At 50.7% G+C, this 57,671-nt stretch carries 43 protein-coding genes (1 of these 43 running past the window's edge); 25 read left to right on the top strand and 18 right to left on the bottom strand.

Going from position 1 to position 57,671, the window contains the following annotated elements; translation table 11 throughout:
• A protein-coding gene (gene astB / locus P2G88_RS17070; RefSeq protein WP_275798172.1) for an N-succinylarginine dihydrolase crosses the window boundary here: on the bottom strand, positions 1–1,107 show its 5' portion. It extends 231 nt beyond the left edge of the window; only the first 1,107 of its 1,338 coding nucleotides appear in the window; the start codon lies at positions 1,105–1,107; its stop codon lies beyond the left edge, outside the window.
• Between the two features lie 575 nt (positions 1,108–1,682).
• Between astB and topA the strand changes: the two genes are divergently transcribed.
• The 3 genes from topA to P2G88_RS17055 all read left to right on the top strand — a co-directional run bounded on the left by topA (position 1,683) and on the right by P2G88_RS17055 (position 5,172).
• Entirely contained in the window at positions 1,683–4,310 is a 2,628-nt protein-coding gene (gene topA, locus P2G88_RS17065) for a type I DNA topoisomerase (protein WP_275798170.1), read from the top strand.
• Between the two features lie 50 nt (positions 4,311–4,360).
• The gene (locus tag P2G88_RS17060; RefSeq protein WP_275798168.1) at positions 4,361–4,963 is read left to right on the top strand and encodes a glutathione S-transferase family protein; all 603 of its coding nucleotides are present in this window, start codon (positions 4,361–4,363) and stop codon (positions 4,961–4,963) included.
• 77 nt (positions 4,964–5,040) lie between these two features.
• The gene (locus tag P2G88_RS17055; protein WP_275798198.1) at positions 5,041–5,172 is read left to right on the top strand and encodes a DUF2256 domain-containing protein; all 132 of its coding nucleotides are present in this window, start codon (positions 5,041–5,043) and stop codon (positions 5,170–5,172) included.
• Between the two features lie 5 nt (positions 5,173–5,177).
• Here the strand turns inward: P2G88_RS17055 and P2G88_RS17050 are convergent, their stop codons facing one another.
• The 4 genes from P2G88_RS17050 to P2G88_RS17035 are packed head-to-tail and all read right to left on the bottom strand — an operon-like array spanning position 5,178 to position 9,446.
• Entirely contained in the window at positions 5,178–5,945 is a 768-nt protein-coding gene (locus tag P2G88_RS17050; RefSeq protein WP_275798166.1) for a 3-hydroxybutyrate dehydrogenase, read from the bottom strand.
• A gap of 1 nt (position 5,946) precedes the next feature.
• A complete protein-coding gene (locus tag P2G88_RS17045) occupies positions 5,947–6,945 on the bottom strand; it encodes a PHB depolymerase family esterase (protein WP_275798164.1) in 999 nt (332 codons plus the stop codon).
• Entirely contained in the window at positions 6,942–8,117 is a 1,176-nt protein-coding gene (locus tag P2G88_RS17040) for a homoserine O-acetyltransferase (protein ID WP_275798196.1), read from the bottom strand. Before P2G88_RS17040 ends, P2G88_RS17045 begins: the two co-directional genes overlap by 4 nt.
• Positions 8,118–8,150: 33 nt before the next feature.
• Entirely contained in the window at positions 8,151–9,446 is a 1,296-nt protein-coding gene (locus P2G88_RS17035) for an SLC13 family permease (RefSeq protein ID WP_275798162.1), read from the bottom strand.
• A gap of 261 nt (positions 9,447–9,707) precedes the next feature.
• Between P2G88_RS17035 and P2G88_RS17030 the strand changes: the two genes are divergently transcribed.
• Both P2G88_RS17030 and P2G88_RS17025 read left to right on the top strand, forming a co-directional pair.
• Positions 9,708–11,975 (top strand): TonB-dependent receptor, encoded by a 2,268-nt coding sequence (locus P2G88_RS17030; protein WP_275798160.1) that lies wholly within the window; start codon positions 9,708–9,710, stop codon positions 11,973–11,975.
• A 99-nt stretch (positions 11,976–12,074) separates the two neighbouring features.
• Complete coding sequence (locus tag P2G88_RS17025; RefSeq protein ID WP_275798158.1) at positions 12,075–12,713, top strand: response regulator transcription factor; 639 nt, start codon at positions 12,075–12,077, stop codon at positions 12,711–12,713.
• A 2-nt stretch (positions 12,714–12,715) separates the two neighbouring features.
• Here P2G88_RS17025 and P2G88_RS17020 read toward each other — a convergent pair whose 3' ends face one another.
• Positions 12,716–16,066: a PAS-domain containing protein gene (locus P2G88_RS17020; RefSeq protein WP_275798156.1), complete on the bottom strand. Its 3,351-nt coding sequence runs from the start codon at positions 16,064–16,066 to the stop codon at positions 12,716–12,718.
• 222 nt (positions 16,067–16,288) lie between these two features.
• On the opposite strand from P2G88_RS17020, the gene P2G88_RS17015 reads away from it, so the two are divergent.
• Positions 16,289–18,217, top strand: a complete 1,929-nt coding sequence (locus P2G88_RS17015; protein ID WP_275798154.1) for a methyl-accepting chemotaxis protein — start codon at positions 16,289–16,291, stop codon at positions 18,215–18,217.
• Between the two features lie 33 nt (positions 18,218–18,250).
• Positions 18,251–18,988: a transporter substrate-binding domain-containing protein gene (locus P2G88_RS17010; RefSeq protein ID WP_275798152.1), complete on the top strand. Its 738-nt coding sequence runs from the start codon at positions 18,251–18,253 to the stop codon at positions 18,986–18,988.
• Between the two features lie 21 nt (positions 18,989–19,009).
• Here P2G88_RS17010 and P2G88_RS17005 read toward each other — a convergent pair whose 3' ends face one another.
• From P2G88_RS17005 to P2G88_RS16980, 6 genes are all read right to left on the bottom strand, one after another.
• Entirely contained in the window at positions 19,010–19,909 is a 900-nt protein-coding gene (locus P2G88_RS17005) for a hydroxymethylglutaryl-CoA lyase (protein WP_275798149.1), read from the bottom strand.
• A 13-nt stretch (positions 19,910–19,922) separates the two neighbouring features.
• Positions 19,923–21,935 (bottom strand): acetyl/propionyl/methylcrotonyl-CoA carboxylase subunit alpha, encoded by a 2,013-nt coding sequence (locus tag P2G88_RS17000; RefSeq protein ID WP_275798147.1) that lies wholly within the window; start codon positions 21,933–21,935, stop codon positions 19,923–19,925.
• A gap of 3 nt (positions 21,936–21,938) precedes the next feature.
• On the bottom strand, positions 21,939–22,739 hold the full coding sequence (locus P2G88_RS16995; RefSeq protein WP_275798145.1) for an enoyl-CoA hydratase/isomerase family protein: 801 nt from the start codon (positions 22,737–22,739) through the stop codon (positions 21,939–21,941).
• A 10-nt stretch (positions 22,740–22,749) separates the two neighbouring features.
• Positions 22,750–24,357 carry a carboxyl transferase domain-containing protein gene (locus P2G88_RS16990; RefSeq protein WP_275798143.1) on the bottom strand — a complete coding sequence of 536 codons (1,608 nt, stop codon included), beginning with the start codon at positions 24,355–24,357 and terminating at the stop codon, positions 22,750–22,752.
• Between the two features lie 84 nt (positions 24,358–24,441).
• Entirely contained in the window at positions 24,442–25,611 is a 1,170-nt protein-coding gene (locus P2G88_RS16985; RefSeq protein WP_275798141.1) for an isovaleryl-CoA dehydrogenase, read from the bottom strand.
• Positions 25,612–25,616: 5 nt separating this feature from the next.
• Positions 25,617–26,006, bottom strand: a complete 390-nt coding sequence (locus P2G88_RS16980; protein WP_275798139.1) for a MerR family DNA-binding transcriptional regulator — start codon at positions 26,004–26,006, stop codon at positions 25,617–25,619.
• Between the two features lie 188 nt (positions 26,007–26,194).
• On the opposite strand from P2G88_RS16980, the gene P2G88_RS16975 reads away from it, so the two are divergent.
• Both P2G88_RS16975 and P2G88_RS16970 read left to right on the top strand, forming a co-directional pair.
• A complete protein-coding gene (locus tag P2G88_RS16975; protein ID WP_275798137.1) occupies positions 26,195–27,382 on the top strand; it encodes an acetyl-CoA C-acyltransferase in 1,188 nt (395 codons plus the stop codon).
• A gap of 110 nt (positions 27,383–27,492) precedes the next feature.
• Positions 27,493–28,215: a 2OG-Fe(II) oxygenase family protein gene (locus tag P2G88_RS16970; RefSeq protein ID WP_275798135.1), complete on the top strand. Its 723-nt coding sequence runs from the start codon at positions 27,493–27,495 to the stop codon at positions 28,213–28,215.
• Positions 28,216–28,221: 6 nt separating this feature from the next.
• Here the strand turns inward: P2G88_RS16970 and P2G88_RS16965 are convergent, their stop codons facing one another.
• Entirely contained in the window at positions 28,222–28,566 is a 345-nt protein-coding gene (locus P2G88_RS16965; protein ID WP_275798133.1) for a metalloregulator ArsR/SmtB family transcription factor, read from the bottom strand.
• Between the two features lie 172 nt (positions 28,567–28,738).
• Here P2G88_RS16965 and P2G88_RS16960 point away from each other — a divergent pair, with 172 nt between their 5' ends.
• From P2G88_RS16960 to P2G88_RS16940, 5 genes are all read left to right on the top strand, one after another.
• Positions 28,739–29,623 (top strand): permease, encoded by an 885-nt coding sequence (locus P2G88_RS16960; RefSeq protein WP_275798130.1) that lies wholly within the window; start codon positions 28,739–28,741, stop codon positions 29,621–29,623.
• A 1-nt stretch (position 29,624) separates the two neighbouring features.
• Complete coding sequence (locus P2G88_RS16955; protein ID WP_275798127.1) at positions 29,625–30,959, top strand: glutathione synthase; 1,335 nt, start codon at positions 29,625–29,627, stop codon at positions 30,957–30,959.
• A 167-nt stretch (positions 30,960–31,126) separates the two neighbouring features.
• Positions 31,127–33,382, top strand: coding sequence for an arginine/lysine/ornithine decarboxylase (locus P2G88_RS16950; RefSeq protein ID WP_275798125.1), 2,256 nt, complete (start codon positions 31,127–31,129; stop codon positions 33,380–33,382).
• Between the two features lie 416 nt (positions 33,383–33,798).
• Complete coding sequence (locus P2G88_RS16945) at positions 33,799–38,271, top strand: PAS domain-containing protein (protein ID WP_275798194.1); 4,473 nt, start codon at positions 33,799–33,801, stop codon at positions 38,269–38,271.
• Between the two features lie 88 nt (positions 38,272–38,359).
• Entirely contained in the window at positions 38,360–39,862 is a 1,503-nt protein-coding gene (locus P2G88_RS16940) for a hypothetical protein (RefSeq protein WP_275798123.1), read from the top strand.
• Between the two features lie 115 nt (positions 39,863–39,977).
• Here the strand turns inward: P2G88_RS16940 and P2G88_RS16935 are convergent, their stop codons facing one another.
• Positions 39,978–42,719: a cation-transporting P-type ATPase gene (locus P2G88_RS16935; protein WP_275798121.1), complete on the bottom strand. Its 2,742-nt coding sequence runs from the start codon at positions 42,717–42,719 to the stop codon at positions 39,978–39,980.
• 212 nt (positions 42,720–42,931) lie between these two features.
• Here P2G88_RS16935 and P2G88_RS16930 point away from each other — a divergent pair, with 212 nt between their 5' ends.
• Entirely contained in the window at positions 42,932–43,999 is a 1,068-nt protein-coding gene (locus tag P2G88_RS16930; RefSeq protein ID WP_275798119.1) for a DUF3083 family protein, read from the top strand.
• A gap of 197 nt (positions 44,000–44,196) precedes the next feature.
• A complete protein-coding gene (locus P2G88_RS16925; RefSeq protein WP_275798117.1) occupies positions 44,197–44,706 on the top strand; it encodes a GNAT family N-acetyltransferase in 510 nt (169 codons plus the stop codon).
• Here P2G88_RS16925 and P2G88_RS16920 read toward each other — a convergent pair.
• Complete coding sequence (locus tag P2G88_RS16920; RefSeq protein WP_275798115.1) at positions 44,699–46,075, bottom strand: FAD-dependent oxidoreductase; 1,377 nt, start codon at positions 46,073–46,075, stop codon at positions 44,699–44,701. The two genes, P2G88_RS16925 and P2G88_RS16920, sit on opposite strands and share 8 nt — an antisense overlap.
• 166 nt (positions 46,076–46,241) lie before the next feature.
• Between P2G88_RS16920 and P2G88_RS16915 the strand changes: the two genes are divergently transcribed.
• A complete protein-coding gene (locus P2G88_RS16915) occupies positions 46,242–46,946 on the top strand; it encodes a response regulator (RefSeq protein WP_275798113.1) in 705 nt (234 codons plus the stop codon).
• A gap of 3 nt (positions 46,947–46,949) precedes the next feature.
• A complete protein-coding gene (locus P2G88_RS16910) occupies positions 46,950–48,245 on the top strand; it encodes an ATP-binding protein (protein WP_275798112.1) in 1,296 nt (431 codons plus the stop codon).
• Here P2G88_RS16910 and P2G88_RS16905 read toward each other — a convergent pair.
• On the bottom strand, positions 48,224–49,585 hold the full coding sequence (locus P2G88_RS16905) for an MATE family efflux transporter (RefSeq protein WP_275798110.1): 1,362 nt from the start codon (positions 49,583–49,585) through the stop codon (positions 48,224–48,226). The two genes, P2G88_RS16910 and P2G88_RS16905, sit on opposite strands and share 22 nt — an antisense overlap.
• A 604-nt stretch (positions 49,586–50,189) precedes the next feature.
• On the opposite strand from P2G88_RS16905, the gene P2G88_RS16900 reads away from it, so the two are divergent.
• From P2G88_RS16900 to P2G88_RS16890, 3 genes are all read left to right on the top strand, one after another.
• Complete coding sequence (locus P2G88_RS16900) at positions 50,190–50,729, top strand: hypothetical protein (protein WP_275798108.1); 540 nt, start codon at positions 50,190–50,192, stop codon at positions 50,727–50,729.
• A gap of 249 nt (positions 50,730–50,978) precedes the next feature.
• Positions 50,979–53,111: a TonB-dependent receptor gene (locus tag P2G88_RS16895; RefSeq protein WP_275798192.1), complete on the top strand. Its 2,133-nt coding sequence runs from the start codon at positions 50,979–50,981 to the stop codon at positions 53,109–53,111.
• Between the two features lie 114 nt (positions 53,112–53,225).
• Positions 53,226–54,014, top strand: a complete 789-nt coding sequence (locus tag P2G88_RS16890) for a TIGR00266 family protein (RefSeq protein WP_275798105.1) — start codon at positions 53,226–53,228, stop codon at positions 54,012–54,014.
• 114 nt (positions 54,015–54,128) lie between these two features.
• Here P2G88_RS16890 and P2G88_RS16885 read toward each other — a convergent pair whose 3' ends face one another.
• Complete coding sequence (locus tag P2G88_RS16885; protein WP_275798104.1) at positions 54,129–54,293, bottom strand: hypothetical protein; 165 nt, start codon at positions 54,291–54,293, stop codon at positions 54,129–54,131.
• Between the two features lie 222 nt (positions 54,294–54,515).
• Here P2G88_RS16885 and P2G88_RS16880 point away from each other — a divergent pair, with 222 nt between their 5' ends.
• From P2G88_RS16880 to P2G88_RS16865, 4 genes are all read left to right on the top strand, one after another.
• Complete coding sequence (locus P2G88_RS16880; protein WP_275798102.1) at positions 54,516–55,133, top strand: hypothetical protein; 618 nt, start codon at positions 54,516–54,518, stop codon at positions 55,131–55,133.
• Entirely contained in the window at positions 55,130–56,545 is a 1,416-nt protein-coding gene (locus tag P2G88_RS16875; protein WP_275798100.1) for a serine protease, read from the top strand. The genes P2G88_RS16880 and P2G88_RS16875 overlap by 4 nt, the downstream gene beginning before the upstream one ends.
• A 67-nt stretch (positions 56,546–56,612) precedes the next feature.
• Positions 56,613–57,191, top strand: coding sequence for a nucleoside deaminase (locus P2G88_RS16870; RefSeq protein WP_275798098.1), 579 nt, complete (start codon positions 56,613–56,615; stop codon positions 57,189–57,191).
• A 91-nt stretch (positions 57,192–57,282) separates the two neighbouring features.
• Positions 57,283–57,552: a hypothetical protein gene (locus P2G88_RS16865; RefSeq protein ID WP_275798097.1), complete on the top strand. Its 270-nt coding sequence runs from the start codon at positions 57,283–57,285 to the stop codon at positions 57,550–57,552.
• A 26-nt stretch (positions 57,553–57,578) separates the two neighbouring features.
• Here P2G88_RS16865 and P2G88_RS16860 read toward each other — a convergent pair.
• The coding region (locus P2G88_RS16860; RefSeq protein ID WP_275793917.1) for an IS3 family transposase at positions 57,579–57,671 on the bottom strand (93 nt) is incomplete at its 5' end.

Below are 57,671 nucleotides of genomic sequence, written 5' to 3'. Positions count from 1 at the left end.
ACAAGCAGGACCACCGCCATTACGCATACTCTGTTTCACATCGAAGTAATGAACCTGTTTGATGGGGGAGCCTAAGATCACCAGCTTGTCCAAATAGGCGGAAACGGCAGGGCTTTCCTGGCATTCAGTGGGGGCAATGATCGCCATTTCACCACCGGGAAGGGTAATGATCTGGGTATTGAAGAGATAGGTCTTTACCGCATCGGCTACGGAGACTTCGGCGGTAGGCACCATCACAAAATGCAGATCGCCTTCACCATACTTGCGACGGATTTCGTCCAGCGAGGCCTGGGTGTTGTAGAAGGCCTGCTCATGATAGAAGAGCACATTCTGGTTGCCCACGGAAATCACATCGTTGTGGAATACTCCCTGGTCAATCACGTCAGGGTTTTGTTGAATATAGACCACTCCCTCTTCACTCAAGCCATGTAAGCGGGCAATGGCTTGGCAGGCTTCCAGCGTCTGCCTTGCCGGGTATTTCTTTGGCGCAGGTTTGCTGGTATCGAAGGCATAACGGCCATACACGAACAATTCAACACCAGCATGACCATAGTTGCTGCAAAGACGGGTGTGGTTAGCCGCACCTTCATCGCCAAAGTGCTCGTTGTCCGGCAGATGCTGGTGATGATGAAAGTGGCGCTCGTTACTGAAAGTGGCCTTTAAGATACGGCCTGTCACTTCCGGCTCCAGGGAGCGGTGAAATTTATTCGTCAGGTTGGCTGGGGTGAAATGTACTTTTCCATCGGCGGTATCGGCGCTGGGAGACACTGTGGCGGCATTGGCAGTCCACATGCTGGATGCGGAGCAGCACGCCTGAAAAACCATAGGAGCTTGTTTGGCGGCCTTTTCAAGCACCTGTGCATCGGAACCGGTAAAACCAAGGCGACGCAGGGTCATTACATCGGGACGCTCTTGAGGTGCCAACACACCTTGTAGCATGCCCATATCGCTCAGGGCTTTCATTTTCATCAGTCCCTGCTTGGCTGCTTGCTTGGGGCTACTACTTGCTTTGGCGTTGCTCAAAGAGGCAACGTTGCCATAAGACAGGCCGGCGTAGTTATGGGTAGGTCCCACCAAGCCGTCAAAATTGACTTCAAACTCTTTCATGATGTCCTCGTATTCTTCTGTAAGGTGAGGGATGTACCGCCACTAGGTTGCATCTCATGGAGGAGGAAAACCCATGCAGGTGAGCGCCATTATACGGCTTTAAATACCCCTGCCAAATGTGTAACGGGTCAAAACAGCACGTCGTATTTCAGCCATTGAATATTCAATCTGTTATCCCGCATAAGTATTGTTCAAATTCCATGTAAAACAAGGACATAAGTGGTATTTTGAGGCATAAAACAGCATTAAAAATATTTTAAAAAATTGTTGTTTTTTACCCTTTTTACTATCTCAAAAGGAGATGTCAGGGGAAATTAACACTGGTAAGTCAGGGCCGCCGTGGCTATGCTCTGCCGCAAAGTCGGTAATAAAAAAATCGCAGGGCGGCTGCCACAGCGCACCAGGATCATGACAGCCAACATCTATTAATTGGTCTTCTAGTCCTTGTTTTCCTTGTTTTTTGTCGATATATCTTAAAAAATCCGTGCCGCATACGAACACGAACAGAAACGCATAAAAAGAAAAGCATCCGTCGCAGTGGCGGCGATAGATGAAAAAAGAGAGCATACAAGCATATGGCAAAGTCCCTGGTCATCGTTGAGTCCCCCGCAAAGGCCAAGACCATCAATAAATATTTAGGCAATGACTTTATTGTAAAGTCCAGCGTCGGGCACATCCGCGATCTACCCACCAAAGCATTGGGCAAAGTGCCAGCAAAAAAATCATCCAAAGAACTTAAAACCCTCTCCGATGCCAAGCGCGAAGAGTATCTGCGCCACTACGAGTACTTAAAGCTGGTAGACCGAATGGGCGTCGATCCACAAAAGGGCTGGGATGCGCACTATGAAGTGCTGACCGGTAAAGAGAAGGTGGTCAACGAGCTGAAAAAGCTCGCCAAAAGTGCCGATACTGTCTATCTGGCAACGGACTTGGATAGAGAAGGGGAAGCCATTGCCTGGCACCTCAAAGAGTTGATTGACGACAACAAAAAGACCTTCAAGCGGGTAGTCTTTAACGAAATTACCAAAAAAGCCATTCAGGAAGCGTTCTCCGAGCCAGGTGAAGTCAATATTGATCGGGTGAATGCGCAGCAGGCCAGGCGTTTCCTAGACCGGGTGGTGGGCTTTATGGTCTCGCCCTTGCTGTGGAAGAAAATCGCCAGGGGACTCTCTGCAGGGCGGGTGCAGTCGGTTGCGGTGCGTCTGGTTGTTGAGCGGGAACGCGAAATAAAAGCCTTTGTACCCGAAGAATTCTGGGATGTGCATGCGGATCTGACCAAACAGGATAAGCAAGGCCTGCGCATGCAGGTGGTTAAGCACCTTGAAAAAGCCTTTAAGCCGGCGAACAGAGCACAGACAGAAGCTGCCGTCAGTGAATTAGAAAAGGCAAAGTACCAGGTACTTAGCCGCGAGTCCAAGCCGACCCAAAGCAAGCCGTCAGCGCCGTTTATTACTTCGACCTTGCAGCAAGCCGCCAGTACCCGTCTTGGTTTTGGGGTAAAGAAAACCATGATGATGGCCCAGCGCCTGTATGAAGCCGGGCATATCACCTATATGCGTACGGACTCTACTAATCTAAGCGGAGAAGCGGTCTCGGCCTGTCGTGACTACATCGGCAAGCAATTCGGTGAAAAATATCTGCCATCCAGCCCCAACGTCTATGGCAGTAAGCAGGGAGCGCAAGAGGCGCACGAAGCCATACGCCCGTCCAATGTGCTTATCAAAGCGGACAGTCTGAGCGATATGGAGCGTGATGCACAGCGCCTGTATGAGCTTATCTGGCGTCAATTTGTGGCTTGCCAGATGACCAACGCCCAGTATGACGCCACGACTATCCGCGTTGGTGCAGGGGATTATGAACTCACCGCCAAGGGCAGGGTGCTTAAGTTTGACGGTTGGACTCGGGTTCAAACCCAGGTACGCAAGAAAGACGAAGAGGAACTGACTCTGCCTGAAGTTAAAGAGGGTGAAATCCTCAATCTTAAGGCGCTGGATCCCAAGCAGCATTTTACCAAGCCACCAGCCCGTTACAGTGAAGCCTCATTGGTAAAAGAGTTGGAAAAGCGCAGTATTGGTCGACCCTCTACCTATGCCAGCATTATTTCCACCATTCAGGACCGGGGCTATGTGCGCCTGGAAAACCGTCGTTTCTACGCCGAAAAAATGGGTGAAATTGTCAACGACAGGCTGATGGAAAACTTTGATGATCTTATCAGCTATGACTTCACCGCCAATATGGAGCAGCACCTGGATGAAATTGCCGAAGGTAAACTGCATTGGAAGAAGGTCTTAAATGATTTTTACGGTGATTTTTATCAGAAGCTGTTGAAGGCGGAGAAGCCCACTGAAGACGGAGGGATGCGCGCTAACGAGGCTGTGCCGACCGATATCAAGTGCACCAAGTGTGGTCGCCCTATGATGCTGCGCACTGCCAGTACAGGTGTTTTCCTGGGGTGTTCTGGTTATGCGTTGCCAGCCGATGAGCGCTGTTCACACACCATGAACCTGACGCCAGGTGAAGAAGTGATCAAGCTGGATGACGAGGAAGCCGAAACCGAAGCACTTCGTGCCAAGCGTCGCTGCCACGAATGCGGCACGGCTATGGACAGTTATCTTATCGATGAAGGTCGTAAGCTGCATGTTTGTGGTAATAACCCGGTTTGTAAGGGCACTTATGTCGAACAGGGTACGTTTAAGCTCAAAGGCTACGATGGTCCATTGATTGAATGTGATCGTTGTGGCGCTAATATGGAGCTCAAGAACGGCCGCTTTGGTAAGTATTTCGGTTGCACTAACGAGGCTTGCAAAAACACCCGTAAATTACTGAAAAATGGTGAAGTGGCGCCACCCAAGGAAGATCCGGTGGACTTGCCGGAATTGCCCTGTAGCAAGTCCGACGCTCACTTTGTATTGCGCGACGGCGCATCAGGGATATTCCTGGCGGCCCACAATTTCCCCAAATCGCGGGAAACCCGAGCGCCGTTGGTTGAGGAATTAGCTCGCTTTAAGGACAGGTTGCCGGAAAAATTCCATTACCTGGCTGAAGCGCCCAAGACTGACCCCGATGGAAATAGAGCCCTGGTGCGATTTAGCCGTAAGACCAAGCAGCAATATGTGATGACCGAAAATGCCGAGGGCAAAGCCACCGGTTGGAGTGCGTGGTACAAAAACGGCAAATGGCAGGCTGCGGAAAAAGGTAAGTAAAAAGAAAAGGGCGACGATAATGTCGCCTTCTTCATCTAAGGGAGACGTTGATGCTTACGCTCTATGGCGACTTACGCTCGGGGAATTGTTACAAAGTGCAGTTGATGCTGGCTTTGTTGGCACGGGACTATCATTTCCAATCTGTGGATATTCTCAATCGGGAAAACCGGGAGCATGAGTTCTTAGCCAAAAATCCCAACGGCAAAATACCGGTTTTAGGTCTTGATGATGGCAGCTATCTGGCTGAATCCAATGCCATTTTGTATTACCTGGGAAGAGACAGTATCTATTTTCCTCAGGAGCTGCGCTCACAAGCCAAGGTGATGCAGTGGCTTTTCTTTGAGCAATACAGTCACGAGCCTTACATCGCGGTGGCACGCTTTATTCAACTTTATCTGGGGTTACCTGATAGTCGCAAGGAAGAGTATGCCCACAAGCAGGCCGGTGGACATAAAGCGCTCAGTTTAATGCAATCGCAGTTATTGGACAGTCCCTATCTCTGTGGTGATTATCCCAGCATCGCCGATATCGCTTTGTATGCTTATACACATAGAGCGCACGAAGGTGGATTCGATCTGGCCCGCTATCCTGCCATTCAAGCCTGGTGTATGCGCATTGAGTCACTGCCGGGTTATCAGCCAATGCAGTGTTGATCCCCCTCTGACAAGAGCCGTAAAAAGACAGTTTACGGCTAGCCTCTCTCGCATTGAAAAATCACAAAAACAAAACCCTGAAAAAGCAGGATCTTCCGCAAAAATCCTGTGAAGCCTGCCAACGTCCTTTTACTTGGCGTAAAAAGTGGCAGGCCAACTGGGAGGAGGTGAAATATTGCTCATTGCGTTGTCGACGAAGCAAGAGCTGACGCCGCTAGCGGGCAACCCAACCACCATCCAGCACCATGGTTTGACCACAGATATTACGGGCTGCACTGCTTAGCAAAAACGCCGCAGTGCCCGCCAACTCATCAAGGCCGATAAAGGCTTTTTTGGGCATAGGCTCCAGCATGATTTTGCGCACCACGTCTTCCTCCGTCATTTTATTCTCGCGAGCTTGGGCGGCAATCTGTTTTTCCACCAGCGGTGTTTTTACATAAGAAGGACATAGGGTGTTAACGGTAATATCAAATTCACCCAATTCCAGCGCCAGGGTTTTGCTAAAACCCAGCAAACCGTGTTTGGCGGCCACATAGGCAGACTTATAGGGTGAAGCGACCAGGGAATGGATGGAGCCCACATTGATAATACGGCCGAAGTTATTAGCCTTCATGGCCGGCAGAAACACCTGTGTCAGCAAGGCCGGACCAACCAGCATCAGATTGATCAATTGTTGCCACTTTTCCGGTGGGAAGTCTTCTAACTTGGCCACATGCTGAATGCCAGCATTATTGATCAATACCTGAATTTGTCTTGGTGCCAAACGTTCGGGTAACGCGGCAATCTGCTTTGCATCGGAGGCGTCAAAATCTACCGCCGAACATTGATAGCCCTTGTCACGCAGACCTTTCGCTGCGTTTTCGACTTGTTCAGCATGGATGTCGGCCAGCACAATGTAATGGCCCAAACTAGCCAGATGCTCGGCAATACCAAGCCCGATACCGCTGGCACCTCCGGTGATTAATACATTTAAAGAACTCATCTTAGTTACCTTTTATACTGCGAACCATTTGCGTCACCGCACTCATCTGCTGGCCTTGTTTGGTGGCGTAATACTCATCGGTATATCCCCACCAATCCCAGCAAGCTTGAGGGTTCATGGGCATCAGACTGGATTTTTTGGTTTGTGGATAGAGCACTAGGGTATTGTGATTGTCTGCCCACGCATTAATGCCGGTGAGGCTGGCATAAGCATCGCCCACGGCCTCGGCGTTTTGATTACAGCCATGAAAGCTGATGTGTAGTTTGCAGTTTTGTCCTTCCAGACAGTTACCTGGAATATACAGATACCCTTCATCGGCTAACGACTTGGCGGTATCACCGCCCAGGGCTTGTTGGTCAACAGTGATTAGTTTTCCTGGTTTGCCTTCAACAGCAGCATAACCGGCAATATGCTCAAGCATGATGCTGGCGGCAGCAAAGTCACAGCTTGCGACAAATGGCGCCTCAGAGACGTTGCAGTCAGCACCACTGGCTAGCGTCGGGAAATGGTGAGCAAAAGGTTTGTCGTTGATATAGACAAGATTGTTATCACCCAACCACGATTGGTATTGCTGATACAGCGCGTCTACCACGGGCCTTACTACTTTGTTGTCCAGCGTACCGTGAAGGATCCAGACTTTGTCGTCTTTCATGGCATGTTTGGGGGCAAGCAAGTTTTGTTCACGCCACTGGTTTATCTGTAGTTCAATCTCGTTTAAGGGGATCTCACCCTCTACTTTACTGACGCACTGAGAAAGGGCCGTCATGATACTATTGCGCGCACAATAATAAGGACCTGCAGCCACAATACCCACACCAGAAACCCAGTCGGCGTTGGCCACATGAAACTGACCGGCCATATAGCCGCCACTAGATAATCCGGATACCGTTACCTGGTCAATATCCACATTTAGTTTGGGTAGCGCTTGTGGGTCGGCGTTAGAGGCTGAACTTAAGGCCAGCATGAGACCACCACATACAGTTTGATAAGCAATTTTCATGATTGACTCCCTGATGCAAGAAACAAGCGGATCTGCGCTTCCTGCTGCTTAATATTGCGAAGGCCATTAAGATGCCCCATGGGGCCCGAAATGCTGTGTAGTTGGGTATCTTTGCCAAGGTCATTTAGCTGTTGGTAAACATCCTGGGCCAAGTAAGGCATTAAAATCAGATCATTTTCTGCGGGTAAAAACAGGCTTTTAGCCTTGACCCGTTGCAGTCCCTGTTCCAGCGAATCGCCCATACCAGCAAGATATAGCTGACTGGCGCGGACCAAGTACAAAAGGTGGTTTGCATCAGCAACCTGAGCACGGGCGCCTGCGAGACTCCATAGCCATTTCACCACCTGATGGGATTGGCGGATATCCGACAACGGGCCTGCTTCCAGCGGATGGTGCTCTGGGTTGAACGCTTTAAAATAGCGTGGGTGCAATGCCGTTTGCGTAACTTGAGCTAAAGCTGTGGTCAGACCTGCAAGAGGACGGGTTTTGCCGTAGTAGCGGCCGTCGTCCCAATTAGCATCGAGTTTGATGGGAATGGCCCAATGTTCGAGGGCTGCCACTGTCCAGGCATCCATGGCGCCCGCACCAATCACTGAAATTACCCGCTCAACCCTGTCCGGATAGGCGCTAGCCCACTCCAGGGCCTGTAACGACCCCATGGAGGGACCGGCCACGGCATATAACTTTTCGATACCCAGACTTTCCAGCAGTGCCTTTTGGACTTCTACAAAGTCGCGGATGGTAACCACGGGAAAACTGAGACCATAGGGTTTGCCGGTATTTGGATCCAAACTAGCGGGCCCGGTAGTGATCACCATAGGATCGTGCACGTTGAGATTGACCAGAGTGTCGGCGCTTAGCACGTAAAAGCTATTGGTATCGATGGCCTTCCCGGGACCAATAATGGCGTCCCAATAGCCGGCCTGAGCATCGCTTGCCTGATACTTCCCTGCTGCATGAGAGGTACCAGAAAAGTAATGCGTGATGAGCACCACGTTGTCTTTGGCGTCATTTAGCCTACCGTAACTTTCCCAGCCCACATCCACCTGAGGGATGTTTTGTCCGTTAAAGGTGGTGAAATTCTTGATAGTGAACCGCTGCTTTTTGACCAGCATTACTTCGTCTTGGGCCAGGCTTTGGTTGGCAAGACTGATAAAAGTGACAAAGAGCAGGCATTTGAGTAAACGGGCTAGCACAACAACTCCTTAGAAGAAATTAAACAGGGCAACGGCTAACACCAGACCGATCAATGGGATTACGACGGTCAACGCTCCTACTGCCCAGTAAGCACGCTGGTGTGTTTCATTGCAGATGGCGCGGATGGTGGTCACCACATAGCCGTTATGAGGCAAAGAGTCCAAGGCTCCCGAGGATATGGAGACAATGCGGTGCAATTGCTCAGGATCTACTCCTTGATCCAAATAATGAGGACCAATCAGGGGCAGGGCGATGGCCTGACCGCCTGAAGCAGAGCCGGTTAAACCGGCAATCACGCTGACCGCCACTGCTGCACCGATAAGTTCATTGCCGGGCAGTTGGGTCATTACCTCTACCGCGCCGGCAAACGCAGCAGTAGATTTGGCGATAGTGCCAAATCCGACCACCGCCGCCGTGTTGCCGATAGCGACCAAAGCGCCCGTGGTACCCTGGCTGATGGCGCCGTTGAGGTTGTGAAAATGCTTGAAATTAATCAGCATCAGACTGAGCACGCCGCCCCCTAACGCCACGATCAACGCCATCTGCGCCAGGGCTTCGTGGAAAGTGAAGGACAGTACCAGCACCACCAACAAAGGGATTAAGCCTGTGACCGGGTGAGGGTAGTCCCGATCCGGAATACTGGGATCTTCAGGCTTGGCTTCAAATCGCTCTCCGTTCGCTTTGGCCTTGGCAATCATGCGTCTTAGCCACCAAAAGCCAAAACTGGCCATAAAAATAGCGACCACCAGACTGACCTCCCAGGCGGCGAAGGGAGAGGTTCCCAGGTACTTAATTGGGATCCAGTTTTGAATCTCCGGCGAACCGGCAGAGGTCATGGTAAAAGTGACTGAGCCAAAGGCCAGGGCTGCAGGAATAAAACGCCTGGGCAGGTCAGCATCCTTAAATAACGACAGCGCCATGGGGTAAACCGAAAAGGCCACCACAAAAACGCTAACGCCACCATAGGTAAGGATGGCGCACGCCAGCACTACCGCCGCCACTGCGTGTTGCATACCCAGTTTGTTTACTATCCAACGGGCAACGGCATCGGCCGCGCCGGTATCTTCCATAAACTTACCGAACAATGAACCCAACAGAAACATAAAAAACCAGGCACCGATAAAGCCGGTGAAGCCCTGCATGTAGGTTTCTACAAAATTGCTTTCACCAGTAAACACTGGCAAGCCACTGGTAAGCGCCACTAATAAAGCGCAAAGCGGTGCGGCGATAAAAAGATTCATGCCCCGGATGGTTAGCCAGATAAGCAGCAATAAACCGCCTACCAGACCCAGTAAACTCAGCATACAAATTTGTCCTTAGCATTGTCGAAGGACTGGCCTTCGCTTTTTAATTATTTGTGACCGTTATTAACAAATGCCGGACCATGACTGTTGTGGCGGGGAACGGCCCCGGTAACAGTGCCCGGTTATTGTGGGTCAGGCGGACGATACTGCCCATAGTACTATGGTACAGCTTACCTTTTGACCCTCTTGGGCTAGAGTACCCGTGACCGTTTTAACAAATACAACAAAAACATCACAATAATGAAACATCAGGTGGATGCGATGGGAAACACAAAATTAACCCTATGTGCAACAGCGGTACTCGGCGCCTTGTCCGTCATGCCAGCGATAGCGCAGGAACAGCAACCAGCAGACGCACAGCAGCGCGGCAGAGGGCTGGAACGCATTGAAGTAACCGCCCGTAAAACGGTGGAAAGTATTCAGGAAGTACCGGTTGCGGTTACCTCCATTGGCGCCATGGAACTAGCCGAGAAGGGCATATCCGTGCTCACTGAAGTGCAGCAGTTTTCACCCAATACCACATTACAAACCAGCCGGGGAACAAACTCTACGCTGACCGCCTTTATTCGTGGCGTGGGCCAGCAGGACCCACTTTGGGGCTATGAGCCCGGTGTAGGTATCTACATTGATGATGTGTATATGGCCAGACCACAAGGCGCTGTCCTGGACTTGCTTGATGTGCAGCGCATAGAAGTGTTACGTGGCCCCCAGGGAACCCTGTATGGTAAAAACACCGTTGGTGGCGCGGTTAAATATGTAACCAAACAGATGTCCGGAGGAACAGAGTTTAATGCCGAAGCTACGGTCGGAAGCTACAGCCAAAGGGATGTAAAGCTGACCGGACAGATTCCATTAATTGAAGACAAGTTATTTCTGGGCTTTGGATATGGGGATCTCAACCGGGACGGCTATGGCTCTTTCCTGGTTGCGCCGGCAGGACAAGACCGGGAAAACTACAACAAAGACCTCAAGGCTGCGAGAGTGACACTTGAGTTTCATCCCGCCGATGATTGGTTTATGCGCTTAAACTGGGACAAAACCACCGATGACTCAAACTCCAAAGGCGGTTATCGCCTGGCCCCGAGTTTGTTGACCGAGGCCCCAATCCCGGACAATAAATACGATTCCTACACCAGTCTGCCAACCTGGAACAAAGTTGAGTTGGAAGGGATCAGCCTGATGGTGAATTGGGACGTCAATGATGCCTTATCGCTGAAGTACATCGGTGCGTCCAGAGAGAGTGATTCACCGACTAATATCGACTTTGATAATACCGGTATTAACCTGTTTGATGTACCAGCTGTGTATGACGATGAAAACACCAGTCATGAATTGCAGGCTAACTATCGTGGTGATGGTTACAGTCTGGTCGGTGGCTTATATGCCTATGACAGCGAGTCTTGTGGCCTGTTTGATGCCATTCTCGGCGGTCTTGGCGTTACCCTGGAAACCTCGGGCTGTAACAACAGCGAAGCGTATGCCGCCTACGCACAAAGCAGCATCGACATTACGGAAAAATTATCCTTAACCCTAGGTGCCCGCTATACCAGGGAGGAGAAAGAAGCGAGTGTGTTCTACGGGTTCCTGCCCGGGGCGGTGTATCCCTATAGCGATTGGATTGATGGTTACGCCAGGGCGCCTGGCTTGGGGGTTCCCATGAGCCTGGGTGTCGATAGCAACGGTGATGGGCTCCTGGATGCGCCCAAAACGGCCAGTTGGAATCGCTTCACGCCGCGTGTTGGTATTGAGTATCAGATGGATCGCGACACCATGTTCTACGCCAGCTATGCGCAAGGATTCAAGTCGGGGACTTTTAATCCCAGGGCCAGTAAAAATGAGCGTGCCGCAGATCCGGAAATTGCTGATTCGGTTGAGTTAGGGATGAAGAAAGACTGGAATGAACAGTGGCGCACTAACGTCACTTTATTCTGGCTGAATCATAAAGACAGACAATATATCGTTGTGGAAGCAGACCCCAATGACCCGACTGTGCTCGGCCAGAATCTGGGTAATGCCGCCAAGTCCAAGGTTAAGGGACTGGAAGCTGAAATGACTTATGTTGCCACCGACGATTTGAGTTTTGATTTGGCGTTAGGTTATCTGGATGCAGAACTCGAGCAGGACAAAAACATAAGTACGCCTTTGATCGGTTTGTCCAATACACCTGACTATACAATAGCCTTGTCGGCCAAATACGCATTGGATACCGACTACGGCCCCGTTGTGTTTAACGGCGGATATTACTACCGGGATGAATACATCCTGTTTGAAGACAATCCTGTTCTTAAGCAAGACGGCTATGGAATGGTCAATCTGAGTGTCAGCTGGGAAAGCATTGATGGTAACTGGTATGCCGGATTGCATGGTAAGAACCTGACCGACGAAGAATATATGGTGGGAGGCTACTCCTTTATTGGCGGCATCAATCCCGATGGCAGTTACTTGCCTGGATTTGGTGGCGACACCACCTTGGCTGCGTATTACGGAGACCCCAGAACTATCAGCCTCACTGTTGGTTATCGTTTCTAATTAAGACTCTTGGCAGGTGTTATGCCTGCCAAGGGCTCTTGCCGGGCACCACACCTTCTGTGTATTGTAAAACCATCCTGTTCATACCGATCATTAACTATGCCAAGAGCCGTTATTGCCGATGACCATCCCTTGTTTCGAAGTGCACTGAAACAAGCGGTTGGTACTGTATTAGGTGAGCCCATTTTAGAGGCGGCGACCTTAGATCAAACGTTGACCTGTTTGGCCACCCACCATGATGTGGAATTAGTACTGCTGGACCTGAATATGCCGGGTAATCAGGGATTAACCGGGCTCACGACATTGCATAGTCAGTACCCGGATGTACAAATACTGATTGTTTCCGCCGAAGAGGATCCCGCCATTGTCCGCCGTACCCTGGATTTTGGTGCCAGTGGTTATGTACCTAAATCCGCACCGCTTGAACAATTAGAACAAGCCATCAACCAGGTATTGGAAGGGGAGGCATGGTTACCTGATAGCCTGGCTGCTATTGTCGCCAAGAGTGGCTGTGAGCAAGATGTGGATTTTGCGTCACGATTAGAGCAGCTCACGCCGCATCAATTCAAGGTATTGAAAATGCTGGCCGATGGATTGCTGAATAAGCAAATTGCTTATGAGATGCAGGTACAGGAAACCACCATCAAACAGCATGTATCGGCCATTCTTCGCAAGCTTGGGGTGATCAACCGTACTCAGGCGGGTGTCTTATTTAAGCAGTTAATGCAAGACCATTAGTGTTATTGATCATGATATTTCTTGAGCAAACGTTTTAACGCTGCTGGTTTAATCGGCTTGGGTAGGAAAGTGAATCCGGCGTCCTGTACCTCTTCTCTAATCTCCTCTGAAGGATCGGCTGAATTGATAATGGTGGGCACAGTACTCTGCCAGTAGTGGAACAGAGATTTAGCCAATTCGGTTCCCAACACACCGTTATCCAGGTGATAGTCCATAAGCAACACCTCAGGTGCTTTCGGCATCTTTTGACAGGCGCTCTCAAAATCAGTCGCCCCCTCAACCTTTGCCCCCCACTGACGCAATTGCGCCAACATGGCCTGCAACACCTCAGGATCATTGTCGACCACCAGGACGCGCATCCTATGTACAGATGTATCCGCTTCCTGCTTTTCCTTCTTGGCATTAACCTTAGGTGAACCCTCGTGGCGCGCCAAACTCAGAGAAAAGCAGCTGCCGGAGCCAGGAGTTGAATGCAACGACACACTGATGCCCAAGAGCTTACTGATCTTATCGACGATAGTGAGGCCAAGACCCAGTCCCTGACGATCATTGTGCTGCCCCTGATGAAACTCTTCGAATATTTTCTGTTGCTGCTCGAAGGCAATACCATGTCCCGTATCCCATACTTGCAATACAAGATGGTTGTTTTGGTGGCGTACCCCAACCAGCACTTTGCCTTTGGGGGTATAGCGTATGGCATTTGAAATCAGATTCTGAATGACACGTCGAAGCAGCTTACGATCGCTGTTCACCCAAGCCCGGCAAGGCACCCAGTGAAGGGCCAGACCTTTTTGCTCTGCCATCATTCTGAAGTCGGCTATCAGCGGTTCCAGCAGTTCATTTAGCGCAAAGGGTTGTATATTCACCTTCAGTACCCCTGCATCCAACCGGGTCATGTCCAATAAGCTTTGCAGCAACTCTTCGGCGCTACTTAATGATCGTTGCAATCCGGTGGTCAGATCCCGTAATTCCTGATCGGTGAGTCGCTGACTGATTAGGCCTGCATAGAGGGTTGCAGCATTAAAAGGTTGCATCAGATCGTGACTGGCGGCGGCCAAAAACTTGGTTTTACTTTCGTTGGCCCTTTCAGCTTCCTGTTTGGCTTCTGCCAATGCAGCATTGGTCTGTCGCAGCTGATAAGTTCGCTCATCCACCCGTCGTTCCAATCCGGTTTTTGCCTGCTCTAAGGCCTCCTGTGTTTGAATATACTGGGTAATATCGCTGTAGGTGGTAACAAAGCCGCCGCTTGGCATGGGATTGCCCTGTAGCGCGATAATCTTTCCATCAGGTTGCTGTCGCTGATAGGCATAGCTGCTGCCCTGGCGGATCAGCTCCATGCGCTTAGCAATCTCAGTCTCCAAATCATTGGAAGTTGCCAGCAGGCCTCTGGAAGCATTAAACCGCAGGATCTCTTCCAGTGTCATGCCGGCGCGGATAAATCCTGGCGGATATTGAAAAAGATCCAGGTAGCGCCGATTCCAGGCTAACAACTTGAGATCCCTGTCGACCACACTTATCCCCTGTTCAATATGCTCAACCGAGGCCCGCAATAACTCGTGATTAAACTGATAGCTTTGGCTGGCTTCTTCTACCATGCCTACTAGTTCATCCAAACGCACAGCCTTGCGGGCGGTAATGGCTGATAATAGGATACGGGCACTGGCGCCCCCCACCTGCGCAGCCAGAAGTTGTTCAACTTTATCGATAAGCGCCTGACTGGCGAATGTTCCCCCCTCAGACAATCCTTCATTTAATTGTTTCACCTGTTCTACGGGGAGCACTTTGTTGCATAAGGACAGTAGTGCAGGGACTTCGATAGTCATCAGCGGCAGACCGGTGCCATGATTTGTCTGGTTAGCCAGGTGCAGGCTGCTCTTTCCCCGTCTGACGAAGGTCACAACAGCATAAACCAACGCATTTAGGCCCAGGCTTTGGAACACGCCCCAAGCCAATTGATGATCTGAAGGGCGCGGATCAAAATAATAGCTTGAGGTAATGCTGGGCCAAAGCAGATCCAATACCCACAGGATACAGCCAGCGGTCATGCCGCAAATGGCTGCCAGGCGCGACGGTTGTTGATGATAGAGGCCCAAAAGCATGGGCACGGCAAGCTGCGCCAGCAAGGCCATGGCGATAATACCGCTGTTGACCAGCGGCGCTGATTGACTGATATGGCCTGAGTAAAGGTAGGCCAGCCCCAGCACTAACACTATGGTCAGACGGCGGATATTCAGCAGGCTTGAGGCATCCAGACCTTGGCTGTCTCTGCGCAATTGTACTTTCAGCCAAAGCGGAGTAATCAGGTTGTTGGCAACCATAATGCCCATGGCCAGGGTGGCTACTATGATCATACTGGTCGCTGCCGCCAATCCACCCAAAAAGGCGATCATCGACGCCCAACTGCTATTTGCCAGCATCGGCAGGCTTAAAATCAGGGTATCTGCGTCAGCATCGGGTAGCAGAATTTGCCCTGCCAGAGCGATGGGCAAAACAAAGAGGTTGATGGCCATCAAATACAGCGGGAACACCCAGCGAGCATGACGCAACTCCTGTTCGCCCTGGTTTTCAACGAAATTAATATGAAACTGCCTGGGTAGGCAAAACATAGAGCAAAAACCCAACAGAACATGGCTGGCATACACCAGTGGTGCCCAATCCTGATCAAGCACCTTCTTTGCGTTAGCATTTAGCTGAACCTGCCCCAGCAAATCGAACAAGCCGTTAAACATCGCATAACAGACAAACAGTCCCAATGCGACAAAAGCGAACAGTTTGACCAAAGATTCAAAAGCGATGGTCAGCATTAATCCAGGGTGCTTTTCGGTGAGGTTAAGTGAACGGGCCCCAAAAAAGATAGCAAACAATGCCATCGTGGCCGCCACATAAAAGCTGATACTCCCTGACCATTCAGGGTTTTCCGCACTAAGCAGGGTCACACTGTCGGTTAACGCATCTAACTGGATGGCGGTGTAGGGCAACACGCCAATCAGGCATAGTAGGGTGACTACGGCAGCAATAAAATGTGAGCGTCCGTATTGCCAACCCAGAAAATCCGCCACGGAACTGATGTGATGGCGCTGACAGATTGCGGCCAATTTAAGGAGCAGGGGAAAACCGAGGGCAAAGGCCAATATGCTGCCCATATAGGTGGGGGTAAAGGCCCAGCCAAACATGGCAGATTGACCAACGGTGCCAAAAAATGCCCAGGTAGTGCAATGTACACCCAGGGCCAGACTATAGATCCAGGGGCGCTGATTCGTGTTTACCTTGCGCTTCTCGCCCCAAAAACCAATAACAAAGAGTAACACCAGGTAGCACAGTGCCACTGAGGTCAGCAGCCAAATGCTGAACATATATGCCAAAACCCTGATTGCAAACAAGAGGTTACTGTAACGCTGGCGCCATAGGCTGTCTATCTTGGAGGAACACCGGACTGCACTAAAGTGTTATCTGGATTTTGTTTTGAATTTGCAAAGAAGAAGTACCAGTTGCAAATCATCTGACCTAAAGTGTTATGGATATTGTGTCACAAGGAAGTGAAAAGCCATGGTTCTGCCGAGAATAGAGTAATAAGCATGCTGAAATTTCCCCTTTCCATTAAACAAAAAATCGCGCTTTCCAGTGCCATTATCGCCCTGACTGTCGCGGCCATTGTTGGTCTTACTGCCACCTGGAATGCGGGAAAAGTAATCGAAACCCGGATGTTGGCGTCTGAATTGCCAGCCAAAGTGCAGCAAATTCGTAATGCCATCGACCGCGATATTGGCATTCTTAAGGCGGTAGCCAGGCAGATCGCCACCAACCCCTATGTTCTCGAGTGGTCGGCCAAGGGCAGCCGAGAAAACGAAGAGGTGCTGTTAGCGCTACTTAAAACCATCGCCAAAGATCATCAATTGGCGACGGCCTCCTTTGCTGATCGACAGACAGCCAATTACTGGAATCAGGACGGTTTTTTACGCACCCTTAACCATCAACAGGATGGCTGGTTTTACGCTTTTACCGGCTCCAATCAGGCAGAACTGCTGAGTATTTTTATGGAGCCAAGCGGCGAAACCAAGCTCTTCGTTAATTTCCAGCAAGTAGATGGACGTGGTCTGGCAGGGCTGGCCAAGAGCATGGATGACATGGTGTCGATGCTCAATCAGTATCGCATCGAGCAAAGCGGCTTTGTCTTTATCACCGATGGACAGGGGCAGGTCAAGCTACATCCGGATAAATCCCTGGTAGAGAAAACCACCTTGACCAGCTTGTTTGACGAATCTACCCAGCGACAATTGCTGGCTACCGGCGACGTGAATACCCTGCGCGTTGATAAAGACGGTGAAGCTTTCGTGCTGGCCTCCAGTCATATCCCGGCTATGGGCTGGTATGTGGTGGCACAAGTACCTGAACACGAGGTACTGGCTGAGTTGAATAACGCAGCATGGAGTATCTTGCTGTGGACATTACTGGTGGCCGCTTTAGCCACTGTCGCAGGAGTTATCCTGGCGCGTACTATCAGCAAGCCTTTGACGGCGGTGGCTGATCTTTTTACCCAATTGGGTGAAGGGGAAGGGAATTTGGGGTATCGCATGCCTGAAAAAGGGCAACCGGAAATCAGTCAAATGGCAGGGGGATTTAACCGCTTTATTGAAAAAATTCAGCAGACCGTCATCCGCGTTAATCAATCCAGCCATGCCCTTAAAGAAGCTGCAGATAACACCCAGAAAGAATCGGCACAGAGCTTGAAGCAAATGGAACTGCAGCGACAAAGAGTGGATGAGATCGCTCAGGCCATTAACGACATTAACAACAGCATCGCTGATGTGGCCGCCAATGCTGCAAAAGCCGCCGATCTCGCCAACGAAAGTCAGAAACAATCTCATCATGGCAGTGAGATTACCCATGCTACCAAGACCACCATGGACAATCTCGACCAGGATATTCAACAGGTCGCGGAGCAAATACAGCGGGTGGCATCCGATACCCAATCCATCAGCAGCATTTTGGATGTGATCAATGGCATTTCTGAGCAGACTAACCTGCTGGCGCTCAATGCCGCTATCGAATCGGCACGTGCCGGTGAGCATGGCAGGGGATTTGCGGTGGTGGCCGATGAGGTACGCCAGTTAGCCAGACGCACAGCCGAGTCCACCGCGCAAATCCAAACCATGATTGGTAACCTGCAGGACAGTACCAATAGCGTGGTGCGCTCGATGGAAAATAGCCGTAGCCAGTTTTCCGAAACTGCACAGCGTATGGGGCAGGTGGCGCTGGCGCTTGAGCAGGTGGATAGCTGTATAGAACAGATGCATGAAGTCAATTTGTCGGTGGCTGCTGCCAGTGAAGAGCAGGCAGCCACCACCGGCACGGTCAGCAGCAATGTCAGTTCGATTCGTGAAGTAACCGAGCACAGTCTGGAAGCGTCCAGACGTTTGGCATTGGCCAGTGAAAGTTTAAAGAAAGTATCCAGCGATCTTGATGGGTTAATGAGGCAGTTTAATTTAGGTACAAGTGGTCGTTAAAGGCGTTGACCAGCAATACAAAAGGAAGCACTGATGAAAGGTATGTTAAGACTAATCCTCTCTATGGTTTGTTTGTTGCTAAGCCATTCAGTTCTGGCTAAACCCCAGCTTTTGGTGGTGAGTGAAGCCTGGGAAAATGCCACCCATGCCGATGGCAGTGGCTTATATTGGGATATCTTGCGTGAAATATATGGCCAGGATTATGAACTGAAATTGGAGACGGTCAGCTATCAGCGCGCTGTCAATCTTGCGATGCAAAAAGATGCCGATATGGTCTTGGGCTTATATCTGAACGAATACCCGAATTTACTGTTCCCCAATCGCCACATGGATGCCGATAGACTGGCTGTATTGTATAACGTCAAAAACAATTCCAACTGGCAGGGACAGACTAGTCTGACTGGCAAGCGGGTGGGCAGGGTATTGGGGTATCGGTTTGCTGAGTATTTGGAAAACAAACAATATACCGAACTGACCATTAAAGAGCGGCCGGTGGGGATCCGTCATGTGCTGGAAGGCAGTTTGGATTATTTACTGGATAACCAAACGGATATTGAATTTGCGCTGCAGGCTGCAGGTATTTTGAGTGACGATTTAAGAATGGCGCAGTTGAAGTTGCTGCCCCTGTATCCGGGGTTTGCGCAGACAGACAGGGCGGCACAGCTAGCCAAACAGTTTGATGAGGGGATGCTGAAGTTGTTTGAGTCGGGCAAGCTTAAATCTCTGTTTGAACAGTATCACTGGGACTACTTTCCCTTTGAAAACTGGTAGGCGGCCTAGCCGCCCACCTTATTATCTTCCCGCCAGAATGGCTTTGGCCACCTTGGACTGATTGGGGCGTCCGAGCGCTGAAACAATAGCATTGCCGGCGCTAACCAGTTTGTCGAGATCGATGCCGGTACTGATGCCCATACCATGGAGCATATACACCACATCTTCGCTGGCCACATTGCCAGAAGCCCCTTTGGCATATGGACATCCGCCAAGGCCTGCTACAGCGCTGTCCACCACATTAATACCCATCTGCAAGGCCACCAGAATATTGGCAAGGGCCTGCCCATAGGTATCGTGGAAATGCACAGCGAGTTGCTCTAGTGGTACCTGGTGCTTGACCACTTCCAGCATTCTCGCCGTTTTTAACGGCGTACCCACGCCAATGGTGTCACCCAGGGAAATCTCATAGCAGCCCATATCCAGCATCTGTCTGGACACTTCTGCAACTTTGATTGGGTTGATTTCACCCTCATAAGGACAGCCAAGCACACAGGATACATAGCCGCGCACTCTGATGCCTTTTGCCTTTGCCGCTTCCATCAATGGCGCAAAACGTTGCAAACTCTCTTCAATACTGCAGTTAATATTCTTCTGACTGAAGCTTTCCGATGCCGCACCAAAGATGGCCACTTCATCGGCGCCAGCCGCCAGCGCGGCTTCAAATCCCTGCATATTGGGCGTTAACGCGGAATAGGTCACTCCTTGCTGGCGCTTGATTCCTTGAAAAACGGCGGCGCTATCGGCCATTTGTGGCACCCACTTGGGTGATACAAAGCTGCCGGTTTCAATGACTTGAAGCCCGGCATTGGCCAGGTCCTCAACTAAGGCGATTTTATGCTTAAGGGCAATTTCCGTCTTTTCATTTTGCAGACCATCCCTCGGGCCCACTTCTACAATTCTTACCTTTTTGGGATACATAGTCTTCTACCTGTTATGGCTGGCTAGCATCGAATTTCAAAAGCTCAGCACCACCATCAACCAAATCGCCTGGTTGATAGTAGAACTCAGAGACCATGCCGGCTGCATGCGCTTTAAGGCTGTGCTCCATCTTCATGGCTTCCATTACCATCAGCACCTGACCTTTTTCTACTTTGTCGCCTGGATTGACCAACAAGGCGACGACAGTGCCATTCATCGGTGCTTTAAAACCGGCGGCACTTTGGCTGTCGTCTTTAAGACCATAATCAGGCAATTTACGCGAGAAGTGCAATGCACCGTGCTGGCTGTACAAAGAGCATTCCAGACCATCGCCGCTGCACTGTGCAGTAAGACGATGCCCATCCACTGTGGCCACTAATTTGTCGCCTATTAATTCACCAAAAGCATCAACGGTCAGTGATCCATGACTAATCTGATAGCGCGAATGCTGGCCCATACCTTGCTGGCGGATTTCCAGGGCATACACCTCATCGTGGATCTGGATGTCCATTTTTTGCACATGGGTTTCATTAGCACGCCAGGCAATTTGGCTGCTCCAGGGAGAGAAGGGATCCTGGTGCGAACTGGAATGGCTATGATGGCCGTGCTCTTCGGATAACAAAAGGTATAACGCCGCAAGTGGCAAAAGCTCCCGAATATCCTGATCGTTCTTCAGGAAGATCTCGCTTTGATGCTTACCGATAAAACCGGTATCCAGTTCTGCTTGTTTAAAAGCCTTGGTAGTGGCCAGGTTGTACAGGAAATCGATATTGGTGGTAACACCTTTGATACGGTATTCCGATAACGCCTTGGCCAGACGGCGCAGGGCTTTATTACGATCTTCATCCCAGACGATCAGCTTGGCGATCATGGGATCATAATAGACCGAGACCTTGTCGCCTTGGCGCACGCCGGTATCAACCCGCACATAGTCCGACTCTTCCGGCGGCTGCAAAAGATGCAAGGTACCGGTGGCTGGCAGGAACTCATTATCAGGATCTTCGGCATAGACGCGTGCTTCGAAAGCATGGCCGTCGATGCGTAACTCATCCTGCTTCAGCGGCAACTCTTCTCCGCTAGCCACTCGTAATTGCCATTCCACCAGGTCCTGACCGGTGATCATCTCGGTTACCGGATGCTCAACCTGTAAACGGGTATTCATCTCCATAAAATAGAAGCTGCCGTCAGTATCGAGCAGAAACTCTACGGTACCGGCACCCACATAGTGGATAGCTGCCGCCGCTTTTAAGGCCGCTTCACCCATCTGCTGGCGCAGGGATTCGCTCATGCCCGGGGCAGGGGCTTCCTCAATCACTTTCTGATGACGGCGCTGCACCGAGCAATCACGCTCAAACAGATACACGCCATTGCCGTGCATATCGCAAAATACCTGGATCTCCACATGCCGTGGTTGGGTCAGATACTTTTCTACCAGCATTTTATCATCGCCAAAGCTATTGATAGCTTCGCGCTTAGCGCCGGCCAGGGCCTGTTCGAATTCTTCGGCTTTCCACACCTGACGCATGCCTTTACCGCCGCCACCGGCAGCGGCTTTAAGCAATACTGGATAGCCCATGGCATCGGCTTGCTGCTTAAGAAAAACTGCATCCTGATTATCGCCATGATAGCCCGGGACTAATGGAACACCGGCGGTTTCCATGATCTTCTTGGCGGCCGACTTGGAGCCCATGGCATCGATAGCGGCTACCGGAGGGCCGACGAAGATAATCTGATTGTCTTCACACAAGCGGGCAAAGTTGGCATTTTCCGAGAGAAAGCCATAGCCGGGGTGGATCATATCGGCGCCGACTTTCTTGGCCACCTCAATAATGCGCTCCGCCTGTAAATAGCTTTCCTTGGAGGGCGCTGGACCGATATGCACTGCCTCATCGGCCATTTGCACATGCAGGGCATTGGCATCGGCATCGGAATACAGAGCAACAGTGTGGATGCCCATGCGTTTGGCAGTACGGATAACGCGACAAGCAATCTCACCGCGGTTGGCAATTAATAATTTCACAAGCATGGACTACTCCTGATACCAGTTGGGACGGCGCTTATCTAAAAAGGCGGTCAAGCCTTCCTGGCCGTGTTCGGACACGCGCACGGTGGCGATCCGCAGACTGGTTTTTTCCATCAACTCTTCGGCATCTTGCTCGGCGGACACATCGAAGATCAGTTGTTTGGCGGCGGAAATGGCATCAGGACTGTTTTTCAGGATGGCATCAATAAGGGACTCTACCGTACCATCCAATTCCTCTTCGGTGACTGCTTCACTGACCAGCCCTAAACGCCTGGCCCGACGTGCAGAAAAGATTTCGGCTGTGGTGAAGTAGCGTCTGGCTACGCGTGCACCCATGGCATCAATCACAAAAGGGCTGATAGTGGCTGGGATTAAACCAAGCTTTACTTCACTTAAACAAAATTTGGACAGTTTGGTGGCCACTGCCATATCACAGCAGGCCACCAGACCCACGGCACCGCCGTAAGCCGCGCCATTAACTTTGGCGATGGTGGGCTTTGGCAGGCTGTTAAGGGTGTACAGCATGGTGGCGAGTGCCTTGGCGTCGGCCACATTTTCCTCGAAGCTGTAGGAAGCCATGCGTTTCATCCAGTTGGCATCGGCGCCGGCACAAAAGCTTTTACCATTAGCTGCCAACACCAGTACCCGCACCTTGGGATCGCTGCCAGCTTCTTTAAAATGCTCGGTCAGGGCAAGGATCAGCTTGTCGTCAAAGGCATTATGCTTTTCGGGCCGATTAAGAGTCAGGGTGGCTACACCGCGGCCATCCACAGAATAGAGTAAATCTTGTGTTTGTTGGTTGGACATAGGGCCCCCGTTACATACGGAACACGCCGAAGCGGGTGTCCTCAATAGGTTGATTCAAGGATGCAGAAATACTTAAACCCAGCACCACACGGGTATCGGCAGGATCGATCACGCCATCATCCCAAAGCCTTGCCGAGGCATAATAGGGATGCCCCTGATGCTCGTAGGACTCAATTATGGGCTGCTTAAAGACCTTTTCCTCTTCGGCGCTCCATTCCAGCCCTTCGCGGGCTTTTTGGTCCCGTTTGACCTGGGCCAGCACACCGGCCGCTTGCTCACCGCCCATTACCGAGATACGGGCGTTGGGCCACATAAACAGGAAACGTGGATCATAGGCACGGCCGCACATACCATAGTTGCCAGCACCAAAGCTTCCGCCAATTAATACAGTAAATTTAGGTACTTTTGCGCATGCCACCGCGGTCACCATTTTGGCGCCATGTTTGGCAATGCCGCCGGTTTCATATTGCTTGCCGACCATAAAACCGGTGATATTTTGCAGGAAGACCAGGGGGATCTTGCGCTGGGCGCAAAGCTCAATAAAGTGCGCGCCTTTTTGCGCAGATTCGCCGAAAAGAATGCCGTTATTGGCCACAATGCCTACCGGATAACCGAAAATGCGTGCAAAGCCGCAAACCAGGGTGCTGCCGTACAGGGCTTTAAATTCATCAAATTCGGAGCCATCGACGATACGGGCGATAATTTCCCGTACATCGTATTGCTGACGACTGTCTTTGGGCACCACACCGTAGATTTCTTTGGGATCGTAAAGCGGATCCTTCGGCGCAGTTACATCCAGTGTAACTGGCTTAGTGCGGTTTAATCTGGCAACGGCGTCGCGAGCCAGTGCCAGCGCATGATGGTCGTTATTAGCCAGATGATCCACTACGCCAGACGTACGGGCATGCACATCTCCGCCACCCAACTCTTCGGCGGTCACGACTTCGCCGGTGGCAGCACGTACCAATGGTGGACCGCCCAGGAAGATAGTGCCTTGATTGCGTACAATAATGGACTCATCGGCCATGGCCGGCACATAGGCACCGCCAGCAGTACAGGAGCCCATGACCACGGCAATTTGCGGGATATTACGCGCCGACATATTGGCCTGGTTATAGAAAATACGGCCAAAGTGTTCTTTGTCGGGGAATACATCGTCCTGACGGGGCAGGTTGGCGCCGCCGGAATCCACCAGATAAATGCAGGGCAGGTTATTCTGCTCGGCAATAGTTTGGGCGCGCAGGTGCTTTTTCACCGTCAGTGGGTAGTAAGTTCCGCCCTTCACTGTGGCATCGTTGGCCACAATCATACACTCCACCCCGGATACGCGGCCGATACCGGCTACTACACCAGCGGCAGGTACGTAATCTTCATACACTTCCCAAGCCGCCAACTGTGATAGTTCCAAAAACGGCGCACCGGGATCGAGCAGGGCGTTGATGCGTTCGCGGGGTAATAGCTTGCCGCGCTCGGTATGGCGCTTATTGGCTGATTCACCGCCGCCTTGACGAATTTGCTCTACCTTGGCTTTGAGATCATCCACCAAGCCTTGCATATGTGCTGCATTATCGGCAAAAGCCTGGCTTTTAGGGTTAATGAGGGATTCGATACGGGCCACAAGGCTCTCCTCTTTGTAAACTTTATCCGCCTATGGGTGCGATAAAGCCGGGCAGGGCCCGGCTACAGGGTTATGACTTGGATCTCAGGCAGACTCTTTAAACAGCTCTCGTCCAATCAGCATACGGCGAATCTCAGAGGTGCCGGCGCCGATTTCATAAAGCTTGGCATCACGTAGTAATCGTCCTGCCGGGAATTCATTGATATAGCCGTTACCGCCCAGCAGCTGGATGGCATCCAGTGCCATCTTGGTGGCCAGTTCCGCCGAATAGAGGATAGCACCGGCGGCATCCTTACGGGTGGTTTCGCCACGATCACAGGAACGCGCTACCGCATACACATAGGCTCGGGCCGCATTCATTTGCGTGTACATATCGGCGACCTTGCCTTGGATCAGCTGGAATTCGCCAATGCTTTGGCCGAACTGTTTACGATCGTGGATATAGGGTACCACCAGATCCATACAGGCCTGCATAATGCCAAGGGGACCGCCGGACAATACCAGACGCTCATAGTCCAGGCCGCTCATCAGGATTTTGACACCGTCGCCTTCATTGCCCATCAGGTTCTCGGCCGGTACTTCGCAGTCTTCAAACACCAACTCGCAGGTGTTGGAGGAGCGCATACCCAGTTTGTCCAGTTTCTGTGCCTGTTTAAAGCCGGGGAAGTCTTTTTCGACGATAAAGGCGCTAATACCTTTATGACCGGCGCTGACATCGGTCTTGGCGTAGATCACAAAGACATGGGCATCGGGGCCGTTGGTGATCCACATCTTGTTGCCGTTAAGGACGTATTTGTCACCTTTCTTTTCGGCGCGCAGCTTCATGCTGACCACATCAGAGCCCGCGTTTGGCTCACTCATGGCCAGTGCGCCAATATGCTCACCGCTGATCAGCTTAGGCAGGTACTTTTGGCGCTGCGCCTCGGTACCGTTTCGGTAAATCTGGTTTACACAGAGGTTGGAGTGGGCACCGTAGCTCAGGCCGATACCGGCGCTGGCGCGGCTGATCTCTTCCATGGCAATAACATGGGCCAGATAGCCCATTTCGGCACCACCATATTGCTCGGATACCGTTACCCCCAAGAGGCCCATATCACCGAGTTTTGGCCACAGTTCATTGGGGAAGCTATTGTTGTGATCGGCACTTTCCGCCAATGGCGCGATTTCACCCTGGGCAAAGGCATACACATGGTCGCGCAGCATATCGATCTCTTCACCAAGACCAAAGTTAAGAGTAGGGTAAGGGGCGTTCATAAGGATTATCCTCTTGTAAGTTGTTCCAGTTCCTGACGGCAGCGTCCTTCCAGGTCGTCCAGCTCGCTCATCAGCATCTGAATATCTTCTAATTGCTGGCGCATTACCGCGCGTTTGTATTCGATCATTTCCAGAATGGCTTCGTTCTGTGCCAGGCTGTTTTCGTTGCTGTCGTAAAGGTTAAACAGGGTTTTGGTTTCTGCCAGTGAAAACCCCAGACGTTTACCGCGCAAAATCAGTTTAAGACGAGTCCGGTCTTTTTTATGGTAGATGCGGGTTTGACCACTACGCTCGGGCTCCAGCAGGCCTTGCTCTTCATAAAAACGGATAGAGCGGGGGGTAATGTCAAATTCCTTTGCCAGTTCCCCGATGCTGAAGGTTTGCACTGCTGTCATATTACTTTACGTTTACGTAAGCTGTAAGTTAACCTAAAGGTAAAGTAAGCGTAACAAGGCGTCAACATTCCTGTGCATTGTGAGCTGCAAAGTGTTCAGCTGACTGTACGTTGGTGGGATGGCCTGGTCCCGGCTATTGCCCTAAGCTGCGGTATAAGTGACAAGTTAAATCTTTTTGGAGAAAGCATATGAGCCATGAATTAAATAACGATCCTGTTGTTATCGTTTCTGCCAAACGTACCGCCATGGGCGGCTTTATGGGTAGCCTGTCGCCCTTAAGCGCTACTGAACTGGGTGCGCAAGCAATCAAAGCGGCGGTCGAAGAAGTAGGGGCCGACAAGATCCAGGAAGTATTAATGGGATGTGTACTGCCAGCCGGTCTGGGCCAGTCGCCTGCACGCCAAGCCGCTATTAAGGCCGGATTACCTCTCTCTGCCGGCGTCACCACCTTAAATAAAGTCTGTGGCTCAGGCATGAAAACCGTGATGCTCGCCCACGATTTAATTAAGGCCGGCAGCATAGATTGTGCCTTGGCCGGTGGTATGGAAAGCATGAGTAATGCGCCGTACTTGTTGCCAAAAGCACGTGGTGGCTATCGCATGGGCCACGGTCAGGTGCTGGATCATATGATGCTGGACGGTCTTGAAAATGCCTATGACGGTAAGGCCATGGGCTGCTTTGCCCAGGACACTGCCGACAAGGAAGGTATCGGCCGTGAGCAGATGGATGCATTTGCTTTATCCTCTTTACAAAAAGCCAAGCAGGCTATCCAAAGTGGTGCTTTTAAAGCCGAGATAACCCCGGTTACCGTGGCTACTCGTAAAGGCGATGTTTCGGTGGATACCGATGAAGGGCCGGGCAATGCCATGCCAGAAAAAATCCCAAATTTAAAACCGGCATTTAAAAAAGATGGCACCATCACTGCGGCCAACTCCAGCTCTATCTCCGACGGCGCCGCCGCTTTGGTACTCATGCGCGAGTCCGCTGCCAAAGCCGCAGGTTTGCAGCCAATGGCCAAAATTCTTGGGCACAGCACCCATAGCATTGAGCCAGAAAACTTTACCGTGGCCCCGGTGGGAGCCATGCGTAAGCTGCTCGATAGACTGCACTGGAATGTACAGGATGTGGATCTGTTTGAGATCAACGAAGCTTTTGCCATGGTTACCATGCTGGCTATCCGTCAGCTTGAACTGGATGAAAGCAAGGTTAACGTGAATGGCGGTGCTTGTGCTTTGGGTCATCCCATCGGTGCCTCAGGTGCCCGTATTCTGGTGACCTTGTTGCATGCCCTGAAGCATCACAACCTGAAGCGCGGTATGGCGTCACTTTGTATCGGTGGTGGCGAGGCTACCGCGATAGCTATTGAAATCTGCTAACAGCATAATGCCCGGGGAACCGGGCTTTTTTTTTCTTTGCTTGCCAAACTTGCACGGCTCATCAGTAGTTCAATATGATGTTGGCTTGTGTGATCGGCTGAATAATACCAATGCACTTTCACCCCGAATTTGATCCTGCACAGGCCACAATTGGTTTAACGTCCCAAGGCCGTTGCCAGTTGAAGCCGTTGCTTGACCAGCCATCTTTGACGCTATTACAAAAAGAGATTGCAGAAATAGTCAGCTGGAATTTGGTGACCCGTCTCGGTGGCAAACATCTAGATCTTGATTCATCGGCTATGGACAAGTTACCCCAACTGCAACAAGCCGAGTTTTACGCCAGGGTAATGCAGGAGGCGGAACAAGGTTTTCAGTATTTGTTCGAGACCTTTCCTATTTATGACGCCTGGCACCAAGGCCGCTTACCTTCCGAAGCACCGGTTCTGGCTAAGATTTTTGAATTTATAAATAGTGAGAGCTTTTTGTCGGTAATGCGGGAGATGCTAAAGTGCCAGGATATCGGATTTGCCGATGCCCAGTTGACCCGCTACCGTCCCGGCCATTTCCTTACCTGGCATGACGATGAAGTCAAGGGAAAGAATCGAGTTGCGGCCTTTGTGCTGAGTTTAAGTCAAGACTGGCAGGCAGAGTGGGGCGGACTATTGCAATTCGATGACGGAGGGACCAAGACGGCCTTCCTACCACAATACAATTGCCTGTCCATCTTCAAAGTGCCAACCCGCCATCAGGTTACCCCGGTAATATCAGGAGCAGGGCATTACCGATATTCCATTACTGGCTGGCTGCGTAGCGGTGAAGACCCTGGCCAATGAGAGAAATTAGTCACAGCATCCCTTGGCCAGGTGATCACCTTTTCTATTTTTGGGCGCAGATCCCAACTCACCAGCACAACATTCTTCATAGAGAAAGGCCAGCAGCGCTTCTACCTCGGCAAATTTCAAATGGCAATGCAGGGTGCGACCATCCCTTTGCTGTTCCATGAGATCCACTTTCATCATCCGCGACAGATGATGGGAGAGGGTAGAGCCGGGGATATCCAGTTTTTCCTGGATTTCACCAACGCTTATGCCGGATCTGCCGGCTTTTACCAGCAGCCTGAAAATACTTAAGCGGGTAATGTGGCCCAGCTCTGCCAGCTGCCCAGCGGCTATCTTGGGTTTCATAGGTTGTCCTTGAGATTTTTTATCATTCTATATTTCTAGAAATATTTTGACAATTCGATATTGTTCGAAATATTATATTTCCACAATAATCGAAGTGTATGGCCTGAACCTGGCGGTTCAGGCTTTTTTTAAACCTGATAATTCCATAAGTGTGGAAATGTGGGGAAGGACAATGAATGAGCAGCTTTTAGGTACCCTTCACTTTTTTGTAACGACCTTCGCTGAACTGATAGTGCTTTTTGTTCTGGTAGGTGTCTTCGTTGCCTGGCTGCAGCAAAAACTGCCCCGTCATAAGGTGCAGGTATTACTTTCCGGTAAAAGTGGATATTTCACCGCGGCAGGCCTTGGCGCCATCACACCTTTTTGCAGCTGTTCAACCTTGCCGATGATGGTGGGTCTGCTGCGCGCCAATGCGGCATTTGGTCCGGTGATGACTTTTTTGTTTACCTCGCCCTTGCTCAATCCCTATGTGCTGGCGATGATGTGGGTCATTTTAGGGGGGGCGGTCGCGCTGCTGTATGCAGTGGTTATCCTGTTAGTTTCTTTGCTGGCAGGCGTGATGTTGCAGGCCTTTAACTTCAGGCGTTTTGTGACCTTGCCTCAACCTGATAATAGCACTTCTGCATGTATGTCCTCGAAACCACAGGGCCTGAAGGTGCTGCTTCAAAAATCAATCAAGGAAACCAAAGACTTCTTACCCCATATTCTGTTAGGTGTCGCCATGGGCTCCATCATTCATGGCTATGTTCCGGCGAGTTTGATTTCACAGGTCAGTGCAAAACAATCCCTGTGGTTTGTGCCGGCAGCGGCCTTGGGCGGGATCCTGCTGTATATCAGAGCCAGTACTATGTTGCCATTGGCGGCGAGTCTTGTGGCCAAAGGCGTGAGTTTAGGCCCGGTAATGGCGCTGACAATAGGCGGTGCTGGCGCCAGTTTGCCTGAAATGATCATCCTGAAGCGACTGTTTCGCTGGCCCCTGATGCTGGCATTTATCACGGTGGTGCTGGGTATTGCCTGTGTTACCGGTTTCTCCATTATATGGTTGTTGGAGGCTTGATATGCAAGTAGAGCAGATGATTCCAAGGGATCTCGGTGCCCTTTCAACACAGCAGAAGCAACTTGGTTTGGGGATGCTTGCCGATAACGGCACTTTCAGTCCACTGTCTGTCAGTTTAACGCCTTGGAAGCTTAACGCCGGTCATTGGCAAAGGGCACAATGGCATGCAAAGGTATTGAATAAGGTACTTTGCGCGATGGCTGCAGACAGAGACTGGTTGTTAAACCAATTTTCCGAGCTGAGTAAAGGCAGCAGTTTGCCTGGTAAACTGGCGCGGCTGTTAAGTGCGACAGATCCGGACGCCATAAAAGCCATAGGCATGCCGCTTATCCGTCACGATATGATGTTGGACAAAGATGGGCAATGGCGCTGGGTCGAGAGTAATAGTATCGCTGCAGGCATGGGGCCGTTAAATCAGCAGTGGGTGTCTTTGCTTAAGCAACAATTGCCGCTGATGGCACTGTTACCCAATCCGGCCATCAATCAGCAAGCCGAGGCGCTGTATAAGGCCGCCAAACAATTCCAACAAGTCAGACCGGTTGTTCTTTTTGTGGTGGAAGAGCAGGAAGACAACCTGTTCGATCAGCTTTTGTTAGCCGATGGCATTCGTGCTCTTGGGGCCATTGTCGGGCGTATTAGTTTGAAAAGCCTCATTTTACTTATTAGCAATCAGGGAGATCGGCTGTTATGGCAGGACCGGGAAGTCGACCTGCTGTATTTTCGTACCGGCTACAACGACGCTGATTACAGCGATCCTGATTTGCTATCTCTACGTGCTCGGCTGGAGCGGTTAAACCTGGTGCTATGTCCCAATATTGCACTGCAACTGGCTGGCAGCAAGTGGATCCAGCAAGTGGTTTATCAACAACTATTCAATGCCCATCATCAAGCGGCCTTGGCACAGCAGTTGGGCCTTGATTTGAATGAGCAAAAACAGCTGTTAAGCCTGCAGGTGCCTGCATTAAGTGTGAGTGCAATAGGTATTGAACAAGCCCAAACACTGATTAAGGATGGTTGGTGGCTTAAAACGCAGCAAGAGGGAGGCGGCAGTGTTGCCATAGGCGACAAAGCATTACAAAAGCTGCATACAGAATCTTTCCAAAATGAAGGTTGGATTGTGATGGCGCCAATTCCACCGAGCCAAAGGCAAGACCTTGAAGTATCGATAAACGGTCACTGTCGGCACTGGCCGCAGGCTGTTTCGGAGTTGGGGATCTTTATGGTGGGTGAACAACATCAGTTTGGCGGTTATCTGCTTCGCTCAAAACCTGTTGGACAGATAGAAGGGGGTGTGCACAGGGGAGGGGCAGTGCTGGATAGCCTGTTAGTGACTTGATGGTGCATTATCAGGGCTGAGATTGCGTCGGGCTTTTTATTCTTTATCCCTATTTTTCAGTTAATTAGCTGCGAAAATCGGAATTTGCATTACAATTTGGGGATGGCAAAAAGGTGCAAACTTAATTGCCTTGTGCCTTCGTCTTCTTACAACAGGGATATCGCCCCATGAAGTTTCGCTTTCCAATCATCATAATCGATGAAGATTTTCGCTCCGAAAATATTTCCGGCTCTGCCATTCGCGACCTTGCCAATGCCATCGACAAAGAGGGCATGGAAGTGGTGGGTTTTACCAGCTATGGCGATCTGACTTCTTTCGCCCAGCAGTCCAGCCGCGCTTCCTGTTTTATTCTGTCAATTGACGATGAAGAATTTGAGGGAGCCACAGACAAAGAAGTGGCCAAGGCACTGCAAGCCATCAAAGGCTTTATCAGTGAAGTGCGCCGCCACAATGCCCATATTCCTATTTTCCTGTATGGCGAAACCAAGACTGCCCGGCATTTTTCCAACGATATTCTGCGCGAACTGCATGGCTTTATTCATATGTTCGAGGATACGCCGGAGTTTGTGGCCCGACATATTATCCGCGAAGCTAAGAAGTATTTAAGAGAGTTGGCACCACCGTTCTTCAGTGCGCTGATGGAATATGCCAGTGACAGTTCGTATTCCTGGCACTGTCCCGGCCATTCCGGTGGCGTGGCCTTCCTGAAAAGTCCGGTGGGGCAGATGTTCCACCAGTTCTTCGGTGAAAATATGCTGCGCGCCGATGTGTGTAATTCGGTAGAAGAGCTCGGACAGTTACTGGATCATACCGGCCCGGTAGCCGCCAGTGAGCAAAATGCGGCGCGTATTTTTGGTAGCGATCACCTGTTCTTTGTAACCAACGGTACCTCCACTTCCAATAAAATGGTGTGGCACAGCACGGTAGCACCGGGGGATATTGTGGTGGTGGACAGGAACTGCCATAAGTCCATCTTGCACAGCATTATTATGACTGGCGCCATTCCGGTGTTTTTGATGCCCACCCGCAACCACTACGGCATTATCGGACCCATTCCCAAATCGGAATTTGATCCCCAAACCATCGCCAAGAAAATTGAGGCCAATCCCTTTGCCAGAAACGCAGCTAACAAAAAGCCGCGCATTCTGACTATCACCCAAAGCACCTATGATGGCATCGTCTACAACGTCGAAACCATTAAATCCATGCTCGGCAATACCATCGATACCCTGCATTTCGATGAAGCCTGGCTACCTCATGCGGCTTTCCATGAGATGTACCATAAGATGCATGCCATCGGCTCAGATCGCCCCCGTAGTGAAGATGCGCTGGTATTTGCCACCCAGTCCACCCATAAGCTGTTGGCCGGTATCTCTCAGGCCTCGCAAATCCTGGTGCAGGACAGCCAAAAACGGAAGCTGGATACTCACAGATTCAATGAATCCTATTTAATGCATACATCCACCAGTCCGCAGTACGCCATTATCGCCTCCTGCGATGTGGCTGCGGCTATGATGGAGCCGCCGGGGGGCCGAACCCTGGTGGAAGAGTCCATTAAAGAAGCCATCGATTTTCGTCATGCCATGCGCCAGGTGGATGACGAGTTTGGCGAAGACTGGTGGTTTAAGGTATGGGGGCCGGACGAGCTGCCGGGCGAGGGTGGCCCCAGCCAGGATGACTGGATGATTAAAGCGTCCGACACCTGGCATGGCTTTGGCAGTATCGAAACCGGCTTTAATATGCTGGACCCCATTAAAGCCACCATTATCACCCCCGGTCTGGATATGAACGGGCGCTTCGATGAACTGGGTATTCCTGCAGCAATTGTTACGCGTTACCTGGCTGAGCATAATATTGTGGTGGAAAAGACCGGTCTGTATTCGTTCTTTATTATGTTTACCATCGGTATCACCAAAGGCCGCTGGAACTCCATGGTGACCGAGTTACAGCAGTTTAAAGACGACTACGACAATAACCTGCCGCTGTGGCGGGTAATGCCGGAATTCGCTGCCAAGCAGCCACGTTATGAACGTATAGGCCTTAAAGATTTGTGTCAGCAAATCCACCAGGTGTATCGCGAGTTCGATGTGGCCAAGATCACCAAAGATATGTATCTGTCCGACTTTATTCCGGCCATGACTCCGGCCGACGCCTGGTCACATATGGCCCACCGCAATGTGGAGCGGGTCTCCATCGATGAGCTGGAAAACCGTATTACCGCGATGCTGGTGACCCCATACCCGCCAGGTATTCCGCTGCTCATTCCCGGTGAGCGCTACAACAAGACCATCGTCAACTATCTTAAGTTCGTACGCGAATTTAACCGCCGCTTCCCAGGCTTTGAAACCGATGTGCATGGATTGGTTAAAGAAGAGGTGAACGGACAGGCAGAGTACTTTGTGGATGTGGTAAAAAATCCATAAGTAAAGTGAGAATTGAATCTTAGATAGCTGGTTAACAGGGGCTTCTGCCCCTGTTTGTATTACGGGCTCCGTATATTCTTAGTGCTATGCCATACCCGAAAGTCGTTATCGAACATCCCTTTTCTAACTATAAACGCTGATTCAGCTAAACCAAAAAGACAGCCCTGTTAAAAATCCGAGGGGTGCTTGTCTCCTGTAAACACACATCTGAAACTGTCAAACAAGGCCGCCCCGGACCTAAAAAACTTAAATTTTTGTAGTCAAGAACTAGACTTAGTTCGCGATAGCAAAAACAATTAGTTATCAATATTCACAACTAACTCCGTATATTGACATCTGAGCCGGCACCTGGCTGGTTTATGCTTCGCAAGATTTTGATAAGAAAGCCATTTTAGTAAGGAACAGGCCAAGTGTTAATGATCAAAAAAGCGGCTGGATATGCCGGTTTAGGATTTCTGTTTGTTAGTCCTGGCGCGCTGGCCGTATCCGACTGGATCCAGGGACAAAGTGCCATGGTGGTCAATGGTCTGTTTTTAGTCCTTGCTATTCTCATTTTGGTACTGGCTGGCCTGGCTTTTTCGCTACGCTCCAAATTGCTTTCTGCGCATGCGCAAGCCGAGATCCAGGATGCAGAGCAGGAATATCAGCGCTCTTTGGTCGATAAATACAGCCTGGGTCTGATTTATGTTAACGCCAGTTGCCAGGTGGTCTTTGCCAACCGCATGGCTGGTTTTTGGCTCGAAGGAGAAGATGCACAGCTAAATGGAAAGTCAGCCCTGGATTTATTTGACCGAGATGTAAACAAAGCGCTTAAGCAGGCCCTGGAGACCCAAACCGAAGGACGAATAGAGTTTAAAACCAAGAGAAATCGCTTATTGGTACTACGTATCAAGCCGTGCGACCCCGATTCCGGCAAAGTGGCGGCTCTGCTGGCGCTGCAGGACATCACCCAATATCAGGATGAAATTAACCGTAAGAACGATGCCCTGAACCATCTTGAGTCGGTATTTGATCTGACGGCGTTGGGCAATGTTCGGGTGCAGACAGATAGCGGTAAGCTATTGCTGGATAAGCATGCAGCCAAAATATTAGGGGTGCCAGGTGATGAAACTACCTTGGAATCCCTTCTGCAAAAAGTACATTATCAAGACAGAGATTCCCTAAAGCATACTCTGCAGAATCTAAGGCCGGACACCAAGCTGGATCTGGAATGTCGCTTCGAAGGTACCGAGAAGACGATTTTTGTTAAATTTTTTGGTCTTACCGAGTCCTTGAACAGCAAGCAACAGGTGCAATGTTTCCACCTTCTTCTGTGGGATGTCAGCAACGAGCGTCATGCCACACAAAAGATGCAGCAAGTGCAGACGCAGCTCAAAGGTTTACTGCAAAGTGCTACCCAGCCTACTTATATTTTGGATGGTCAGGGACGTCTGTTAGATGGTAATGCTACCTTCGAGCGATTTCTGTCCCAACCTCTAATGCAAATGCGTGGCCGTTTGTTAAAAGATGTCAACCAACTTCCCAAGGGACTGGCAGAGCTACATGATCCGGAATCACAGCAGATGCAGTCCATGTCTGGCGCCTGCGGCATGGATCTCGTCCTTGAAATGGCGGATGGCGAAGCACGTCAGGTGCGGGTAAATATGTACCTTCAGCGTGAAGACGGTGAGCTAAATGCGGTTCTTGCCAGCATCTTAGACAACACGGCCCTTAAAAAGGCCGAGCAGAGTCTGGTGAACGAGAAGGCAAAATGGATGGCGGTGCTGGAAAAGGCCCCAATGGGTATGGCCTTGATGGACAACGAAGAGCATCTTTACGCTGCCAATCCGCGTCTTCGGGCACGCCTGGGCTTTTCCGAACAGGAGCTTAAGTCGCAAAGTTTATATCAACTGTTTAACGACCCGGACAACGCAGCGAAGGCGGCAAAACAACTGCATCAACAGGGCCAGTTGCCAGGACTAGCCGTGCGCCTGAAGGGTAAAAATGGCCAGTTGCATCCCAGCGACTTGCATATTGCTCTGTTAGACAGTGAGGCCCAGCAGTATCTGTGCTGGGTATTTGATACCGAAGAGCAGCGCAAATACCAACAACAGTTTGAAAGCCTGATGCAAGGTGGTGGTATTCCCATGGCACTATTGGCAGAAAGCGGCTTTACCAGAATCAATCCCAGTGCCTGCGATTTCTTCCAGTTGGAGAGCGAAAAGGTTCTGCTGGGGCAGTTCCCTTATGCACCTTCTTTGCATGATGAAGGCCACGATACCGCGGCCTTGGAAGTGGCCTATCAACAATGTGTGCAGGAAAAGGCGGTGCAGCGGCTCAAGTGGGAATACCGGGTCAATGGCAAGCGCTTACCCTGCGAATTGACGCTGATCCCATTGTTAAAGGGCGATGTTCTGGAGTCAGTGTTATGTGTCTGGAAAGATTTGCGTGATATTCAAGCCGCCGAGCAAGGACGGTTGGAAGCCATTAATCTTCGCCAGGCTACCGAACGACAGATGGCAGAGAAGCAGCAGCTACTGGAAAGCAGCCAGGATCAGCTTGCTAGCCAGGTGAAAACCTTAAGCGATACCCAATCGAGGCTGCAGGAAGTAGAGCAAGATCTAAGTGACAAGGACGCCAAGATTTCAGACTTGGAGCAAGCCCACCAGAATATTGCGGAACACTTGGAACAAGTGCAGCAGCAATACCAGCAAAGCCGGGATCGCCTGGCACAAAGTGAAGAAAACAATAAGGCGCTGGAAGAACAGCTTAGCCATGCCAGCCAAAGGGTGGGGGCACTGGAAAGCCAGCGGAATCAGATAGCCGATGCACTACAAAACAGTGAGCGTCAGTTTGCCAAGGCCCAACAGGCCCTCGAACAGAGCGAACAGGTCAGCGCCAAACTCAAGGAAGAGCAGCAAGCGCAGCAAGTGAGAATGCAGGAGTTATCCGGTCAGATAGATGGCCTTAAAGCCTCTATCCGTGACAAGGATAATCAACTGGCGGATATCAATGGTCAGATGGGCACCTTGCAATCACAATTGCAAAGCTCGGCTCAGATCAGTGAAAAGCTCAGGGAGCAGCTGATTAATCAACGAAAAGCCAGTGAGCAGGCTCAGCTTCAGCGCAAGGCCCTGGAAGAGGAAACGCAGCGCGCGCAGCTTGAGCTATCTAATAAGGCCCGCCAAATTGAGCATTTGCAGCATGAAATGCAGATGTTTGAGCAGATGACCAACGAGCAGCAGGGATCTTGGCAACAACAACAGCAGGCACTACAGAAAGAGTTGCAAGAAAAGCAGCAGCAACTGAGTGAAGCCCAGCACCTGCTGGATGAAAGTAAACGTCAGACAGACGCACAAAAGGCGGAAAAAGAAGAGCAGGAGCGTCAGCTTAAACAACTGCGTGATGAGCTGGCTGAAGTGGCTGCACGAGCCAAGGAGCAACAAGATAAGATCAATGAGGCTGACAGCCAGTATCAGGCACAGCAACAGGCCTTGCAGCAAGCGTTAGAAGAGAAGCAGCAGCAACTGGCGCAAAGCGAACAGATCTTAAAAGCCGAGAAACAGCAAACCGAAGAAGAAAAAGCGCATCAGCAGGCCGTATTCGAGCAACTGCAGGCAGAGTTGGCAGAACTGAAAGCCCAAAGTGCCAACAAGCAGCAGGAAATCAGTGAGAAAGAGCGTCAGGCTCAGGAAGCCCAAGCAGCCTTGCAGGCAGAACTTGAAGCTAAACAGCAGCAACTTCAAGCCACTCAACAGCAACTGGATGAGCGTCAGCAACAGGCTGAAGCCGAAAAAATGCGCCGCTTAGAGCAGCAGCAGAAACTCGAGCAGCTACGCGCGGAGCTTGCTGACGTTGAACGGCGGGGCGCCAAGCAAAAGGAAATGCAGGAAGGCAGCGAAGAAGAGCGTAAACGCCACATGGCCGACATCGAAGCGCAGAAGCAAAAGCTTCAAGCCGCGTTACAACAGGCAGAGCAACAAAACCAAGATATGCAGAACCAGCTGCAAGGTAGTCTGGCTCAGTTAGAACATGCGCAAAGCCAGGTATCACAGACCCAGTCTGGCGAACAAAAACTGATGGAAGAGTTGCAGCGTGCTCGTCAGCAAGCGGAAGCACTGGAAAGCAAACTGCGTCAGCAATCCGAGCAAGAGCAAAAACTACAGCAGCAGTTGGCCGAGCAGCAGAAGCTATTGGCGCAAAGCGAGGACAATGTTAACCATCTGCAAACTGAGCAACGTCAGTTGACGGAGCAGCTGCATAACGTGCAGGAGGAATACAGCAGTACTCGCGAAGATATGGACAAGCAAGGCAGTCAGCAATCTGAATTGGCTGAGCAGTTAAAAGCCCTTGAGCAAGAGCTTAAACAAAGCCAGGCACAGCTGGATGATAAAGAACAGGCATTGCAGGATGCCCAGCAGCAGCTTCAGCACAGTCAGGATAAACTCGCAGAGCAAGAAAAAGCCTTGGTCAGTGCCCATGAGGCGGAATTAGAACAGGTTCGCCAAGCTGCACCCAAAGTGGAAGAAGAAGTGCTGCCGGAGTATGCCAAGTTGCCCATGCCTGCGCAGCCGCAGGCTTGGTTTGATCTGTTGGCGTTTTTAAAAGGGCATCCTCAAACAGGTTCATTGGCCGCCACATTGCAGGTGCTGCTAAAAGAGTTAGAGCAAGCTACTGAAAATGCGGACAAGGCCGTGGAGCAGGGCGACCTTCGTCAGGTGAAAGCCTGTGCCAGGCAGTTGAACCAGTTGGCCGATAAGCTTGGTTCTGAGCCCATGCAAGATCTGACCTCCCGCCTTGAAGCAGTCTGTCAGATGGGCCAAATCGATAGCATCAGTATTTTCTGGCCCAATATGAAGCGCTCTTTAATGACCACATTGAGGGTAATTTATTCCCATATCAAAGCCTGAGACGCCAATTTTCTGCTAGTTTTTATACTCCAGAGTTGTCAGCGGCGGTTTTTCAAACCGCCGCGTCCGACTAGACAAAGGAGCAAATATGAACATGGCATGCATCCTTGGTCATTCTCGTCGCGGATCAAGATCCACCCTGGCTGCACTTTGCAACGTTTTAGCCCTGGCCTTGATTTCTGCCGCTTATGCTGAGGGGGTGCAAATCCCCGATTGTCCCGCATTAACTGACTGGGCTAAAGCTTTGGATCCTGCACAAACCGTATCGCTAACCCAATCCGTCAACTTCCCCAGTGTGTTTTCCGATGTGCAGGTTGAGCCACTTTTTGGCGTAGGCATGATCAGCTGGAATGCTAAAGAGTTGTCAGACACGCGCCGTGCCATCAACTTATGTCGAAAACAGGCCAGTAAGCAGAAGCGCAAGGAAGATGCAGATCAGTTATATGCCATGATGAAAGCGCTCGACGGCATAAGACGGGATCTTACAGATATACAGCGAATGCGTCAGACCCTGAATCAACAGGTAGACTGGCTGACCAATATGAGGGGCGATGCCCGCCTTATTTCGCAGTTAACAGTCGCCAGGGATAGTCTGCTTGGTACCGCTAAGCCGCTTGAAGAATACGGCTTAGCGCAGCGTCCTAACTGGTTAGGAACATTTGAGCAGGCCCCCAAACTGCTGCCAGAAAAAGACATTGCCCCCTATCAACAAAGATTGACTGACAAAATCCAACAACTGGACAGTGAGCAATCCGCCATTCAAACCGCTTATCAGCAGGCAAAGCAAGAACTGGATGCGTTACCGCTTAGCACCGACAGCTTTGCAAAACTGGATAGCTTGGGCAAAGCAACGTTTATCCGCGAGCTTCCCCCTCAACAAGCTGACGATTTTGTCAGGGCTGTCAATGATAAGCGTTATCTGATTAATCGCACGATAGCCGCAGAGGAGGCTGCCATTAAGGAAGCCGAAGCAAACAGACCGGCGGCCGTTAAAGCGCGCCTTGACGCATTGTTGCAAGGTGACAGTGTTGCCAATATTGGCCTGGGAGGGCTAGCTCCAGGACAAAGCTATGCGCAGGCAAAGCAAATACTCGAACAGCAATGGGGATTTAAAACTGGCGCTGGCGGAGATTTGCTTAAAGAGTTTTCGCCTACATTGAAAGCGCTAAACCACTTCGTCGATACTGAGCAGCGCGATGGTGGGCGTGTTGAGTTGGATACCATGCATGGCCAACTTGGTCGCTTTGTTTATTTTGAAAACTTTACCGGTCCAATGGATATGGCAGAGGCTTATAAGTGGTTGGTCGAGCGCTTGGGAGAGCCGGTGTCCCGAGGGACTGATCTTATTAGTGTGACGGCATCATGGCACCAGGATGAACGTTATCTTGATGTAAAAATGGGCAACGGTGCAATAGGACCGCGAAGCAGCAAAGTCTTTCAGAGTTTTATTATCATGGCCATTTGGAGTCAGTCTTTTGCAGATTATCTCCAGGAAGCCAAAGAAAGATGCCAGGCACTGATGGATAAGCCTGCCAGTGAGTTATCTATCAATGAAAAACAGGCTTTGTTGATGGGCTGCAAAACGCCGTAAAAGCAGGGCTTTTTTGTAGCTCTCCCTATAGTTATCTATATGGTACTTAGTCTGTACTGCGCCGTGACGGGCAATGGCTTTGAAGTAGCGGTCGTTACCACAATCAATGCCATCATTACATCGTCCTCGAACGGCACAGAATCAAACGCATCTGTTTTTCGATTTCAATGATGGTGAATAACACAACACCTATGCCAATCACCAGCAGACCATCCAAAAAGGCCACAGGTGCCGTCTCGAACACTTGTTGCAAGGGCGGTAGGTAAGTGATGGCAAATTGCGCAACGGTAACCAGGACCACTACCAGCCAAACCACTTTGGTGCCGCGCACTGCTTGCCAGGTTAACGATGTACTGTAGATGTTACGGATGAAGAAAAGATGGAAGATTTCCATTACCACTAACGTATTCAGGGCGAGGGTGCGTGCGACGTCCAGTGAATATCCGCGCTCAATGGCATAGTGATAGATACCGAAAACACCACCCAGAAAGAGCATAGAAACCAACAATACATGCCAGACTAATTCAGCATTTAAGAGCGGCTCGTCACGATCTCTCGGCGCTCTTAACATTGTATTCTTCTCTGAGGGTTCAAAGGCAAGTGCCATGCCGAGGGTAACGGCGGTAATCAGGTTAACCCACAGGATTTGCACCGGTGTGATGGGCAGGGTCATGCCCATCAGCAAAGCCAGTACTATGGTCATGGCTTCGCCAGAATTGGTTGGCAGGGTCCAACTTATGACCTTTTTAAGGTTGTCATAAACAGTACGTCCTTCACGCACCGCGGCAACGATGGAAGCAAAATTATCATCGGCCAGTACGACCTCTGCAGCTTCTTTGGCTGCTTCGCTGCCCTTTTGCCCCATGGCAATGCCTGCATCCGCTCTTTTTAATGCTGGCGCATCATTGACCCCATCACCAGTCATAGCCACCGTCATGCCGTGTGACTGCAACGCCATGACCAGTCGCAATTTATGCTCGGGACTGGTTCTGGCAAAAATATCACAATCCAACACTGCTTGACGCAGCGCTACGTCATCCAATTCATCTAACTTTGCGCCGGTGAGTACAGTTTGGCTATTTCGTAAACCGATCATCCTGCCTATAGCCGCTGCGGTTTGCTGGTGGTCGCCGGTAATCATCTTCACCTGTATTCCGGCACCATGGCATTCGGCCACGGCAGTGATGGCCTCAGGCCTGGGCGGGTCGATCATGCCCACCATGCCCAAGAGCGTCAGTGTGCCCTCCACATCCTGGTATTCTAAAACGGTGTGTTGTGGGGGGACGGATTTCACAGCAAAGGCCAACACGCGTTGTCCGCGGGCAGCTATGGCATCTGCCTGTTGATGCCAGTACGCTTTGTCCAGCGACTGACAGCGGCCATTGGCGGCGCGCTGATCCTGACACATATCCAATATTCGCTCAGGTGCTCCTTTAACGAAAATAAACCCGTGGTTGTCATGGTCATGATGCAAGGTGGCCATAAAGCGGCGACTGGCATCGAAGGGGATGGTGTCCGTGCGGGAAAAGCTGGCTTGTTCACCTGCAATCTCAAGCGCCATTTTTGCACTAAAGGCCAGCAGTGCTCCCTCCATTGGATCACCTTCGACAAACCACTGTCCGTCTTTGTGCTGAAGAGCCGCATCGTTGCAAAGTAAAGCGGAGCGGGCCAGCTCTGCCAATACCTCATGCTCTTTTGCCGCTACCTCGACATTATTCAGTTTTAAGCTGCCTCTTGGCTCGTATCCGATTCCCTCTAAGCTGAATAAGTGTTGGTGGGTGAGGACAGAGGCAACCATCATCTCATTGCGGGTCAGCGTTCCGGTTTTATCACTACAGATAACTGAGACCGCACCCAGGGTTTCAATGGCTGGCAAGCGCCGCACTATGGCATTGCGACGGGCCATGGCCTGTACACCGATAGCCAGGGTAATAGTCAATACGGCCGGCAAGCCCTCGGGAATAGCCGCCACGCTTAAGCCGACTACTGCCATAAACATCTCGGTGAAGTCATAGCCAACGACGAAATGGCCAAAGATCAGTAGGATACCGGCAATCACCAAGATAAACAGGGTTAACCATTTGGCGAAGCGTGCCATTTGCGCCACCAGAGGCGTAGTCAGGGTCTCAACATCAACAAGCATGCCGCTGATGCGACCAATTTCTGTGTTCGCGCCAGTGGCCACTACTACGCCTTTGCCTTGACCTTTACTGACCAGGGTGCCCGAATAGGCCATGCAAGTGCGATCCCCAAGAGCAGCAGCGGCGGCCACTGGCTGCACTTGCTTTTCCACTGGTAAAGATTCTCCGGTCAGTAAGGCCTCCTGAATGGATAATCCATGGGCAGAAAGCAGCCTGAGATCGGCAGGCACTTTATCGCCAGCCTCAAGCAACACAATATCTCCCGGTACCAACTGCTCGCCGGCAACGGTAATGCGAATATTGTCTCTGATTACATTGGCCCTTGGTGCGAGCATGTGCCTGATGGCGTCCATGGCCCGTTCGGCTTTTCCTTCCTGGAAAAAGCCGATTATGGCATTGGCGACCACCACCGCTAAAATCACGCCTGTATCGACCCAGTGGCCAAGCAGCGCAGTAATCAGGGCTGAACCCATCAGAACATAAATCAGAATATGATGAAAATGCAGGACAAATCGCCATACAGGGTGCCGGCGTGGGGGTTGGGGAAGACTATTTGGGCCGTTTTCAGCAAGACGTTTGTGTGCATCCTTTGCGCTTAAACCTGCGAGAGTACAATCCAAGGTTTGCAAAATGGCCTCAGTGCTTAGGCTATGCCAGCGACTTTGATCAGTATCTTCTGAAATGTTTTGGTCTTTTCCTCGATGAATTTTTGTCATTGAGTCACATCCATTCACACCTTTTGCCTAAATGTAGCGATAGGCGAAAAATCAGTATTAACCCAAATCAAAGATTTGTAGTCCTTACAATAATCTCCATGTCTGATTGAAACTCAGTTAATAGAAGGAAACTTTAATCTGGCGCAAAGTTTTGCGCTCACCCTACAGATAGGATGGCGCCAGATTTTGTAACTTAGTTTTTGGAGATCCCCATGGCCAGTCACAACAAACACCGTGTTTATATTCCTACTATCGCCAAGTCGAATCAGTATCTGTTGGCGGAAATCCGTACCGATGAATCCTTTTATCAGGGGTTTGCCAGTGCCCAGGAAGCTTATGAAACTCTAAGCCAACGATTCTTTGCCTTGGCGGAGCAGGCGGGTTTGCATAATGTGCATATGATTGCCAATGACAAACTGCCGGTGGTCCGTTATCACCATGAAGCAATGCATTTTCAGACCAATCGCCAAATTCTGTTTTTCTACGATCCGGCCATTCATGAGGGCCAAAACCTATTCGTCACCCCAGGCTATCAGGCGCGTAAAATTCGCTTGTTGTTCCTGGCTACGGGCGCCGATATTCGCAGTCACTCCGCCCAGTTTCATCAGCAGGTGATGGGCGTTATCGAGCACCTCAAAAGCGCCTTGCCCACCGCCGACTGCCAGATAAAAATCCGTGATCATCAGCATCTGTCATATGATCTTTTCGCCCGCGAAAAAGGCCATAAAGAGACCTATGGCTACAAACTGCGCGGATTGTATCCTCGCTATAAGGCACGACAGTGTGAACTGCCGCAGCAGCACAGTGCTATCAGCTATGTGACGCTCAGCTTACCGCTAACCCGCGGGATAAAGGAGCAGTTCAGTTCCGGTAGTGCTGGTGATTTTGCGCCATTGTACCTTTCCCTTGAAGAACTGTTTTTGAAAGCCTGTGGTGATAAGAAGCTGGATCGCTTAGCCATGGTAGCCAATGGCCTGACCCCGTTGGTACGTAACAGTCAGGTTGATCGCTCTGAACAAAATGGCGAATTACAAAAGATAAGCTTCGATCCGGATGCGCCAGGACAGCAATTTATTGCCCACTGGGATAACAGCAATCTGGTAGAAACCGCCCATTTTATAGTGGTCGCGGGTAAGGAAGACAATACCGAATTTGGTTATGGTCAGTTTATGAATCGCGTGCAGGAGGCGGTTGATACTTTCGCTAAACGTCTAGGCATGGATCCCACGCGAAATGTCCTGACCCTGCGTTTCCATCAGCATATCAGTTATATCGCTTAAGCTAATTGGCCGGGCAAATCGTACCGGCCACTTTCTTGTGCTTAGTCAATTCCCTGCGTCACTAAATCCATCCTATTCCAGCCTGTTGCTGCAGCTAAAATCACATAGCATTGTATTCTGATATAAGTTTTACTGGGTGAAATTAAGTGGCCCGTGCTTTGCTTTACTTGGAAAAATGATTGTTTATCGGGAATACCATGGAATTTTTTCTGGCTGACAGTATCGAGCCTTACATACCTGAGCTGAGTAGCCTGCTTGAAGATTGTGTGATGGATGGTGCTTCTATTGGTTTTTTATGGCCCATGGCGCATCAGGAAGCAGACGAGTACTGGTGGAATGTGGAAGCGCAGCGTGCTCAGGGAGAGCGTTTGTGCTGGTTAGCTGTATCCAAGGCAAATGTGATAGGCACGGTACAGTTAGCGATGCCGTCCAAGCCCAACGCCCGGCATCGTGCGGAAGTTGAGAAGTTGATGGTGCACCCTGCGTATCGCAATAAAGGCATTGCACGATCCTTAATGGCCCTGTTACAAAGTGCCGCCATCGTGCATCAGCGCACTCTTTTGGTGCTTGATACCCGATACGGCGATCCTGCCTCGGCCCTTTATCGAAGCCTTGGCTTCTTTGAAGCCGGCCAGATCCCCGGTTTTGCGTTAAACAATGAGGGTAGTACAGATGCCACGGTGTACTTTTACAAAAGTTTTAATTAGCGTCCGCCAACACTTTCTGCGCTTCCCGTAAGCCCGACAAGTACGCGCCGTGAACAGTAGCGGGGTAGTCGCTATGGGTGGCTTCACCGGCAAAATACAGCATATTTTGTAAGCTTTCGGCCAGATCTTCACGCATATCCGGATTCGCGCCGACCTTCATGTACGAGTAGGCGCCAAGGGCATAGGGATCCTGACGCCAGCGGGTGATGCGATAATCCGTGGGCTGCAGGGTTTTGTCCTTATAGATAGTGCTCAGGGCCGCCATGGCCTGTTCAATGATTTCCTCGTCGCTTTGCCTCTCGATGGCATCGGCCACACGGCCGCCGCTAAAGGCCATTAACATCGGCTCGCCGGTGTACTTGGCCAGGTTTAGCCAATCATTCCAACGGCCTTTTTCGCTGCTGACATAGCCGATGGCGTCCACATTAGGATCCCAGAAAACCTGGTCGAACTTAAGATAGAGCTTATTCAGTAGCCCCATGCCCATAGCGGCAATGGCTTCTCGTTTCTCCTTTGGCAGGATGGGATTAAAGCGTACTTTGTCGCTTTTAAGCACGCCAAGGGGGAGGGTAATAATCACCTTTTGTGCATTAAAGGTATTGCCGTCTTGGGTTGTGATAAGCACAGCGCCTTGGCTGTAGTCGATGCTTTGCACCACTTGATTAAGGCGGATATCCAAGCCCGTGGCCAGGTGTTCGGTGATGCGATCATAACCCTCGGGAAATAGCACTTCCGGCCCCTCGAAGGATTCGCCCTCCATCAAGGCCCAGAGGGATAAATCCTCAATATCCGCTGCGGCGTCATGTTCAATATTGGCCGAAGCCACATAATCTACTACCTTTTGGGGGATGTCAGCGGTGCCACTATCGTCTTTAATCCTGTCAAAGGCCTGTTTTACCGGGCCATCGGGGTGGATGAAGGCTAGGGTAGTAAGATGGCTTTCCAGGGCCTCTTCCAGGCGCGTTAAATCCTGGTAAAGAGCGGCGTTTTGCTCACCGTTACTGTCATACAACAGGGCATTGTCATAATCCGTCTCCTGCATGGGCAATTGCAGAGACTCGGCAAGTTTATGGATAGGATTGTCCTCGGTGCCGTGGATCCAACTTGCGCCCATATCCAGGGCCGTATCGCCCAAACTGCGATCGGAGTACATGCGCCCGCCGATTCTGTCCCTGGCTTCAAGAACTACCACGGGGTTGCCTGCCTTATGCAGGGTCTTGGCCGCAGCCAAGCCGGCAATGCCGGCGCCGATAACAATAAAAGGCGTCGATGCGCTCTCGTTAGGCGCAGGCAGGTCGCTGCTTTGTTTGTTGCTGCCGCATGCGCTAACCAGCACAAGCAGCGCGCAGGGTAAAAGGTTTTTGATCATATTCAGTCTCCTTGGATAGGTCACAGGAGTATGACGGTAATGCCCTTCAAAAGCTGTCAGGCCGGGTAAGCATATGTCAGCGAATGTCAGCGAATGTCAGCGGACTGGATTTTAAACCTTTGAGCCTGGCATTATGCCGATAGTCAGAGCAAAAAGGCTGATTTGTGTGCCAAGAGTACTAGTGGTGGAAGATGATAAAAAAGTGGCCAGCCTGCTGTGCCGCTTTTTAGCGCAGCAGGGATTTGAGGTAAGCACCCAAGACCTGGGCAAAAGCGCCATAGAAGAGATACTCAAAGAGCAGCCGGACCTGGTGGTGTTGGATATGATGTTGCCGGATATGGATGGCATTGCCGTCTGTGAGGCGGTGCGCCCCCGCTTTAATAAGGGGATTTTGATGCTCACTGCCCATCAGGATGACATGAACGAAGTGATGGCGTTAAACGCCGGTATCGATGACTTTATGGCCAAACCGGCGCGACCCCATATCCTTCTGGCCAGGCTGTGGCGTATGTGGCAGCGCCAGGCAGATCAGGCCAAGGGCGCCGCCGATATGCGAGCAGCCAAAGCCGCCAATGAAAGTGTGCTTTCCCTTCGTGACCTTAGCATTGACAGGCGTAGCCGTCAGGTAAGCCGTTCCAATGAGATTATTCCCTTGTCCGATGCCCAATTTGAATTGCTTTGGTGCCTGGCTAGCCGCGCCGGCGAAGTGTTAAGCCGCGATACCTTATTTAAAACCCTTAAGGGCAGTGAGTATGACGGTCTCGACCGGGCCATGGATATGCGTATCGCCACGTTAAGACAATCTTTGGGCTCGAGTGATTATATTCGCACTGTGCGTCATTTGGGCTATGTCTTTGTGAAGGAAAGCTAAGGCATGCGTAGCCTGTTCTGGCGTTTGTACCTGCTGATATTATTGGGCCTAATCCTGAGCGCGGTGCTTCAAGCTCTGCTTATGCAAGGCTTGTACAAAGAAGAGATCCGCCAAGACTATCTGTCCGATACACGGCGCATCCTGTTATTGATGGGCGAAGACAAGACACGTAATCCCCAGGACTGGCCGTATGTGTTAGGTAAATGGCAGCGACTGCTCGGTCCCGATATTCGCATTGAAAGCCTTGGCGCAGAAAAAGCCAAAGCGATGCTTGGCGAAGAAGAGATCAGGGTGATAACCCTTGATATCGATGAACAACAGGATTGGATTGAAATTGCCGCCCGCTTTGAAGACAAAGCCCTGCTACTTAGCTTTGACGACAGTTACTCCGATGAGTATATGCTCTTTTACTATTTATCCGATTACAGCGGCCTAATAATAATGGCGCTGTTGTTATTGCCCTTGTGTTTATGGCTATCCCGTTATCTGCATCGCCTGTCTCTGGTGTGCCTCAATCTGGCCCTGGGAAACTACGACCATCAGGCGCCCCCATCCAGTGTGGCGGCCATGAATGCCCTTTCAACGGATATTAATCGCTTGGGCCAAAGCCTGGCCGCTCATCAAAAGCGTCAATTGGTGTTTAACGCCGCCCTGCATCACGAAACGCGCATCCCCTTACAGCGTCTGCGCCTGGCACTGGATATGGCGCAGGATATGCACGAAGAGGGCGGGGATCCTGTGCAAGTCAAGGCACTGCTTAAGGAGATGGATGAGGATATAGATGAACTGGCCGAGCTCACCGAAGACATGCTGTTGCTGGCGCGCATCAACCATAATAAGGCCTCCATCGCCCTAAGCCCGCTGGAATTGGATAAAGCCCTAAGTGAACTGCTTATGGCCAAACACTGGCAGGGCGTAAGCCTTTTGAGATCAGAGCCTTGTAGGGTGCGCCTCTCTTCGCTGTTGTTTTCCAGGGTTGTGGTGAACCTAGTAGACAACGCGCAAAAGTTTGCGGCTAGTCGGGTACAGGTCTCCCTTCAAAAAGAAGGCGCTTATGCATTGCTGGTGGTCGAAGACGACGGCCCCGGTCTGGAAAACACCCAAGTCCAGACCTTATTTGAGCCTTTCAACAGGGGGCAAACCCAGGAAGACAAACCCGGCTTAGGCCTCGGCCTGGCTTTGGTCGGGCAAGTCCTCGATGTTAGCGGCGGGCAGATAAGCCTTGGCACAAGCTCCTTAGGCGGGGCCCGCGTACAAGTGCGTTGGCTCCTGGTGGATTATGCAGTGGCCGGTGCCTGATGTTCCTTAATCCGCTGTATATAGGTCAAACGCCAGCCAAGGAGGACGGCTGCGGTGGTGAGGCCTACAATAAAGCCAATCCAAAAACCGGTAGCTGCCATTTTCGGCACTATCCAATCGGTTAACCCCAGAATACAACCCGTGCTTAAACCCACCCCCCAATAAGAGACAAAGCTGATGTAGAACATCGCTTTTGCATCCTTATAACCGCGCAGAGCACAACCAGAGATGACCTGAATGGCATCGGAAAGTTGGAATACTGCGGCCAGAAACATCAGATCGGCGGCCATCCTTACCACTTCTTGTTCGTTGCTATACAAGCCAGCGATCTGATAACGCAGCAGCAATGAAAAAACGGCGGTTATGCTGGCGCATAGCAGTCCCACAGTCCAAGCGCTATGTACTGCTTTTCTCGCATGTAAGGGCAGATCTTCGCCAAGCAGATGGCCTACCCGAATAGAGCAGGCTAATCCAATGCTCAGAGGCACCATAAACATTAACGATGAAAAGTTAAGCGCGACCTGGTGGGAGGCCACTATTTGCGCGCCGTAGGGAGCTAGCAGCAGGGCCACGACGGCAAACAGGGATACCTCGAATAAAATGGTCATGGCAATGGGGATCCCTAAACGCAGGATCTCGGTAATGTCTGCAATCCTTGGCGCATAGCAATGGTCAAACAGTCGAAAACGCGACATGGCCTTAGCGTAATGGGTGTACAACATGGTGCTGATCATCATGGCGCAAAACACCAGAGAAGTCGCAACACCGCAGCCCGCGCCGCCTAAGGCCGGCATCCCGAGCTTGCCATAGATAAATACGTAGTTAGCCGGAATATTAACCAGCAGACCGATACCCATAATGAGCATTGAAGGGCGGGTAAGCGATAAGCCTTCGCAATATTGTCTGAATACCTGATATACGGCAAATGCCGGAGCGCCCAACAGTAAATACTGCATGTAGTCCAGCGTAATCCGCTCCAGCTCGGGCTCCATTTCCAATACGCCAGCCAGGTTGGGCACAGCGAAATAGCAAAGGGCGAAAGGTATTGAGAGCATCAGGGCTAACCACAACGTCTGTTGGCCTTTTCGCGGGATTTGCTCGAATTTCTTGGCACCATTTAATCGCGAAACAATAGGGGGCAACGCCAGAATAATGCCCTGAATAAAAAACAGCACTGGCATAATTATGCTGGAAGCAATAGCAACGGCGGCCATATCTGCCGCGGAAACGCGACCGGCCATAATGGTGTCGGATACGCCCATCATGGTCTGGGTCACTTGCGCAATAAGCAGTGGCCAGGCGAGCTTCACCAAGTGGCGTATTTCTATCTTCAGGTTCATGGTTTGGCTATCAGAAAACAAGGCCGCTTTTATACCACAATGTGGGCTTTGGGCGCGGTAATTCCAGTGATTTGCCAAGGTGTCCGCTGAGAAAATGCACAATTATGGTTCAGGATTGCACCAAAACAACTATTTGATGGTGTTGGACGAACTGGGGTTATGATTTAAGCTGTTGAAATAATTAATAAAAAAATGTTGGCACTATGGGTGCTAAGTAATTGGCCCAGGAAGCGAGGCGGGCCATCTGCTCACAGAGCAGCACAGGGAAGGGGCATCACAGGACGTAACAACAATAAGAATATGCCGTCGCAGGCCACTGGCCACCTTAATAACGCTTTACCCAGCCCCGGCTAGGGTGACGACCAGATGGCCCTTTATTCCCAATATTCGGGGATAACAGGGCCTTTTTTATTTGTGTAATATGCAACGGGCCAAGGGACAGATAACGTCATGTCATCCAACGGGTGAATAAACGATTTTTTCGTAGTTTCCGGGGGAAGATGTGGGACTAAAATGAGTTATCGCATTGACCTAATTGTTTAACAATCGTCATGTAGAATCGTCGTAAGCAGAGATACCAAAAGCTTGGTTTAGGAGACAGGTCATGTTAACCGGATTGGTGATGACCAGGACTGATAGTGATGAAGATGGCTGGGACAGAGCGTCGGTAAAAATCGACGGCATGACTTTGCTTGCCCGTGCAAAACGCTTGATGCAAGAGTGTCAGTGTGAGCGTATCCAGGTGACCCCAGTGGGTGCCTACGAGGCGTTGGAAGTCATGTATCAACTAATGTCTACGCAGCAATGCAAGGGTGGTTTGCTTGTAGTGCCTGTGGATATGCCACTATTGACGCCATCCATTCTCAAAGGTTTGACCGAGGTCGGTAAACTGACCGGCCGGCCAAGCTCGTTTCATGATAAGCCTTTACCCGCTTTTTTGCCGGTCAATCAATCGGTGTGCGCCATGGTCCATCAAGAACTGGCCAATGGGCGTCGTGGTTCAGTGCATAGTCTGTTCAGCCGTTTTGGGGGTATACAACTGGTTTGTCAGCAGACAAGCGCGCTGCATCAAATCCGTCATGAACAAGATTGGGAACGACTAAAACCTCAACATGACAATAGGCTTGCGCCCAAACACTCTTAGTAACCTATTGATTAAATGCGTGAATTATTGAGTTCAGCGGCATTTATAAAGACTTTGTGCCGATGTTCCGCTTATAATAATCCTCCAGGGGGTGCACCATGCACCTCTTTTTGTATCGGGAAATACTTACCCACTCACAAAAAGAGCCGACATAGCCTTATGTCCAAGCCACTGGGAGAACACACGTTGAATAACCTATCCTCTTTGCGTCACGCTACCGGATTGACGCTACTCAGTCTTGCCGTTTCCATGGCCCTTCAAGGGCAGGCCGTTGCTCAAGAGCCGGAATCTGACCAAGCAACAAATGAGCGTATTGAAGCCATCACCGTAACGGCCACCAAGCGCTCACAGGTGATATACGAAGTTCCCATTGCCATGAGTGCATTCAGTGGTGATGCGCTGGCCGCTCAGGGCATTACCGATCTGACCGATGTCGGCAAATTTGTTCCTAACCTTAACGTTACCGGCTTCTCTGCGGGACATACATCTTCTGCCAATCCTTTTATTCGTGGCATTGGTTTACAAGACCATCTGATCACCACTGATCCCGGCGTTAGTGTCTATGTTGATGGCGTTTATTTGGGCCGTCAGGTGGGGCAGAACTGGAACCTGAATAACATCGAACGTATCGAAGTGCTGCGTGGCCCACAGGGCACACTTTACGGACGTAACTCCATTGGTGGCGCTATCAATATCATTACCAAACAGCCCGATGAAGTGGCAGTGACTAAGTTTGGTTTGGAAGGCGGTACCCGTGGTCGCAAAAAGGCCGATGCTTTTGTTAACCGTGGTTTGACAGACGAACTGTCTTTCAACTTTAACGCCGGGTACAACGCCCGCGGCGGCATCGGTGAGTTTATTAATATTCCTAGTGCGGAATATGATGTGGGTGAAACCCGCGATATGTACGGCCGTTTGTCCGTGCGTTTTGCACCAAGCGATGAATTTAGTTTGGTGCTGACGGCCGATGCCAACGATGGCGAAGGCGGTCTTCGTCCTTACACCACCTTGATTGATGAAGTACCCAATGGCGCCTACTACACAGGTATGCGCTTTGGTGCGCCTACACCTTCAGGCCCACTGCGTAACTCGGATGTGGCGGCCGATCCCTATGACAATGCTACCGGTACCGAAGAAGTTACTACCGTAACCAACGAGGCGCGTGGTTTGTCCTTGACCGCAGAGTGGGGCTGGTCAGACACCCTGTCTTCCAAGGCTATTGTCAGCCACCGTACATCTGAGTACAAAGCCGGCTTAGACGATGACAGCACCATTTTCGCACTGGATCATTACCCGGAGCGCGGTGACGCCGATCAAACCTCTGTGGAACTGCAACTTAACGGTTATTTCGATAACTGGGACTTTGTCTCTGGTATTTATTGGTTTAATGAAGAGGGGAGTAACCGTCAGGGCGAAGATTCTCGTTTTAATGGTGGTCCCAACCTGCTTGAGCTTAATCAGGAAACGACCAGTCGCGCAATCTTCGTCAATGTGGGTTATGACATGACCGATGATCTGCGTGTATCCGGTGGCCTGCGTTACACCCAGGATGAGAAGGAGGCCACTGCCAACGTGGGCATTGGTCCTTTCTTCTCTGAAGATGACTGGAATGAGGTCAGCTATGACCTTTCAGCCAACTACACCTTGGAAAATGGCTTAAATGTTTACGGTAGCATCCAAAGCGGTTATCAGTCTGGACAGTTTCCGGCCCGTCCATACTGCTTGTTCGGTAATCCCAATTGCTTTGTGGCCAGTGAAAATATTACAGCGACAAATTATGAAGTGGGTCTGAAGGGCGATGTCACCAGCAACTTCAGCATGAGCATTGCCTTCTTCAATACCGAATATGACGATCTGCCTTATCAGGTGAGTTTTGTCAGCGAAGGGGGCTTCGACACCGCTAACCTGGTGGTAGTGCAAACTTCCCGTGGTATTGAGTGGGAAAGTACGGCCTATATCGGCGAAGGCTTTAAGCTGCATACCAGCTTGGGCTATATCGATGTTGATGTAGATGAGCAAAACGGGGTCAAACCGGTAGCACCGCTGACGCCTGAATTTACCTTGTCCATCAGTCCATCCTACGAGCTGTCTTTGGAAAATGGCGCCACCGTGGATTTTCGTATGGATTACTCTTTCCGCGATGATATGTACGGTGAGCCAAGCGCTGATCCGGGTCGTCTTACCCTGATAGACAGTCGTGAACTGGTGAACATGGATATTGCCTACACCCCGTACCATGGTGACTGGACTGTGGCACTCTATGGACGCAATATTTTCGATGAGCGCTATGACAATGCGCGTTTGAATACGGGTGACTACGTTCTGCAGATCCTCAGCAACGATGCCAGTGAGTTTGGTGTGCGCTTCAACACCTACTTCTAATCGTTCTGGTAAAATGCATTAACAAATTAAGGGGCACTTCGGTGCCCTTTTTTATTGGTTCGAGTGGCAAAAAAGGCTAGGGTAGAGTGGATTACATCCTAGAAGGAATTTGCCATGCGTTGTCATGAAATCGATTATGAGATCATTGGAAACTCCATGCAGATGGTGGAGGTGGAACTGGATCCGGGGGAAACCGTTATCGCCGAAGCCGGGGCCATGAACTACATGGAAGAAGGCATCAACTTCGAGGCCAAGATGGGGGACGGCTCAGAAGTCAATCAAGGCTTTATGAGTAAGCTGTTCTCTGCCGGGAAAAGGGTGATCAGCGGTGAATCGCTGTTTATGACTCACTTTACCAATCAGGGGGTAGGTAAGCGCAGAGTGGCCTTTGCCGCGCCTTTTCCAGGCAGCATTATACCAATCAATATGGCCGCCCTTGGCCAGGAAATTACCTGTCAGAAAGACTCCTTTCTTTGTGCCGCTTTGGGCACCAAAGTCGATATCACCTTTAACCGGCGTCTGGGCAGCGGCTTTTTCGGCGGTGAAGGCTTTATTCTGGAACGTTTACAGGGCGATGGTATGGCCTTTGTGCATGCCGGGGGCACGGTTATTGAGCGTGAACTGCGGGGCGAAACCCTGCGGTTGGATACCGGTTGTCTGGTCGCCTTTACCAGCGGCATTGAGTACGACATCGAAATGGTAAAAGGCTTAAAGAGCATGTTCTTTGGTGGGGAAGGCTTGTTTATGGCCACCTTACGTGGTCATGGCAAAGTCTGGATCCAAAGTCTGCCGTTCTCACGTCTTGCCGATCGCATTATTGAGCATGCACCAAAAATGGGCGGCAGTCGTCAGGGGGAAGGATCGGTCCTTGGCGGTATCGGCGATATGATTGGCGGGCGCTAGGACCAATTCAATTGCGAAGATACTTACTACCAAGACACAGAGGGCAAAGAGTTTTCATCAAATGAGGTATGCCTCTGTGATCTCTGCGTCTTGGTGGTTCGATCTTTTTAGCCTTTAGCGCAGGTCCAGCTTATTGGCCTTTACGTATTCTTCTACCGCTTTCATCGTGCCGAAACTGGCCAACAGCATTTTCATTGCTTGCTCTTTGGCTTCCGAATGTTCGGATTGCTGAAGTAATTTTATCCAGGTGGATACCAAGATAGCGGGAGGCTGATTCATATAAGGCTACTCGATAACTAAGCTATTAATCTAAAGCGCAATGCTAAGGGATTCCCTTTGCTGGATAAAGAGAAGATATGTCCAGTTGATTAGTTTTAAGGCGATAGCGGCACACCTTATTGCAACAAGGTGTAAATCAACAAAATCCATCCGTCCAGGCGTTACGATTCATGTATTGCTATATTTCTTCTGTTTCCTCAACCGTTTACAGGGAGTATGGAAATGGAAAGCCGATCATCTTCGTCTATCGTCGCCGATCTCTTCTCAGGAGCGGGCATTGGTGTGCTGTTAGGCGTGCTAATGGGCTTGTCGGTCACGCAAGTGGTAGCGGAGGTTGTGGTAGGCCTGGTTGCCTTGCTCTCGGCAGCCCTTGGCTTGGTCTCCACCACCGAAAAGATTACTGTCAGGCCCTGGCGAATAGGGGCCTTTGGCATTTGTGCAACCCTATCTGTGGTGGCGGCCATTTACGTGCGCACCCACGATCTTCTCGCCCCGTCGGAATCAGAGCAGCATGTCACCTGGAAAGCCATGGGGTTTAGCGATAAAGAAGCCGGTCAACTGGTGGCTTATCGGCAATTAGGGATCCTTCCAAAAGGTGTGGAAGTGGATGCCAATGCCCGCCAGGGTAAGTCATCAGTATTGTACGCTGCAGACGCCGAAGCCTGTCGCGACCTTGAACCAAGCCAGTTTCCCGATCTCAACGAAATCATAACGGCCTGGCGAATACAGAAGGGACAGTGGTCTCAACTTGCCAATATCGCCACTACCCTTGATGCTCGACAAGCCCATTCCCTGCTGGTGGCAAGTTGGTCGCTGGCTTGTGAAACGGAGGCGTTATGAGAGCCGTTATCGCCCTCCTGATTTTCAGTTGTGTTGGCCATACTGCGGTTGCGCAGATGCAATCCACCTTCGATAAGGTGCGTCCGTCGGTGGTAAAAGTGCGCACGGTGGATACGGGTAACGCGGCTACCGGTTTTGTCTGGCAGTCATCAGATTATATTGTGACATCCTTACATGTAGTGGATGGCAGTAGCCAAATTACCATCGATTATGCTAATCCCAGAGTAAGCCGCTCTGCCAGCGTTGAAAAAGTGCTTAAAGAGGCCGATTTGGTTTTGCTTCGGGTCGACAATGCACCTCCGGTGGCGGCACTTAATTACAGTGCCAGAGTGCCCAGCGTTGATGAGGAAATTCATACCCTGGGTTACCCGCTAAACACCAGGGAAATTAATAGTTTTTCATTTAAGCAGCGCTATGGCGGGCGAAAATTAGCTGACAATATCTCCTCCAAAGTATTGAATAAACTGCGTCAGAACGGCTATCCCAACCCAGAGATGGAAGTGATTAAACTTGGCAATGAAAGCTTGTTGCCCGGCCTTTCCGGTGCGCCTATTTTTGATGCCCAAGGTGTGGTTTTAGCTATTGGCAATGGAGGTTTGGAGGAGGGCGCTTTAAATATCAGTTGGGGGATCCCTGCAGAACAATTAACCAGGCTCAATCAAAGCACAGTGCGAACGATGCCCGGCAGCGGCGGCACCCGAGCGCTTTTTGCAGCAGAACTTGATGCTCAGATGGGAGAAGAGATTGCCCTGGGAAATTCCAGGTTGATCAGGGTACGAACCCGTACTTTATCCGAACTGCTAGCTACTGCAGATGACCAACTTGGATTGAGTCAGTTAGCCACGCTGTTTGCCATGTTTAATCCAATGTCCTTTCATTATGACATTTATCAGGACGTGAATACGGGGGCGACATTGGTGGTGCCCGCCGGATCGCAGCTATTTCCGAAACCGGGCCAGCCTTGGCAGGTAGCACTTCCCGGCGTTAGTGAAGATCTCCCTATATGGTTGCATGTGCAACTGCAACAGACTGACTCCGTTATGCATGCCCAACTGCTCTCTCAGCAGTTTGAACTCTGGGTTGGCCGGCAATATGCCGGCACACAATGGATGCCCGATCCTAATTGGAGTTATCTGGTACCTTATCAGCGTTTCGACGGCTTACTGGTCAACCGTAAAGCCTGGATGGGAGCGGATATGTATGGCAATAGCAAATACGCTTTTGAAACGCTGGCCTTACGCAACCTAACCTTTCTTGGAGCCGTCGCGGTACGCGAAGATGCGCCTCCTTTTTTGGTCGAGCAATGTCTGGTGTATCAGGTGCAGTCACCTGAATGCCAGTTTGTATGGCAACTGACGGCCAATTGGGCCTATGTGGTGCTGGGATTACAGCTGACCGGATTCAGTCTCTGATTGACCCTTTGTTGGCCATGCAACAAGATAGGATAAATGCTTTCACATCATAAACTTGGAAAACACTATGTCGTCCTTATTAAGCAAATCTTCTCCCAAGTCGCAGCAAGCACTGCGTGCCATTGCCCATATGCCGACTAAAAGCTTGGATGTTTTGATGGATCATCACTTTGCTAAGTCACTGGATGACGAAGATTTTATGCGTATTGCCGTTTATCTGGCACAAAAAAGCTATGATGAAGGCGGTTGTCCTATCGGTGCGGTGATTATCGATAACCAGACCAAGCAGATAGTCGGCAAGGGCCACAATACCCTGGTGCAGGAAGATCATCCCTATAACCATGGCGAAACCAGCGCCATCCGCGATGCCGGACGCATAGATTTCAGTAAGACCACGCTTTTCACTACCCTCAGTCCCTGCGATGTATGCGCAACGCTGCTGTATATGCGTGGCTTTGCCCGTGTGGTGGTGGGGGATGTCACCAATGCCGGTGGCAATGAGGCAATGCTTAAGGAGAAGGGGATCCAGGTTGATATTCTGGAAGATCCCCAAGGTATTGCCCTTTATGGCGATTTCCGGGCCGAGAAGCCCGAGCAGGATCTGGAAGACTGGCAAGGTTTAAGTGCTGTAAATAAACGGGCTTAATCTGATGTTCTTGGACAAGATCCGGGCGTTTTATTGAACATTACAGCCAGGCGTTCAAACACCTGTATACAACGCCATTGCAGATGGCTACTTGAAGCCCTTCGCCGTAGCCGACGGTGATGGTACAACGGTGTTTTCAGATAAAACAGCATTAACAGACAAATTCACCAATAACTGCCAGGCATTGCAGGCTGCAGAGTATCTCGGGGCCAGTCTGCAGATCGTTTACTGCCAAGCCTTTGTCGCAAAGGCATCAAGTGTGCATATTCATTGGACGGTGATGCTTGGTGGCGCAAAAGCCATTTCGGCACCCTGTATATCAGCCATTTGGCATAAAAAAGGTTGGAAAATCTCCAGCTGATCTGCACCAGTAAAAGTGGACACCGGTTAAGCTGCTAGTTTTTTCTCATAGTTTTCCGGGCTCAGGTAGCCCAGAGCACTGTGCCTTCTTTGCCGGTTGTAATCAACTTCAATGTACTC

This window comes from Aliiglaciecola sp. CAU 1673 (assembly GCF_029223185.1).
GTDB lineage: Bacteria > Pseudomonadota > Gammaproteobacteria > Enterobacterales > Alteromonadaceae > Bowmanella.
This window is presented reverse-complemented; position numbering and strand designations above follow the sequence as displayed.

Coding starts and splice junctions, on each gene's coding strand:
- topA (WP_275798170.1), top strand. CDS start 1,683: ATGGCAAAGTCCCTGGTCATCGTTGAGTCCCCCGCAAAGGCCAAGACC.
- P2G88_RS17060 (WP_275798168.1), top strand. CDS start 4,361: ATGCTTACGCTCTATGGCGACTTACGCTCGGGGAATTGTTACAAAGTG.
- P2G88_RS17050 (WP_275798166.1), bottom strand. CDS start 5,945: ATGAGTTCTTTAAATGTATTAATCACCGGAGGTGCCAGCGGTATCGGG.
- P2G88_RS17045 (WP_275798164.1), bottom strand. CDS start 6,945: ATGAAAATTGCTTATCAAACTGTATGTGGTGGTCTCATGCTGGCCTTA.
- P2G88_RS17035 (WP_275798162.1), bottom strand. CDS start 9,446: ATGCTGAGTTTACTGGGTCTGGTAGGCGGTTTATTGCTGCTTATCTGG.
- P2G88_RS17030 (WP_275798160.1), top strand. CDS start 9,708: ATGGGAAACACAAAATTAACCCTATGTGCAACAGCGGTACTCGGCGCC.
- P2G88_RS17025 (WP_275798158.1), top strand. CDS start 12,075: ATGCCAAGAGCCGTTATTGCCGATGACCATCCCTTGTTTCGAAGTGCA.
- P2G88_RS17020 (WP_275798156.1), bottom strand. CDS start 16,066: ATGTTCAGCATTTGGCTGCTGACCTCAGTGGCACTGTGCTACCTGGTG.
- P2G88_RS17015 (WP_275798154.1), top strand. CDS start 16,289: ATGCTGAAATTTCCCCTTTCCATTAAACAAAAAATCGCGCTTTCCAGT.
- P2G88_RS17010 (WP_275798152.1), top strand. CDS start 18,251: ATGAAAGGTATGTTAAGACTAATCCTCTCTATGGTTTGTTTGTTGCTA.
- P2G88_RS17005 (WP_275798149.1), bottom strand. CDS start 19,909: ATGTATCCCAAAAAGGTAAGAATTGTAGAAGTGGGCCCGAGGGATGGT.
- P2G88_RS17000 (WP_275798147.1), bottom strand. CDS start 21,935: ATGCTTGTGAAATTATTAATTGCCAACCGCGGTGAGATTGCTTGTCGC.
- P2G88_RS16995 (WP_275798145.1), bottom strand. CDS start 22,739: ATGTCCAACCAACAAACACAAGATTTACTCTATTCTGTGGATGGCCGC.
- P2G88_RS16985 (WP_275798141.1), bottom strand. CDS start 25,611: ATGAACGCCCCTTACCCTACTCTTAACTTTGGTCTTGGTGAAGAGATC.
- P2G88_RS16980 (WP_275798139.1), bottom strand. CDS start 26,006: ATGACAGCAGTGCAAACCTTCAGCATCGGGGAACTGGCAAAGGAATTT.
- P2G88_RS16975 (WP_275798137.1), top strand. CDS start 26,195: ATGAGCCATGAATTAAATAACGATCCTGTTGTTATCGTTTCTGCCAAA.
- P2G88_RS16970 (WP_275798135.1), top strand. CDS start 27,493: ATGCACTTTCACCCCGAATTTGATCCTGCACAGGCCACAATTGGTTTA.
- P2G88_RS16965 (WP_275798133.1), bottom strand. CDS start 28,566: ATGAAACCCAAGATAGCCGCTGGGCAGCTGGCAGAGCTGGGCCACATT.
- P2G88_RS16960 (WP_275798130.1), top strand. CDS start 28,739: ATGAATGAGCAGCTTTTAGGTACCCTTCACTTTTTTGTAACGACCTTC.
- P2G88_RS16955 (WP_275798127.1), top strand. CDS start 29,625: ATGCAAGTAGAGCAGATGATTCCAAGGGATCTCGGTGCCCTTTCAACA.
- P2G88_RS16950 (WP_275798125.1), top strand. CDS start 31,127: ATGAAGTTTCGCTTTCCAATCATCATAATCGATGAAGATTTTCGCTCC.
- P2G88_RS16945 (WP_275798194.1), top strand. CDS start 33,799: ATGATCAAAAAAGCGGCTGGATATGCCGGTTTAGGATTTCTGTTTGTT.
- P2G88_RS16940 (WP_275798123.1), top strand. CDS start 38,360: ATGAACATGGCATGCATCCTTGGTCATTCTCGTCGCGGATCAAGATCC.
- P2G88_RS16935 (WP_275798121.1), bottom strand. CDS start 42,719: ATGACAAAAATTCATCGAGGAAAAGACCAAAACATTTCAGAAGATACT.
- P2G88_RS16930 (WP_275798119.1), top strand. CDS start 42,932: ATGGCCAGTCACAACAAACACCGTGTTTATATTCCTACTATCGCCAAG.
- P2G88_RS16925 (WP_275798117.1), top strand. CDS start 44,197: ATGGAATTTTTTCTGGCTGACAGTATCGAGCCTTACATACCTGAGCTG.
- P2G88_RS16920 (WP_275798115.1), bottom strand. CDS start 46,075: ATGATCAAAAACCTTTTACCCTGCGCGCTGCTTGTGCTGGTTAGCGCA.
- P2G88_RS16910 (WP_275798112.1), top strand. CDS start 46,950: ATGCGTAGCCTGTTCTGGCGTTTGTACCTGCTGATATTATTGGGCCTA.
- P2G88_RS16905 (WP_275798110.1), bottom strand. CDS start 49,585: ATGAACCTGAAGATAGAAATACGCCACTTGGTGAAGCTCGCCTGGCCA.
- P2G88_RS16900 (WP_275798108.1), top strand. CDS start 50,190: ATGTTAACCGGATTGGTGATGACCAGGACTGATAGTGATGAAGATGGC.
- P2G88_RS16895 (WP_275798192.1), top strand. CDS start 50,979: ATGGCCCTTCAAGGGCAGGCCGTTGCTCAAGAGCCGGAATCTGACCAA.
- P2G88_RS16890 (WP_275798105.1), top strand. CDS start 53,226: ATGCGTTGTCATGAAATCGATTATGAGATCATTGGAAACTCCATGCAG.
- P2G88_RS16885 (WP_275798104.1), bottom strand. CDS start 54,293: ATGAATCAGCCTCCCGCTATCTTGGTATCCACCTGGATAAAATTACTT.
- P2G88_RS16880 (WP_275798102.1), top strand. CDS start 54,516: ATGGAAAGCCGATCATCTTCGTCTATCGTCGCCGATCTCTTCTCAGGA.
- P2G88_RS16875 (WP_275798100.1), top strand. CDS start 55,130: ATGAGAGCCGTTATCGCCCTCCTGATTTTCAGTTGTGTTGGCCATACT.
- P2G88_RS16870 (WP_275798098.1), top strand. CDS start 56,613: ATGTCGTCCTTATTAAGCAAATCTTCTCCCAAGTCGCAGCAAGCACTG.